Here is a 57,671-nt window from a genome sequence, read left to right as displayed (position 1 = left end):
CCCCGACTCCCGCGGGCTGGCGCGGTGGCAGACGAACGGTCTGCCACAACTAATTACGTATCTCGCCTTTACCTGCCGAATTCCCAACTATCCTTAAGCCCAGGCCATCCAAAACAGGGGAGAGCCGGTACACCGGCGCACGGGTCATCGGGAGTAGCTTTCGGAGTAGTCAGCTCCGGGAGAGTTCTGGGGGGTAAACAGCAATCGCCTGTTCGGTTGCTGCCAGCATCGACTGAGTGATCCGGCGTCGGCTCCACGTATCGAGCGAGGTGACGTCATGAGTATCTTTAGCCACTTCCAACAACGCTTCGAGTCCACACGCCAGGAAGAACTCTCTCTGCAAGAGTATCTTGAGCTGTGCAAAAAAGACCGCAGCGCCTACGCTTCCGCCGCCGAGCGTCTGCTACTGGCCATCGGTGAACCGGAACTGCTCGACACCTCGACCAACTCGAGACTGTCGCGCATCTTCTCCAACAAGGTCATCCGCCGCTATCCGGCCTTTGAAGACTTCCACGGGATGGAAGAATGCATCGACCAGATCGTGTCGTATTTCCGCCACGCCGCTCAGGGCCTGGAAGAGAAGAAACAGATTCTTTACCTGCTCGGCCCTGTCGGTGGCGGTAAATCGTCCCTGGCCGAGAAGCTCAAGCAACTGATGGAAAAAGTGCCCTTCTATGCCATCAAGGGCTCGCCGGTTTTCGAGTCGCCCCTGGGTCTGTTCAACTCCACTGAAGATGGAGCGATCCTCGAGGAAGACTTTGGCATTCCACGGCGCTACCTCAACACCATCATGTCGCCATGGGCGACCAAGCGCCTGGCCGAATTCGGTGGCGACATCAGTCAGTTCCGCGTGGTCAAACTCTATCCGTCGATCCTCAACCAGATCGCCGTGGCCAAGACCGAACCAGGCGATGAAAACAACCAGGACATCTCGGCACTGGTGGGTAAGGTCGATATCCGCAAACTGGAAGAATTCCCACAGAACGACGCTGATGCATACAGCTACTCGGGCGCACTGTGCCGGTCCAACCAGGGCCTGATGGAATTCGTCGAAATGTTCAAGGCACCGATCAAGGTGCTGCACCCATTGCTGACCGCCACCCAGGAAGGCAACTACAACAGTACCGAAGGCCTCGGCGCGATTCCGTTCACCGGGATCCTGCTGGCGCACTCCAACGAATCGGAGTGGCACACCTTCCGCAATAACAAGAACAACGAAGCCTTCATCGACCGGATCTACATCGTCAAAGTGCCGTACTGCCTGCGGGTCAGTGACGAAGTGAAGATCTACGACAAGCTGCTGTTCAACAGTTCGCTGGCCAAGGCGCATTGCGCGCCGGATACCCTGAAGATGCTGGCCCAGTTCACCGTGCTCTCGCGCCTCAAGGAGCCGGAAAACTCCAACATCTACTCGAAGATGCGCGTGTACGACGGCGAGAACCTCAAAGACACCGATCCGAAAGCCAAGTCGATCCAGGAATACCGCGACAATGCGGGCGTCGACGAAGGCATGAACGGTCTCTCAACCCGGTTCGCGTTCAAGATCCTGTCGAAGGTGTTCAACTTCGATCCGCACGAAATTGCCGCCAACCCGGTGCACTTGCTCTACGTGCTGGAACAACAGATCGAGCAGGAACAGTTCCAGGCCGAGACCCGCGAACGCTATCTGCGCTTCCTCAAGGAGTACCTGGCACCGCGCTACATCGAGTTCATCGGCAAGGAGATCCAGACTGCCTACCTCGAGTCCTACAGCGAGTACGGCCAGAACATCTTCGATCGTTATGTGCTGTACGCCGACTTCTGGATCCAGGACCAGGAATACCGCGACCCGGAAACCGGCGAGATCCTCAACCGCGTAGCGTTGAACGAAGAACTGGAGAAAATCGAAAAACCGGCCGGTATCAGCAATCCGAAGGATTTCCGCAACGAAATCGTCAACTTCGTACTGCGTGCCCGGGCCAACAACAACGGCAAGAACCCGACCTGGCTCAGCTACGAAAAACTGCGGGTGGTCATCGAGAAGAAAATGTTCTCCAACACCGAGGACCTGCTGCCAGTCATCAGCTTCAATGCCAAGGCAAGCAAAGAGGACCAGCAGAAACACAACGACTTCGTCACACGGATGGTCGAGCGGGGCTACACCGACAAACAGGTACGACTGCTGTCCGAGTGGTACCTGCGGGTCAGAAAATCACAATAACCCGCTGCCGGTCAGACCGGTTGTCGTCAGCCAGAGGCCTGTGTATGCATTTTCTGTTACACAAGCCTCTGGAAGGTGTTCGAAAGTCGGTAGCGAGTTCAAGCAGCATCCACAGCGCTTGGGGGAGCGTCGTACATCCCTTGGCTCTCAGTCCTATGCTGCATCACCGCTCGCCCCTTTCAGGACAGCTTCTAAGGAGCAGTCATGAGCTATGTGATCGACCGACGTCTCAATGGCAAGAACAAGAGCACGGTGAACCGCCAACGGTTTCTGCGGCGCTACCGTGATCACATCAAAAAGGCTGTCGAAGAGGCGGTCAGCCGGCGCTCCATTACCGATATGGAACACGGCGAACAAATCAGCATTCCCGGTCGCGACATCGACGAGCCGGTGCTTCACCATGGTCGCGGTGGCAAGCAGACAGTCGTGCACCCGGGCAACAAGGAATTCACCAGCGGCGAACATATCGCCCGTCCACCGGGAGGCGGTGGCGGTCGAGGCCCCGGCAAGGCTGGCAATTCCGGCGAAGGGATGGACGAATTCGTCTTCCAGATCACCCAGGAAGAATTTCTCGAATTCATGTTCGAGGACCTCGAACTACCCAACCTGGTCAAGCGCAACCTGACCGGCACCGACACCTTCAAGACCGTGCGCGCCGGGATCAGCAACGAGGGCAACCCGTCGCGGATCAACATCATCCGCACCCTGCGCTCAGCCCACGCCCGGCGAATCGCCCTGTCCGGCAGCAGCCGGGCAAAACTGCGCGAAGCCAAAGAGGAACTTCTGCGACTCAAGCAGGAAGAGCCGGACAACTTCGGCGATATTCAGGAAATCGAAGCAGAAATCGAAAAACTCAGCGCGCGCATTCACCGCATACCGTTTCTCGACACATTCGACCTCAAGTACAACCTGCTCATCAAACAACCCAACCCCAGTTCCAAGGCCGTGATGTTCTGCCTGATGGACGTGTCCGGCTCGATGACCCAGGCGACCAAGGACATCGCCAAGCGCTTCTTTATCCTGCTGTACCTGTTTCTCAAGCGTAACTACGAAAAGATCGATGTCGTGTTCATCCGCCATCACACCAGCGCCCGCGAAGTGGATGAAGAGGAGTTTTTCTACTCCCGGGAAACCGGCGGCACCATCGTCTCCAGCGCCCTGAAACTGATGCAGGAGATCATGGCCGAGCGTTATCCGAGCAACGAGTGGAACATCTACGCTGCCCAAGCCTCCGACGGTGACAACTGGAACGACGACTCTCCGATCTGCCGCGACATCCTGATCAACCAGATCATGCCATTCGTGCAGTACTACACTTACGTTGAGATCACCCCGCGCGAACACCAGGCCCTGTGGTTTGAGTACGAGCGCATCGCCGAAGCCTTTTCCGACACTTTTGCCCAGCAACAACTGGTCTCGGCCGGGGATATCTATCCGGTCTTCCGTGAACTCTTCCAGCGCAGGTTAGTGACATGACCGCCAAAGAGCAGAAACGCCAACCCATTTCCACCGGCTCCGAATGGACGTTCGACCTGATCCAGGCCTACGACCGCGAAATCAGTCGTATTGCGGCCGGCTACGCACTCGATACGTACCCCAACCAGATCGAAGTGATCACCGCCGAACAGATGATGGACGCCTACGCCTCGGTCGGTATGCCGCTGGGTTATCACCACTGGTCCTACGGCAAGCACTTCCTCAGCACCGAAAAGTCCTACACTCGCGGCCAGATGGGTCTGGCGTACGAGATCGTGATCAACTCCGACCCCTGCATCGCCTACCTGATGGAAGAAAACACCATCTGCATGCAGGCGCTGGTGGTGGCCCATGCCTGCTATGGGCACAACAGCTTTTTCAAAGGCAACTACCTGTTCCGCACCTGGACCGATGCCAGTTCGATCATCGACTACCTGGTGTTTGCCAAGCAGTACATCATGCAGTGCGAAGAACGCCACGGTATCGACGCGGTCGAGGACCTGCTCGACTCCTGCCATGCGCTGATGAACTATGGTGTCGACCGCTACAAACGCCCTTATCCGATTTCCGCGGAAGAAGAACGCCGTCGGCAAAAGGACCGGGAGGAGCATTTGCAGAAACAGATCAACGATCTGTGGCGCACCATTCCAAAAGGAGCGGACAAGTACAGCGACAAAGACAACGCACGCTTCCCCGCCGAACCTCAGGAAAACATCCTGTACTTCATCGAAAAACACGCGCCACTGCTGGAGCCATGGCAGCGGGAAATCGTGCGCATCGTGCGCAAGATCGCCCAGTATTTTTATCCACAGCGCCAGACCCAGGTGATGAATGAAGGTTGGGCCACGTTCTGGCACTACACCCTGATGAACGACCTGTACGACGAGGGCCTGGTCACCGACGGCTTCATGATGGAGTTCCTGACATCCCACACCAGCGTGGTCTTTCAGCCGGGCTTCGACAGCCCTTACTACAGCGGAATCAACCCCTACACTCTCGGGTTTGCCATGTACCGGGACATCCGGCGCATGTGCGAAGAACCCACCGAGGAAGATCGCCGCTGGTTCCCGGAAATTGCCGGCACCGACTGGCTGGCAGCCATCAAGTTCGCCATGAGCAGCTTCAAGGATGAAAGTTTCATCCTGCAATACCTGTCGCCGAAGGTGATCCGCGACCTGAAGCTGTTCAGCATTCTCGATGACGACCAGAAGGATGACCTGCTGGTACCCGCCATTCACGACGAAGGTGGCTACCGCATCATCCGTGAAACCCTCGCGGCACAGTACAACCTGGGTAATCGCGAACCCAACGTGCAGATCTACAGCATCGACCGGCGTGGTGACCGCTCCCTGACCCTGCGTCACCAGCAACACGACCGCAAACCGCTGGGAGAGTCCACCGAGGAAGTGCTCAAGCACTTGCACCGCCTCTGGGGTTTCGACATTCACCTGGAAACCCTGCAGGGTGATCAGGTCATGAAAACCCATCATGTGCCGCCCAGAAGCGAGCACAGCGAAGGCGATTACGGCCGCCTGGACCTGGCCGTCATCCATCTTTGATCCGGCTTGTGCCTCCGAAAGCTCGATGCAACGGTTATCCTGTCGAGCTAACGGAGGTTTTTTATGCGGATTTATAAAGTCGGTGGTGCGGTACGCGATCGCCTGCTGGGCAAACCGGTTACCGATATCGACTGGGTCGTGGTCGGCGCGACGACCGAAGAGATGCTCGCCAAGGGCTTTCGCCCGGTGGGCGCGGATTTCCCGGTGTTCCTTCATCCCAAAAGCGGTGAGGAATACGCCCTCGCCCGGACCGAGCGCAAAAGCGGGCGCGGTTACGGCGGGTTCACTTTTCACGCCAGCCCTGAAGTCACCCTCGAAGAAGACCTGATCCGTCGCGACCTGACCATCAATGCCATGGCTGAAGACGATCAGCAGAACCTGACCGACCCTTACCACGGCCAGCGCGACCTCGAAGCACGCCTGCTTCGCCACGTTTCCCCGGCATTTGCCGAAGATCCGCTCCGAGTTCTGCGTGTTGCCCGCTTCGCGGCGCGCTACGCGACGCTGGGTTTTACCGTCGCCCCGGAAACCCTGGAACTGATGCGCCAACTCAGTGAGTCAGGCGAGCTTGAAGCACTGACCCCGGAGCGCAGCTGGAAGGAAATTTCCCGCGCCCTGATGGAAGATCAACCACAGGTGTTTGTGGAGGTTTTGCGTGCATGCGGCGCGCTCAAGGTACTGATGCCAGAGGTCGACGCACTGTTTGGCGTACCGCAACCACCTGCCCACCACCCGGAAATCGATACAGGCGCACATACCCTGAGCGTGTTGCAGCAAGCAGCACAACACAAACAGCCGCTGACCGTGCGTTGGGCGTGCCTGCTGCATGACCTGGGCAAAGGCCTGACGCCAGAGGAAGAATGGCCGCGACACATTGCCCATGAGCTCAAAGGCCTGAAGCTGATCAAAGCGGTCAATGAACGCTTCAAGGCGCCGAGAGACTGCCAGGAACTGGCGCTGCTGGTGGGCGAGTATCACACCCACGGGCATCGCGCCCTTGAGCTGAAGCCATCGACATTGCTGGAATTGCTGCAAAGCTTCGACATTTACCGTCGGCCACAGCGGTTCGAGGAGTTCATCGCGGCATGCGAGATGGATGCGCGCGGGCGCAAAGGGCTGGAAGGAAGAAGTTATCCACAGGCGGATTATTTGCGCGGCGCGGCAACCGCTGCTCGTAGCGTGGCGGTCCAGCCGTTGCTGGAGAAAGGTTTCAAGGGGCCGGAGCTGGGGGAGGAGATCAAGCGCGAGCGGCTGAAGGCGTTGAAGGCCTACAAAGAGGCGGCGTCTGCCTGAAAAGCTTCGTCGGAGCACCGCCCGGAGCAAGCCCGCTCCCACAGGGTTAGCGCTAACCTGTGGGAGCGGGCTTGCTCGCGAAGGCGTCAGTCAGATCACATCAAATCTGAAGGTGTCAGTTGCTCACCGCGCCATTCGAAAGCCACCGGCGCCAACACCTGATCAATCTGCGCTTCACCCCACAGGGTCGCAAAGCTCTTGCCTACACCCGGATGCACGCGTTCCGGCGCAATCAACGACAACGGCCACAGAACGAACGCATTTTTCAGAATTTCTGCCCGCGGCAAGATCAAGCCATCGAAGTTGCCCACCAGGTCACCGAACAACAACACGTCGATATCCAGTGGCAAACCTCGGCGATCCGGTGCGTAACGACCGTTATCCGCCTCGATGAATTTCAATCGACGATCAAGTTCCATCAGTGGCATATCGGTATACGCCGACACCACGAAATTGAAGAACGGCCCGCTCTTGATGCCCACCGGTTGGCTTTCGAACACCGCCGAACAGCGGATATCGACAAGGAACGCCGCCAATGCATCGAGCCCCGCCCGCAAATGGGCTTCACGCTCGATATTGCTACCGAGCCCGAGGTACACCTGAGTCAGCGACATCCGCGCTCGATCTCCACGCCCACACCGCCGATGGCAGCCGGGATGGCACCGGGCTTGGTCAGCTTCAGGCGCATCCAGGTGATTTTGAATTCGCTCATCAGCACTTCAACCAGGCGCTCGGCAAAGGTTTCCACCAGCTGGAATTGCGCCTGCTCGGCAAACGCCTGGATGCGCGAGGAAACACTGGCGTAGTCGAGCGCCAGGGTCAGGTCATCACCGCCTGCGGCCGGGCGATTATCCCAGGCGAAGCTCAGGTCAAGACGCAAGCACTGTCGGATGCCTCGTTCCCAGTCGTAGGCACCAATCACCGTGTCGACTTCCAGGCCCTCGATAAACACTCTGTCCAAGCACTTCTCTCCGCTACACGACAAGGGCGCAATGCGCCGTTAGAATCAGGGCTTCCTCGCCCGGAATAGTTAGCATGTTTTGGTTATTGGCGATCCTCGCCTACCTGCTCGGCTCTCTGTCCTTTGCCATTTTGCTCAGCCGCCTGACCGGTAACCCCGATCCGCGAATGAGTGGCTCGGGCAATGCCGGCGCCACCAACATGCTGCGCCTGGCCGGCAAGAAACTCGCCATCCTGACCCTGCTCGGCGACCTTTGCAAAGGCCTGCTGCCGGTACTGATTGCGCGTCTTGCGGGTCTTTCGCAGCAGGAACAGGCCTGGATCGGCGTCTATGCCGTCATCGGCCATCTGTTTCCGTTGTACTTTCGCTTTCGCGGCGGCAAGGGTGTCGCCACCGCTGCCGGCATGTTGCTGGGACTATACCCGCCCGCCGCCCTTCTGGCGGTCTGCGCCTGGCTCTTGACGTTCTACCTGACCCGCACCAGCTCCCTGGCCGCCCTCATCGCCACACCGCTGACCCTGCCGTTGCTGGCCTGGCAAGAACCGGCCACCCTGCTGCCCATGAGCGCGCTCACTGGGCTGATCGTCTGGCGTCATCGCGGCAATCTACGCGACCTGTTTGCCGGGCGCGAACGGCATTTCTAGCGGCCGGACATGAGCGCCGCTCATCACAATGCGGACAACTGCTCCATCGGCCAGCGTGCCTGCACGCTGATCGCCAGGCTTTCCTGCTGACCGGCCTGCAAGCGCTGGCAGCCAGCAAAGGCGATCATCGCGCCGTTATCGGTGCAAAACTGCGGACGGGCATAAAACACATCACCCTTCATGTCGCCGAGCATTTTCTCCAGGGAAGCGCGCAACGCCTTGTTGGCACTGACGCCCCCTGCAATCACCAGGCGCTTCATGCCGGCGGCCTTCAGGGCACGCTTGCACTTGATGGTCAAAGTCTCCACCACGGCCTGCTGGAATGCCAGCGCGATGTCGCAACGGGTTTGTTCGCTGTCGTCCCCGGCGCTGACACACTGTTGCCAGGTATTCAGTGCGAAGGTTTTCAAGCCACTGAAGCTGAAATCCAGGCCCGGGCGGTCGCACATCGGACGCGGGAAGACGAAACGTCCTGCAACGCCCTGTTCTGCAAGGCGAGCGATCTCCGGTCCACCCGGATAATTGAGGCCCATCATCTTAGCCGTCTTGTCGAAGGCCTCGCCAGCGGCGTCATCCAGGGTCTCGCCCAGAAGCGTGTACTGACCAATTCCGTCGACCTGAACCAGTTGCGTATGACCACCCGACACCAACAAAGCGACGAACGGAAATTCCGGCGGTTGCGACTCCAGCATCGGCGCCAGCAAATGGCCTTCCATGTGATGCACGCCAAGGGCCGGAATGCCCCAGGCAAAGGCCAGCGCCTGAGCGCAGGAAGCCCCTACCAGCAACGCGCCCACCAGGCCAGGACCCGCGGTGTAGGCGATCGCATCGATCTCGGTCGGCACACAGTCGGCCTCGGCCAACACCTGACGAATCAAGGGCAGCATGCGTTTGACGTGATCGCGCGAAGCCAGCTCCGGCACCACGCCGCCATAGGCGCGGTGCAGGTCGATCTGACTGAACAGCGCGTCGGCCAGCAGGCCGCGTTCACTGTCGTAAAGTGCGACACCGGTTTCATCGCAGGAGGTTTCTAATCCCAGTACTAGCATGGGTTTGCGCCTTGTTTAGGCTGAATTCGAAGGCGCGCATAATAGTCGTCGCGTGATGCCCCGACCAGCGGTTTTCGATCAGAGGCTTTGCATTCCGAGCGTTGAGGGGTTAACATCCGCAACCCTTAAAAACCGACGTCTTCAAGTGCTCTTTTGCCGCGAGGATGTTGACCCCGGTAATGAATGAAGGTAGCTCTGGATGCCAGCCGTCAAAGTAAAAGAGAACGAACCCTTCGACGTAGCTCTGCGTCGTTTCAAGCGCTCCTGCGAAAAAGCCGGTGTACTGGCTGAAGTTCGTAGCCGCGAATTTTACGAGAAGCCAACTTCTGAGCGTAAGCGCAAAGCAGCAGCCGCTGTTAAGCGTCACGCCAAGAAAGTTCAGCGCGAACAGCGCCGCGCCGTTCGTCTGTACTAATACACAGACGATCGTAGCAAGCTTCTGCCAAGCCCGGCCCTCAGCCGGGCTTATGGCATTTGCGTAAAACGCTTGATGCTTCACTGTCAAAGCCGCAGACGCGACCGAGACAAATCTGCTTCACCGCGTCAGACCTGGCTTTTTTGCCAGCGGTGCACGTCTTTTCTGACGAGCCTTTCAAGGCTACTGACGAGCACACCCACTGATTCCTCTCACGACGATCAGCCCAAGGCACCTGCTTGCGTGCCAGATGATGAGCTATCCGGGGCCTATGATTGGCCACAGCGGATTCAGCGCAACACATTCAAACAGTCGAATACTGATTGGCATTAACGTCATTGGATTTTCGGCAGATACACTTCCCGACAGCGATTACGCAGACGACACTGGTCGAGCCGCACACTTTGCGCGCCTCAAACAATGACCGCCGTTCGGTCGCCGTACGTTACGGGATCCTTTCAGCGCAGATGACGAGAACGCCATGGCCGGGCTAATTCCCCAGAGCTTCATTGACGACCTTCTGAACCGCACCGACATCGTCGATGTGGTCAGCTCGCGCCTGCAATTGAAAAAGGCCGGCAAGAACCACACCGCCTGCTGCCCGTTCCACAAGGAAAAGACTCCGTCGTTCAGCGTCAGCCCCGACAAGCAGTTCTATTACTGCTTCGGCTGCGGCGCTGGCGGCAATGCCCTCGGCTTCATCATGGACCACGACAACCTGGATTTCGTCCAGGCCGTCGAAGAACTGGCCAAAGCCGCCGGCATGGAAATCCCCCGCGAAGAAAGCGGCCGCCCGCACAAACCGCGACAGCCGACCGATTCGCCGCTGTATCCGCTACTGAGCGCCGCCGCCGACTTTTATCGCCAGGCCCTGAAAAGCCACCCATCGCGCAAGGCCGCCGTGGATTACCTGAAAGGTCGCGGGCTGACCGGCGAAATCGCCCGGGACTTCGGCCTGGGTTTTGCTCCGCCTGGCTGGGACAACCTGTTCAAGCACTTGAGCAGCGATACCCTGCAACAAAAAGCCATGATCGATGCCGGCCTGCTGATCGAAAATGCCGAAAGCGGTAAACGTTACGACCGCTTCCGCGACCGCGTGATGTTTCCGATCCGCGACAGTCGCGGGCGCGTCATCGCCTTCGGTGGCCGGGTATTGGGCGACGACAAGCCGAAGTACCTGAACTCCCCGGAAACCCCGGTTTTCCATAAAGGCCAGGAACTCTACGGCCTATACGAAGCGCGCAAGACCAACCGCAACCTCGACGAGATCATCGTCGTCGAGGGTTACATGGACGTCATTGCCCTGGCCCAGCAAGGCCTGCGCAATGCCGTCGCGACCCTGGGCACCGCCACCAGCGAGGAACACCTCAAGCGGCTGTTTCGCGTCGTGCCCAGCGTGCTGTTCTGCTTCGACGGCGACCAGGCCGGCCGCAATGCGGCATGGCGAGCACTGGAGGCGACACTGTCGAGCCTGCAGGACGGTCGTCGCGCACGCTTTCTGTTCCTGCCCGAAGGCGAGGACCCGGACACCCTGGTCCGTTCCGAAGGTACCGACGCCTTCCGCGCACGCATCAACCAGCACGCACAGCCACTGGCCGATTACTTCTTCCAGCAACTGACGGAAGAAGCCGACCCGCGCTCGCTTGAAGGCAAGGCCCATATGGCCACCCTCGCCGCGCCGTTGATCGACAAAGTCCCGGGCGCCAACCTGCGCACCCTGATGCGTCAGCGCCTGAGCGAAATCACCGGTCTGAGCGGCGAAGCGGTGAGCCAACTGGCACAAAGCGCCCCGCAAGAAGCACCACCGGCCTACGACCCAGGCATCGATTACGACGCGATGCCTGATTACAGCGACTATCATCAGCCGCAGGCACAGGAAATGTATGTGCCGCAGCAGGAATGGACGCCGAAGAAACCCGGTGCAGGAGGCAAGAAATGGGACAAGAAACCGTGGGACAAAAATGGCAAACGGGGCGGTGATCGCGATCAACCCCGTGCGCCACGGGTACCCGCCGCCGTAGAACCGCCGACCCTCGCCGCCTTGCGCACGTTGCTGCATCACCCGCAACTGGCGGAAAAAGTCGAGGATGCCGGGCACTTCGCCGCCGAAGATCACACCAACACACAATTGCTGGTGGCGCTGCTCGAAGCCGTGCAGAAGAATCCCAAGCTAAACTCAATTCAACTGATTGCGCGTTGGCACGGCACAGAACAAGGCCGTTTGCTCAGGGCGCTGGCCGAAAAGGAATGGCTGATTGATGGAGATAACCTTGAACAACAGTTTTTCGACACCATTACTAGCTTGTCAGCCCGCCAACGCGAGCGAAACCTGGAACAACTTCTGCGAAAAGCGCGTCAAAGCGAATTGACCAGCGAAGAGAAAAATCAACTGCGCGATCTCTTGAGTCGCAATGTTTCCGCAACAAACCCGACCTCAACTGGCGCGTGAGGTCATAGCTCAGGTATAATCCTCGGCTTGTTTTTTGCCCGCCAAGACCTTCAGTGGATAGGGTGTTATGTCCGGAAAAGCGCAACAGCAGTCTCGTATCAAAGAGTTGATCACACTTGGTCGTGAGCAGGGCTACCTGACTTACGCGGAGGTCAACGACCACCTGCCGGAGGATATTTCAGATCCGGAACAGGTGGAAGACATCATCCGCATGATCAATGACATGGGGATCAACGTATTCGAGGTTGCGCCAGATAAGGATTCCCTTATGCTGGCCGACGCCGATACCGACGAAGCCGCAGCCGAAGAGGCCGCTGCAGCGTTGGCTGCGGTCGAGACCGACATTGGTCGTACTACCGACCCGGTGCGCATGTACATGCGCGAAATGGGTACGGTGGAGCTCCTCACGCGTGAAGGCGAAATCGAAATCGCCAAACGTATTGAAGAGGGCATCCGTGAGGTGATGAGCGCAATCGCGCACTTCCCCGGCACGGTTGATCATATTCTCTCCGAGTACACCCGCGTCACCACCGAAGGTGGTCGCCTGTCCGACGTCCTGAGCGGTTATATCGACCCGGACGATGGCATCGCGCCGCCTGCGGCAGAAGTGCCGCCACCGGTTGACGCGAAAGCCGTCAAGGCGGATGACGATTCCGACGACGAAGACGGCGAAGCCTCGGATGACGAGGAAGAAGCCGAAAGCGGTCCGGATCCGGTCATCGCTGCACAGCGCTTTGGCGCTGTGGCCGATCAGATGGAAATCACCCGCAAGGCGCTGAAAAAGCACGGTCGCAACAACAAGGCAACGATTGCCGAGCTGTTGGCCTTGGCCGAACTGTTCATGCCGATCAAACTGGTGCCGAAGCAATTCGAAGGCCTGGTCGAGCGTGTTCGCAGTGCTCTGGATCGCCTGCGTCAGCAAGAGCGCGCAATCATGCAGCTCTGCGTTCGTGATGCACGCATGCCGCGTGCCGACTTCCTGCGCCAGTTCCCGGGCAACGAAGTCGACGAAAGCTGGAGTGATGCCCTGGCCAAAGGCAAAGGCAAATATGCTGAAGCCATTGGTCGTCTGCAGCCGGACATCATCCGTTGCCAGCAGAAGCTGACCGCGCTGCAAACCGAAACCGGCTTGACCATCGCCGAGATCAAGGACATCAACCGTCGCATGTCGATCGGCGAGGCCAAGGCCCGCCGCGCGAAGAAAGAGATGGTTGAAGCCAACTTGCGTCTGGTGATCTCCATCGCCAAGAAGTACACCAACCGTGGCCTGCAATTCCTCGATCTGATCCAGGAAGGCAACATCGGCTTGATGAAAGCGGTAGACAAGTTCGAATACCGTCGCGGCTACAAGTTCTCGACCTATGCCACCTGGTGGATCCGTCAGGCGATCACTCGCTCGATCGCCGACCAGGCCCGCACCATCCGTATTCCGGTGCACATGATCGAGACGATCAACAAGCTCAACCGCATTTCCCGCCAGATGTTGCAGGAAATGGGTCGCGAACCGACCCCGGAAGAGCTGGGCGAACGCATGGAAATGCCTGAGGACAAGATCCGCAAGGTATTGAAGATCGCTAAAGAGCCGATCTCCATGGAAACCCCGATCGGTGATGACGAAGACTCCCATCTGGGTGACTTCATCGAAGACTCGACCATGCAGTCGCCAATCGATGTTGCAACCGTTGAGAGCCTTAAAGAAGCGACTCGCGAAGTGCTGTCCGGCCTCACTGCCCGTGAAGCCAAGGTGCTGCGCATGCGCTTCGGTATCGACATGAATACCGACCACACCCTCGAAGAGGTTGGTAAGCAGTTCGACGTGACCCGTGAGCGGATTCGTCAGATCGAAGCCAAGGCGCTGCGCAAGCTGCGCCACCCGACGAGAAGCGAGCATCTGCGCTCCTTCCTCGACGAGTGATCACAGAACCCCCGGCCCAGGCCGGGGGTTTTGCTTTGTACAGATTAAATTTCCCCGCTTCCCCCCTCCTCCCTGTAGCCGTCTACACTCGAAACATTCCCCCGAGCCATAACGAGACCGTTATGCCCAGACTGCCGACCGTGCTTTTTTTGCTGTCGCTGATGACCTGGACCGCAACGGCTGGCGCGCTGACTCTCACTGACGATGAACGTAGCTGGCTGGCGGCTCACCCGGAATTGCGCCTGGGTGTCGATGCTTCGTGGCCGCCCTTCGAGTTTCGTGACGATGGGGGCCGCTACCAGGGCCTTGCCGCGGATTACATCGAGGTCATCCGCAAAAGGCTGGCAACCCGGCTCACGCCCATCGAGCCGGTGAGCTGGACCGCCGTCCTGGAACAAGCCAAAAAGGGCAAACTGGACCTGCTGCCGGGCATCATGTCGACCCCTGAACGCCAGAAATATCTGTCGTTCACCCGCCCCTATCTGGATTTTCCGATTGTCATCCTGGCCCATGTCGGGGGCCCCCAGCCACATAATCTGCAAGACCTGTACGGCCTGAAAATCGCCGTGGTGGAAAACTACGCCCCCCACGAGCTGCTGCGCAGCCACCATCCCGACTTGAACCTGGTGGCGATGCCCAACGTCAGCTCGGCGCTACAGGCGCTGGCCACCGACGAAGTGGACGCCGTGGTGGGCGATCTGGCTTCCAGCGTCTGGAGCCTGCGCCAACTCAAGCTCGATGGGTTGTATGTCAGCGGTGAAACCCCCTATCGCTATCAACTGGCCATGGCTGTACCCCGCGACAACAAGATGCTGGTCGGCATTCTCGACAAAGTCCTGGCGGACATGAGCCCCGCTGAAATCAGCGCCATTCAGGAGCGTTGGGTCGGCAACGTCCTCGATCATCGAACTTTCTGGAATGACCTGCTGGTGTATGGCCTGCCCGGATTGCTGCTGCTGACTACCGTGCTGGCGGTGGTTATCCGCATCAACCGCCGCCTGAGCTCGGAAATCGCCCGCCGGGTCAACCTTGAACAGGAACTGCGCAGCAGCGAATACCACTACCGCGGCCTGGTGGAGAGCCTGTCGGCCATCGCCTGGGAAGCAAAAGTCACCGACTTCACCTACAGCTATGTATCGCCCCACGCCGAAGACCTTCTCGGTTATCCCCTGTCCCATTGGCTGATTCCGGGCTTCTGGCGCAACATCATTCACCCCGCCGACCTGACCCGTGCCCAGACCTTCTGCGATCACGAAGTGCTGGCCGGGCGCGATCACCGCCTCGATTACCGGGTGATCACCGCCGACGGCCGCTGCCTGTGGGTGCGCGATATCGTCAGCCTGATCGAACACGGGCATGAGCCGGTGCTGCGCGGGTTGATGATCGATATCACCGACGCCAAGCGCACCGAGGAAGCGCTGCGCCTGTCAGAACAGAAATTCGCTTCCGTGTTCCAGCAATGCCCGGACATGCTGGTGATCGCGCGCCTGAGCGACGGCTGCCTGCTGGAAGTCAACGAAGCGTTCGAAGAACAGATCGGCCTTAAGGCCGAGGACGTCATTGGCCAGACCGCCACCAACCTGAACATCTGGGGGATTCCCGGTGTTGGGCCGGGCCTGTTGCAACGCTTGCAGGCCGGCAGCATCCGCAACCTGGAAATGCCCTTTCGTCGCAGCAACGGCCAGGTGTTTACCGGCCTGATCTCCGCCGAACCGTTCAACCTCGACATGACACCGGCGCTGGTGGTCGTAGTGCGGGACATCACCCAGCTCAAGGAAACCCAGCAACAGTTGCAAACTTCCGAAGAAAAATTCGCCAAGGCCTTCCACGCCTCTCCCGACGGTTTGCTGCTGTCTCGGCAAAGTGATGGTTTGCTGTTGGAGGTCAACGATGGTTTTAGCCGCATCACCGGGTTCAACAGCGCCATGTCGGTGGATCGTTCGGCGCTGGACCTGGGAATCTGGGTGAACCTCAATGAACGCAAGCAAATGCTCGACCTGCTGCACCGCGACGGTTTTGTCCGCGACTTCAGCTGCCATATCCGCCGCAGCGACGGGCAGATCCGCCTCTGTGAAGTGTCCAGCCGTCCGCTGCCGATTGGCGATGAAGACTGCATGCTGACCATCGCCCGGGACATCACCGAGCGGCACCTGATGCAGGAAAAACTGCAACAGGCCGCCACCGTGTTCGAAAGCACCGCCGAAGGCGTGTTGATCACCGATACCCAACAGCACATCAGCGCGGTCAACCGTGCGTTCACCGAAATCACCGGTTACAGCGAAAACGAAGCCTTGGGCCACACGCCACGCCTGCTCGCCTCAGGCCTGCATGACAGCGCGTTCTACGCGGCCATGTGGCATCAATTGACCGCCGAAGGTCATTGGCAGGGCGAGATTTCCAATCGGCGCAAGAATGGCGAGCTGTATCCGAGCTGGCTGACCATCAGTGCCGTGCGCAACCGCGACAAGTTCATCACCCACTTTGTCGCGGTGTTCGCCGACATTTCCAGCCTCAAGCATGCCCAGGCCAAACTCGACTACCAGGCGCACCACGACCCGCTGACCGGCCTGCCGAACCGCACGCTGTTCGAAAGCCGCTTGCTGACGGCGCTCAACAACCAACAGGAAAACGGCGGCCAAGGCGCCGTGCTGTTCCTCGACCTTGACCGCTTCAAGCACATCAACGACAGCCTCGGCCACCCGGTCGGCGACCTGCTGCTCAAGGGCATTGCCGTACGTCTCAAGGAGCAATTGCGTGACATCGACACCGTGGCGCGCCTGGGTGGTGACGAATTCATCATTCTATTGCCGGGCCTGCAACAATCCAGCGATGCCGACCACATCGCCACTAAATTGCTCAATTGTTTCGCCGCGCCGTTCCAGGCTGGCGAACACGAGTTTTTCATCAGCGCCAGTATCGGCACCAGCCTCTATCCGAAGGATGGCTGCGACGTTGCCACATTGATCAAGAACGCCGACGCCGCGATGTACCGCTCCAAGGCCAAGGGCCGCAACCGCGTCGAAAGCTACACCCGCGACCTCACCGCCCAGGCCAGCGAACGCGTGGCGCTGGAACACGAACTGCGCCGCGCCATCGAACGCAACGAGTTGCACCTGTGCTACCAACCGAAAATCAGCCTCGTGGACTACAGCCTGGTCGGCGCCGAAGCCCTGATCCGTTGGCGCCATCCGACCTTTGGCGACGTGCCGCGGGAACACTTCATCCCGCTGGCTGAAGAAAACGGCATGATCCTGCAAATCGGCGACTGGGTGCTGGAAACCGCCTGCCGGCAGATGGCCGAATGGCACCGGCTGTACGACAGTCCCGGCCCACTGTCGGTCAACCTTGCCGGCGCCCAATTGCGCCAACCCAATCTGCTGGGCCGAATCGAACAGTTGCTTAAGGACAACGGCCTCAACCCCGGTTTCCTGCAACTGGAAATCACCGAAAACTTCATCATGAGCCAGGCCGAGGAAGCGCTGGCGGTGCTGCATCAACTCAAAAAACTGGGGGTGCAACTGGCCATCGATGACTTCGGTACCGGTTACTCGTCCCTGAGCTACCTCAAGCGCCTGCCACTGGACATCCTCAAGATCGACCAGTCCTTCGTCCGCGGCCTGCCGGACGATCCCCACGATGCGGCGATCGTACGCGCCATCATCGCGCTCGGACGCAGCATGCCATTCACCGTGATTGCCGAAGGAGTCGAGACCCTGGCGCAACAGCAATTCCTCGCTGCCGAGGGCTGTGAACAAATCCAGGGCTACATCGTCAGCCTGCCCCTACCCCCCGACGAATTTGCCGCGACGTTTCTTCGTACAACCGTATTGGATTTTTCGGATAGCACAGCCGCGAAACCATCGCTATAATCCGCGACCTACTGAGGGCCTATAGCTCAGTTGGTTAGAGCAGAGGACTCATAATCCTTTGGTCCACGGTTCAAGTCCGTGTGGGCCCACCAATAAAATCAACGACTTAGGTCAATCATTGCGATTGGCCTTTTTTGTGTCTGATAGTTTTGTAAGCACTTTGTAAGCATCCAACCAAAAAAGCTTAGGTAATTGGCCGGACTTGATGGTCTTGCGCGGCCGAACCAGAACGGTGACCAATGTATAGGCCACTGCATCCGCCCATTTACGCGCTCGGAAAAAACAGAGAAGCGGTAGACATTTGCTTCTCAAATCATGCATTTATGACCTGGGCTCGCGGGTGGTCGAGGGGGGGGCTTTGCAAGACTACCGCTATCGGCTTTCCCGATGGTTGTCCTTCTTTATTTGCGGCCTCAGTATGACTTTCGACTAAATTCGCGGACGAAAAAGAGAGGGGCCGGTGTCAGCTGAGCAATGCTTCATGAGCGTGTGCTTCATTCCATTGGATGCAACCGGGTCCAAATTTTTCGGTTTCTCGGAGTTCTTGGCTGGCCTCGCGCTCATGGTGCTAGCCTGGACGACTGGGGATGTACGCTATCGATTTCGCGTCCAAACAGCGCCGATCCCCCTTCGGGGCATTACGTTTTCAGTCGTCACTGCGGTAGGAATACTCACCCTATTGACAGATTTGTGGCGCGCAGAGCAATGGCTGGTACCTCGAGGAAACCTCCTAACTCCTGCGTCCTGGCAGGCTGTCCTCGGCGCGTTATTCCTTCTGACATTCCTTACTTGGGCATGGTTCGCGTTTATCCAGCCACCAATATATGGCAAAAGAAACGCCGAGCGCTTTGCAGTAACCCTGTACCGCGTAATCCTAAAAGGCTCCCCGTCCGAACTGGCGGTTATTGCAGACGAGCTTTCCCGTTCTGCGGGGGCGCTTGTGCATCATGCAATGATCAAGGCTGAGATTAGAGACCACCAGGTGGAGCCAAGAGAGAGGGCGCGGAAGGAGCCCACCAAAGTGGTGGCATATGCTAGTGACTTGATGCTACTGATCGCCGACAAGAGGCTTTGCCGCGCGATTGTCGAGTCTTCACCAGGTACTGCCTTGGCTGTTTTCCAAGCGATGGGCAAAGCGGAAAAATATGGAGTGCACGTAGACACCTTCGCCAAAAACATTATGAACGAGGCCCTTAAGAATAGAGATTCCTTCATATTTCATGAGGCCGAAGGGTATGAGTCGGGTCTGATGGGCTATCACAAGCCCCTCAGTCAAGCGATGTTCTCGACCTATAAGTTGGTCGAGGTGGTGGGGACCATTTTTGACCCCGAATTGGGGGTGAAGTGGGATGCAACCCAGTGGGAGGCCTATTGCCGTGTTGTATTGATGACATTCAGCGACTATGTCGACAAGCAAATGTGGAACCACTCCGTTGTGCTTTATCGCGCCATGGGCAATATCGAAAGCTCTGTGTCTGATCTGCAAACCCTCAACGGAGTAGCCAACAGCGCCTGGGATAGTGATGTGCTAGATCGCGTGCGCGTCGCGGTCAACTTTATAAACCGAGCAGTCGAAATTCTCGACAAAAAAGGGGTCCCGAGATATGTGCGATTACGTATCCATGAGGGAAACGAGCCAAGTCGCCAATCGATTTACGACAATCTCGCGGTCATGATCGCCGAAGTGGTATTTGCTGCATCTTCGGTTACCTCGCCTTGGTGGGAAAGCTGGATTGTCCAACACAACTCCGTGTGGAGCAGACTTTTAGGCGACCATAAGCAATCCAGTGCTGCCAGCAAAATTATCGCGCATAAAGCACGTCGACTCTTGTACAACGAAGTAGTTGGCAGGCGTTCGCTCCCGAGCTTCCGGGGGGCAAAAGCACTTGGCTTATTTCTGAACGTATTGGGTTTGACGCTCAGGAAGGATGGATACGGTAGTAGAAGTTGGCCCCTTCACAAAGCGATCTTGTCCTGGACTCAAACTAACTACATGCGGTTGCGAGCTCACAACCAAAAATTGGCCGAAGCGTGCTTGGTGGACAGCATGAGTTATGACGCGGAGAAGATGAGGATAGTGAAGACGTACCCTATCGAGGGATTCAGAAATGAAGAACGATATGAGTACCTCGATCTGACCCCAGCACCGTTAGAGGTCAAAGAAGGTTAGAAAGCAGTTGAGGGCGATGGCGGTTAAAGCGGCAAGACCCGCTTAGTGGATTGTGTTCGCTGGATCGCCTGCTATCTACATGGTAACGGGCGGATGCTGCACCAGAAACTCAAGCGGTCCACTCCGAAAAAATCACCCCATTTGGCTTGGATGTAATTGGTTTGCCGCGTCGATGCTCCAGAAATTTGTGGCACCTCTGCCCCGACCTTTCCCGCCTAGTTGTTTCGCAACCCGTTGATTTACATGATGGAATCGGAGCAGGGAAACTTTTCCAACGCGCCCTCCTCATGCCCACTGTTACCGATCCCATACCTGCCAGCTCCACGCACAGCCCGCAAAGGCACGAACTAGAGCGCGTCACAGTGGATATGACATTCGAACACCTCAGACTGATAAGCTAAATCCAGCCAACACCACGCACCTCCTCTAAACCGCACCTCTCAGGCCTTACCCCGAAAACATCTCGCAGCTATTCTTTTTTTGAACCCCCCCGTTCCACCCCCATAAAAACGCACATTTACCGGGCAAACGCAGCTAGAGGCGCGCAGCCCATCCAGCACGCGCCTTAGCAGGATCAGGAAAATTAGAGCGGATTGACTATAAAGCCGAAGCGCCGCGACAAATCCAGCCCATCAACACCACCTGCACCGACTCCGTGCCAGTCCTCAAGCGCCTGCCGCTTCAGCGACGACAGGTCACCCTGCACATACGTTTCGGTCAGCCCCGGCATCGCATGGTTAAGCAACTGCTCGGCAATCACATAGTTGACATCCAGATGCTGCCACCCGGCCCGTGCCAGCTTGCGCAGGTCGTGGCTTGACCAGTCACCAGCGCTCAAACCGGCAATCGCCAACGACGCCCCTGGCCCCGTCAGCGCGTGACCATGGCCACCGGGAAACAGATACACGCTCGGCCTGCTTGATTGCTGATCCTTGTACCAACGCAGCAGAACCACCACAGCAGGTGTCAGCGGCAGCTCATGGCGCGTTCGCGTCTTGGTCAGCTCAGCCGGAATCACCCACCACCCGGCGTCCAGGTCGAAGTGATCCCACCGCGCCTGCCGTGTCTCGCCTATCCGCGTGCCGTGACAGAGCATCAACAGCGCCAACAGGCAAGGCCCTGGCAAGTCCTCGAAATGCTGCGCCAGCAGATCCATCAGCCAGCCAACATCACGCGGAAACAACCGCGCACCCTTCGGCTTCAAGCGGCCCAGCCCGAAATCAGTGAACCTGACGCCAGCCAGTGGATTGACGTTCAGCAGCCCCAGCCGCTTACCCGTGCGAAACCCCGCGCTCAATACCCGGTAGGCATTGCACACCGTGGCCGGGGCTACCTGCGCTTGCATCGGCTGAACCAACAACCGGTCAAGCGTGGCCGTGTTCAACTGATCCACCGGCACGCCCCACAGGCGCGGGAAAAGCCAGTTCTTGGCAAGCGACCGGCAACTGGCTTTGCGCGCCTTGGATATCGTAGCCGTGTTCAAATGCCGCTCCAGATACCACGACACCACGTCACCCACCGTATACAGAGCGCGCAGCATGGCGTCAGGCTGAACACCTCCAGCACGCAGTAACTTGAGCGACGACATTCGCGCATCAATTTCCTTGCAGTCACAGCGCGGCCAATCAGCCGCTTTCTGCCACTTGCCATCGTGCACCGTGTACCAAGTGCCGTGCCGCCGATCCTTGAGAAAACGAAACCTCAAGTCGGGATAACGCTTGTCACGCAGGTCGCGCACAAACTCATCTTTACCTTCAGCCCGAATCGCCGCATCACTGAAGTCGACATATCGCGTTTCACCCATCGCACACCTCACGCTGGAATCGAACAAAACACGCGCCTGTTTCGTCGCGCCGCCTACTTTCTGCCTCCCCAACCAGCAAGCTCATTGACCGCCCGCCTGGCCAATAACACGTTGTGCCAGCCCTCTACACGCGAGCGCAGTCGCACTTCAAACTCGCGCTCCAGCCCGGCCACCTGCACCACCGACGCGCCTCGCACGGCAAATTCGCGCAGAATTTCAGCCCGATCAGTTGCGCTATCCAGATCCGGGCAACCCTTCAGCGCCCATGCCAGTAACGTCTCCAACGGCAACACCTCGCCCGACAGTTTCAACACTCGAAAAACCACCCGTGACCTTCTCAGCGGCTGACCATCAACCCCCGTGAACAGGTATTCACCGCGCCCCCCAACCACCGACCAATAGCGCGCCATCAATTCCAAGGCCTGAGTCGTCAGTGGCAGACGGTCGGCACCAACTCGCCACACCAGCTCCCGCAAATCGAAGTCCACCCAGCGCGCCAGCCGCGTCACCTCCAGCGGCTGGCCGTAAAAGAGCGTCAGCAGCGCCACCAACACGGCTTGCGGGTCACGTTCAAACTCAGCCAGCAGCCGCGACACCGCCCAGCCAATAACCTGCGAAGGCTCACTCATATCTTTCCCCTAGGCGCTCGCACGCGAAAACGCGAAACACAGGAGGCCGCAGGCCTCCCCGGCGCAGAGCGCCGGATGCACTTGCCCACCGGCTGCGCCCGTGGACAACTGCAAGCCCTCACCCCCGCAAGCGGGGCCCCGTCGGGCTAAAGATCAAAGTCAATGATCTTTCGATCATCAGGCAGAGCAAAAGCAAGAGCGAAGCGATTGCATTGAACCCCCTGGGGGGTTTGGGGGGCTCTTCTCTTCTCTTCTCTTCTCTGGTCACGCTGTTGTCACGCTGCTGTCACTCTCAGTGCGTGACAGCTTCTCGCGATAGTTTTGCTGCCTCTTCCCGTCTACGGCGCGCTTCTTGGCCGACTGCCCGTTGTGCCGGCTGAAGTTCGGAATCGAAATTCCGTCATTCCCATCAATCAACCAGCCCACTTTTTCCATCGCTACCGCAAACCCATCACGGCGCACGTGATGGTCAATCCAGTTTTTTGTCACGCCAACAACGTGACCATCGCGTGACTGAGCATCGACCCATGCCCAGAAGTGAAGAAGCATCCCGACAACCTCGAACTCAGAACAAACCAGACTGGCGGCAATGCCGATAACAGCGGGATCAGTCGCGAGATCAACACGAACCTTGATCCAGTCACCCGCCATGGATCAACCCTCGAACCAGACCATGGCCGTGCAAGATGAAAGTGCTATGCGGATGCGCCGACGACAGCAGCAGGTCGCCATCGGCGAGCCAGACGGCGAAGCCAGTGCGATGCCCCGGCTTGTCGCCCAATACGGGGAAACGGGAAATCTTGCCAGCAGGCGCGGGAGCCCCCGCAGTTGGCCCGCAGGGGGCCTTTATCTCGTCATGGAGAATCATCGAACAGCCCTCGATAATTGTCGAAGGCCGGAAAAAACGCGACAATCAGCGTGCTTATCACCACTTGGCGGCGGTGATTGGCACAGCCGGACGCGCCCACGTCCGGCTTTTTTATGCGACTGATTTAGTAGGGCGGCCCACATTCAGCAGGGCGCGAACGTCAGCAGTTGGCCACGCAAGGCGGCCAGCGATGCGAATGCACTTCACCGGCCCGTCATTCATGGTTGCCCAGTTGCGCAAGGTCTGCGGCTTTCGATTCAGGAAATGCGCCGCCTCATTGGTGGTCATGTACGGGCGGTCGATTGCATCAAGGGTTTGAAAGTTGTTCATGGGGTTTCCCGATAGATTGTTTTTGCTCTCATCGGAAATCGATTATTCATAGATAACCCCCCGTGTCACGGCTGTTTCAGACGCCCCCAAGAGCACACGCGCAAAAAAGCTTGACTTTTGTACACCCATCGTGTACACCCGCAACGCAAGCGCCAAGGCTCACTGAATTACCGCAACCAAGAGGATAGAGCCTTTGCGGCCTTCATAGGCCGAAGGTGTCAGACCCTCTTATTGGTTATAAGGACACCCACCGCCCAACCACAAAATACCGACGAACGGTCAAGCAGGCCGAACACCCCCCCCCAATAAATCATCCGGCGCGCTTGCTCATCGAACAGCCCTCAAGCGCTGGCCATCAGCGACCGGCAGCGGCACCCCAGCCTGCTCCAGCAGCCACACCTCGAACCGCTCATGATGCAGGCGCAGCAGGTCCAACGGACGCACCTTGTAGTGGCGTTCCTGAGTCGCGCTTGGCTTGTGGCCGCCAATCTGCGCAATAACCCCAGACGGCAACTCAAGCCACTCAGACAGGCTTACGAACGAACGGCGCAGGTCATGCGGCGTTACCGACACACCAGCAACAGCACAGGCGCGTTCAAGCGCGTGGTTGGCTTCGGATATGCGCCCGGTCGCGCTGGCAGGGCTTGAGAATACCCATTGATTGCGCCGTGGCAGATCACTCAGCAGGCGTTCGACATAGGGCGTCATCGGAATTGTTCGAGTGCCATCTCGGCCACCCTTACTGGCATCCTTGTCGCGGATGGTCAGGCTGTGCCATTTCCAATCAATGTCCGACCACTTCAATGCCAACAGTTCGCCTGGGCGCGAACCAATGAGCAGCAGCACTTGCAGGTAGGCACTGATAACGGGGTTGTCGATGCCACGCACGACAGCAAACCACGCTGGCAGCTGCTCCTTCAGAAGGCAGCCCTGCTTTGCCTCGGCACGCCCCAAACGATCCTTGGCGCGCTTGGTGATGGCCTGATCGCCAGCCACCACGGCCCGATACTTTGGCTCATCAGCGGCCCAGCGCAGGAATGCCTTGAGGCAACGCATGGCCAGCCTTGCGCGAGTTGGCCTTGTTGCGCCTTCCTGGGCTGCCCAGCGCTCCAGCGCCTCGCCACTCAACGCCGACAACGGCAGCCCCATCAGAGAATGCAGCGGACCGGCGACCGTTTCACCAGCACCGCGCTTGCGCTTTTCGCCACCAGCCTTGGCCAGCTGCAAATGGTCTTGGTAATGAGCATCGCCCCAGTGCGAACGACGGTCGGCAAGGTAGTCGGTCCAACCATCGGCTAGCGTGACAGTCTCCAGGCGGGCCTGCTCAACCGCAGCAACAGCAGCAGCCTCGTTGTCCTTCTTCATTTGCCGGGGATCGCGGCCTTGATCCAGCTCGGCCTGGAACGTGCGCGCCACCTTCTCGGCATCGCCAATACTCTTACCCGGCCAATCGCCGATGGTGATCCGAACAACCTTGCCCAAGTAGCGGCCTTGCCAGATGAATGCCTTCTTGCCCGCTGTCACACGAACAGCTAGACCGGCCTGATCGGCACTCCAATAGAAGTCTTGACCACCGACAGCGGCAGGCGGCAACAGGTCATTGATGCGCTTGACCGTCAACCCGAATCGCCTTTTCTGCCCCATAACACCCCCGAATCTTTGTAAGCACTTTGTAAGCATCCGACCAAGATAGATCGGTAAACAGATCAACAAAGGCGAATGGCAAAGCCCCGATATTACTGGGCTAGAGACCATATTCTATCAACGTTTCGGGATGTTTTGGGATAGCTATTTAACAGGACTCATAATCCTTTGGTCCGCGGTTCAAGTCCGTGTGGGCCCACCAAACAAGAAAGCCGCGTTCTTACGCGGCTTTTTCGTGTCTGGTCGGTGGGAGCGACTGGAACTCTTCAGTTGGAATGACTTCGGCCCCATTTCAAGCCCTTCGACCCACTTCATACGCAAGTGGCGCGCCATCAATGAAAAAACCGGCCAACTCGCAATGTTTTACAGCTTCACATCAATCCAAGTCACATCATCGTCTACATCGGTGATTTCAATGGCAGGAGTTGCAAGCACGTCATCCTGTCGAGCATCGGTCAGCTCCGCCCAAAAGCCATCCGTTGCGAACACCAGACGCTCGCCTGCAGCCACTGAACGGAAAACAAAATCTGGATCCGGGGAACGGTTGGCGCTATAGCAACGGGTGATCAGATTGCGGGCCGGATCAGGCGCAAGTTCCCGATGTGATCGGTCACGCCTCCAGTTCGCCTTGCAATGCGGTGGTGTAAACCACTCGATTCCACCCTCCGCGCTGGTAAAGCCACATGAACAGTCGCCCTCATATGCAAGGGTGAGCTGCCCATGAGAAGCAACACCAACCAAGTAGCTTGTTGTACCGGTGTGCTTAGCAAACAGTGGAGCGTGTAAATCTGTAAGTACAGACCGTAGCAGCTGCTGGACGCCACTATGAGTAGTGTCTTCAGCGCCTTGGCTAATACGGGCCTGACAGGCATCCATCACTGCTTGCACAAATCCATGGGCCAACTGGCCGCTACCGGGCTTCGAAGTGCCATCCACGACAACAAACAACCCCCTGACACCATCGAATACCGCGCCAGCACAATCATGGTTGGCTTCTCGGGCTCGCCCTTTTACCGATCTGATTTCGTATCTCATGCGAGCCGGCTCAGATCCTTCATACGCTGATGGATGAGCATGCCACGAGCGGGGTTTGCCCGAACCGAGCCTGAGCTTTGAATCGCATAGTCGATGCCGCTGAGCCTAGACAGCTCACCAACCCCTTTGACAATGAACTGCATCAATTCGGTTTCCGCCCGCCGAACCTCCTCCAGTAGCTCCGCGCGCCCATCAATCAAGATAACGATGTCCTCGACATCCTTGTGATAAGGATCGCCTTCTCCGCGCCCGCTGAAGGCTTCCAACTTCGTAGCAAGAAAGTAAGTCGACTTGAAGATCTGTATCTCTAGACCACTGGGTAGCGCGAACTTCACAGCTTGAGCGAGCCCTTCCACGAACCAGCGGTTCGCATAGCCGAGAACAGCCGGATCCGAAGGCATCACATCTACGATGACATCGTTGAAACGAAATCGACAGTTGACCTCGTCTTCCCCTGTGATTTTGAATTTTTTGGCCGCCAGGCGTTCTGTGAGGCGTTGCCAGGCACTAACACCAGCCAATTCGATTACCAAGTCGACATCATCAGTAAACCGGATGTCATCCATGACAGCGGTGTCGGTCACCAGCATTGCCGTCGTGCATCCACCAACAAAGGCAACTTCAGCCAAAAATTCTTTGCCCAGACCTTCAGCCACATACTCGATCAGCTCGTAATTATGGTCAGCATTTGATGCCATCTTATTTCAGCCCCATCCCCGCCTTGAGTATGTTGACCGCTACTGCGCACTCTCTAGGTCCGCCAACGCGGATCGCATCAACGAGCGCCAAATAATGATAAAGGGTTCGGTCCTTCTTCACCGCGTCTGGAACAGTTTTGTAGAGCGGCTCTATCGCCTGACCGCGCTCACTCCCCAAAGGATCAGGCCAAACTGGAATGAGCCCACCAGCACTTTTGAGGCTCTTGGACAGCGCTGGCGCTGCAAAGCCGGTGGGGATGCCGCGAACAATTGCACCTAGCTTTACTGGGTAAAAGTATTTGAGGGCATGCTCCGTGATTTTCACGAGTTCTCGGCGGTTCACCTTCGGGAGAGAGGTGTCGTAGTCGTTGGTGAGCAACCCCGCCTCACGACACCGTGCCATTGAGTTCGAAACCTCACTTTTACTCAGGCCAAGAGATGCCGAGAGTGYGCGCAAGGAGTAACTTTCAATCCAGGTTGACACTGGGGGGGACGGAACCGCGTCCGACCACCCCTCCCACTTGTCAGCATCCCCCATGGGGGTATCAAGCTCCTGCACGCGATAAACTGTGTCTTCAGGATCAGGGTTGTGAGCAGCCAATGCGCGACCCACCGGATCACCAGCCACCATTGGTGAGCTCACACTGGGTTCCAGTAGCGTTTCAACGAAATCCGCCATTGACTCCGATTCCATTCTTCCAAAAAGCTTCTCCTCCTGCGCGTGGAGACTAGCCATTTTAAAAAGAAGCAAAATATCTTGACTCTTCATGAACTCAAAAAGCCTCGCTGTCCACATTCCATAAAACGTGGACAGTTGTCGCACGAGAAAAGTTTTACAGTCAAGCCATTTTACGACCGGCCCGATTATCGTGCTGGTACTGATGGGGGGCTGTGTACGTCAAACTAAAACGCCGCGTTTTATTTGCAGTTTTTTTGCCTGATTGTTTGGTTTTGTTTACTGAAGGTGACGCAATATCGGATGACGCCTTAGGACCTTGTAGGCAAACTCCGAATCTTCTATTTGGGCACTTTGCCGCCTTGTTGCGCTTTTCTCCGACGGGATAGTCTCCGGACGTCGCTGACCATTCAGCGATCGGGCTTGGAAACCCGTCGAACCGCTACGCAATAGCGCCCAATCAAGACTGCAGACGTTTTTACGACTGCAATCCTGTGTCATGGCAGCTGTGCGTGGGACGCCTTCGGGCGTGCCGGTTTCTCTGGTTCCCGGTTTTCCAACCTGCGCGCAGCTGCCACCCATTCGCTTGGAAACGAAGGTGGCGGCTCCTTGAATAACCAGGAGTAATCCCATGAGTAAAACAGACTCGCCCTTACCGTCAGAACTCAAAACCATCGGTTTCACCCCCTTCCTATATCTCTCGGATCAACCACTGTTCCACGTCTGCCGCGACGTCCCCATCGCCGACGCCCTTGCCCAAGCCTCCGACCTGCTGTTCCTCGCCAAGTCCCTGACCGTGGACGCCGCCTACGCCCAAGACTCCGACCGTCACGCCTGGGCTGCGCACTACCTTACGACGATGAGCAAAGCGGTGATTGATGATGTGGTGAAGGTGCTGACACGAAGGCCTGTTCAATCGAGAGCGGATGCAGATCAATAGAACAATATTCACAGAGTCTGAAAATTCCCAAAAAGGGACCGAGCGTTCCCTTTTTGGGACTGATAGAGCCAGATTCTTCGGTTCTTCAGTCCAATCACATCACGAAGGTATGGCCTGCACGGCCCGCAGCCGCTCCAGCATCTGCCCCGTCAGCATGCCCTCATACGTATCCGCCGGCCGTCCCCACTGCTCGACGATGACCATACCGTCCACCAGCGCCGCAGCCAATTCGGCAATCGTCTCGGCCTGATCTTCGACGATTTCTTGAGTCCGAATCCAAAGCCGATCAGTCATCGATTTAAGCTCCGCCGAAATGCGCTCACCCGACGCAGGATCAGTATCCGGGCAGGCGATGTTGCGCAGCAGGTGCTGAAGCTCCCTGACTTTTGCGTAATCCTGTTCCGCCCCTTGCTCGCCTTTGAGGATGGCCGTGGCTTTGGGCTTATCGACGCGTTTTGCGGCTGAAGGTTTTGAAGGCAGTGTCTGCGCCATCGCGCCAGCCAGGAGCACCATCATTCGGGCTTCCAGATGTTCCTTCATGGCTTCCATCGACGAAATGGGGCGCACCAACGTAATGGAGGCCCCTCCCTGGTGCCGCAAATCCTTTGTCACTGTCAGGGTCACGCCACCCGTTTCAAACCCCAGGGCGCGGGCCACCACGTAGTGCCCCATTTCGTGATGGGCGATCTGCAATGCACGGTCCCGTACAGCAGCAGGTAGCTTCGTTGTCATGTCCTTCGCCTCGCACCCTTGACTGCCTCAATCCTAGCCGATTTCCACTCGTGCTCTTTTTCGCCCAACAAAAAGCCGCGCAATGGCGCGGCTTTTGATACTCAAGCTTCAGCCCTTACTTGGGCAAAGCGTAGGCAATCACATAATCCCCGCGATCCGTCGACTGACGCGCACCGCCCACCGTCAGCAGGATGTACTGCCTGCCGGTTTTCGGTGAAACGTAGGTCATCGGCCCGGACTGGCTGCCCACCGGCAAGCGCGACTTCCAGATTTCGTTGCCGTTGCCGGTATCGAAGGCGCGCAGGTAGAAGTCCTGGGTGCCGGCGAAGAACAGCAGGCCCGACTGGGTGGCCAGCGAAGCGCCGAGGGTCGGCATGCCGATCGGGATCGGCAGGTGCATGCGGATGCCCAGCGGGCCGGTGTCCTGCACGGTGCCGACCGGAACTTGCCACATCAGCTTGTGGGTTTTGAGGTCGATGGCCGACATGGTGCCGAACGGTGGTTTCTGGCACGGAATGCCGACCGCCGAGAGGAAGCGTTCGCGCATGGCGCCGAACGGTGTGCCTTCCTGCGGTACCACGCCCATTTCGATACCGCTGGCCCCGGCTTTGATCTTGTCGCGCGGGATCATGTAGTTGGCCAGGCCCAGGCGCATGTCGTTGACGAACATGTAGTGGGTGTTCGGATCAACCGAGACGCTGCCCCAGTTCATGCCGCCCAGCGAGCCCGGGAATTGCAGGGCGCGGTCCATGCCCGGCGGGGTGTAGACGCCTTCGTGGCGCATGCCTTTGAACTGGATGCGGCACATCAACTGATCAAACGGCGTGGCGCCCCACATGTCGGCTTCGCTCAGGGTCTTGTTGCCGATTGACGGCATGTCCACCGAGAACGGCTGGGTTGGCGAGTAACGTTCGCCGGGCACCTTGCCTTGCGGCACCGGGCGCTCTTCGACGCGGGCAATCGGCACGCCGGTTTCGCGGTTGAGCAGGAAGATCTCGCCCTGCTTGGTGACTTGCGCCAGGGCTGGCTGGGTGCCGCCCTTGTCGTCCGGCACGTCGTACAGCAGCGGTTGCGCCGGCAGGTCGAAGTCCCACAGGTCGTGGTGAGTGGTCTGGAAGTGCCAGCGCACCTGGCCGGTCTTCACATCGATGGCGACGATGGACGAGTTCCACTTGTCGTCGAACTCGGTGCGTTGACCGCCGAAGAAGTCAGGGGTGGCGTTGCCGGTTGGCAAGTAAACCAGACCGAGCTTGGCGTCGTAGGACATGGCCGACCAGACGTTCGGCGTACCACGGGTGTAAGTTTCACCGGCCGGCGGACGTTTGGTGGTGTTCGGGTTGCCCGGATCCCATGCCCATACCAGTTCACCGCTGCGCACGTCGTAGGCACGCACCACGCCCGGCGGTTCGCCGGTGGAGTAGTTATCGGCCACGCGGCCGCCGACGATCACCACGTCCCCTGCGACCAATGGGGTCGAGGTTTGCTGGTAGTAACCGGGCTTCACTTCTCCCATATCAGTGGTCAGGTCAACGGTGCCCTTGTTGCCGAATTCTTCGCAAGGCTTGCCGGTGTCGGCGTTGATGGCGATCAGACGCGCATCGCCGGTCGGCAGAAACAGGCGTTTCGTACAGGCGGTTGGCTGACTGTCCGAAGACACCGGGGTTTCGGAGTAGCCCAGGCCACGGCAGCGCTGCCAGTTGGGCGCGGTGCCTTGCGGGTCGAACTTCCAGCGCTGGGCGCCGGTGTCAGCATCCAGGGCGAAGACTTTGCCGTAGGCGGTGCAGGTGTAGACCGTGTCACCGATTTGCAGCGGGGTGTTCTGGTCTTCGGCACCGGCGCCGGTGCTTTGCGGGATGTCGCCGGTGCGGAAGGTCCAGGCGACCTGCAACTTGTCGATGTTGCCCTTGGTGATCTGATCCAGCGCAGCAAAGCGGTTGCCGGCCGTGGTGTTGCCCCAGTGGGCCCAGTCTTTCTGTTCGGTGCCTGGAGTGACCGGCGTTACCGCAGGTTCGGTAGTGGCCTTGACCACGTGGGTCGGCACGAACATGTAGGCCATCGTCGCAACGACTCCCACGCTCAGAATGCCAGCCAGACCGTAGGCACCACGCCCTCCGGTCGTGCCCGAAGCGCGGACCAGGGTCGGATAGATCAACGCCACCACCAGACCGATCACGGCGAAGGTCAGTACCCGCGAGACCAGCGGCCAGTATTCGAAACCCGCATCCCAAACGGCCCAGATCGCAGTGAGGACCAACGCCACACCATACAGCCAGGCGCCGCGCGGCTTGCGCCGGGCAATCATCAATCCGGACGCCAGCATCGCCAGGCCCATCAGCAGGAAATACCAGCTGCCACCCAACGCGATCAGATAACCACCGCCACCGGCCAGGCCGAGCCCGATCAGTGCAATCAGCACACCCAGCCCCGCCAGCAACCATTTGCTGCCGGCGGCAGCCCCAGAATTGTTCATGTCGGACATTTTCCCCATTTGTGACAAGGGCGGAATAATGTACTACCTAGTTACTTATGGCAATTTGTCGCAGGCAAAAATGTCATGAACGGTATTGAGGCTAGATCAAATTTCCGTCGCGAGCGTCCTGCAGGAACTGCCTGTAACATGCTTGCGCACTGATCCATGCCGCTGGAGATAACCCTTTGCCTGACACTCGCACGCCCGTTCTCGATGAAATCGACCGCCAATTGATTGCCGCCCTGCAGATCAACGCCCGCGAGAGCGTGGCCATGCTCGCCCGGCAACTGGGCATCGCCCGTACCACCGTCACTTCGCGCCTGGCGCGGCTGGAAAAGGCCAAGGTGATCACCGGTTACGGCGTGCGCCTCGGCCAGCGGGTGGTGGATGGCGGGTTGCAGGCATATGTGGGGATAACCGTGCAACCGCGTTCCGGCAAGGAGGTGCTGCGACGCCTGAGCGCGATGGCGCAGGTGCAGCAGTTGTGTGCGGTGAGTGGCGAATTTGATTATGTGGCGTGGTTGCGCACCGATTCGCCGGAGCAGCTGGATCAGTTGCTGGATCAGATTGGTAGTGTGGATGGGGTGGAGAAGACCACGACCTCGATCATCTTGAGTAGCAAGATTGATCGGGGGCAGCCGGTTTGAGTTTCTGCCTGTAGTTTTTTTGGCGCCTGAGCTGACGCCTTCGCGAGCAAGCTCGCTCCCACAGGGGGACAGTGTGCATCACAAGATCGTCATATTGACCAATAAAATGGCAAAATGACGACACTTTGCGTCTTATTAACGTGCTCTGTGCTCTCTAGAATGGCTGGCATCTTTTCCTATACTCAGATGCGCATTCCGCGTCGGGTCGCCAGCAAGGTCAACCATGAACAAGAACAATCGCCATCCTGCAGACGGTAAAAAGCCAGTCACCATTTTCGGCCCGGACTTTCCTTTCGCCTTCGACGACTGGATCGAACATCCGGCCGGCCTGGGCAGCATTCCCGAGCACAATCACGGTGCCGAAGTGGCGATTGTCGGCGGCGGGATCGCCGGCCTGGTGGCGGCGTATGAGCTGATGAAGCTGGGCCTGAAACCGGTCGTCTACGAAGCCTCGAAAATGGGCGGCCGCCTGCGCTCCCAGGCGTTCAACGGCGCTGAAGGCATCATTGCCGAGCTGGGTGGCATGCGTTTTCCGGTGTCGTCCACCGCGTTCTATCACTACGTCGACAAACTCGGTCTGGAAACCAAACCTTTCCCTAACCCGCTGACGCCCGCATCGGGCAGCACGGTGATCGACCTCGAAGGCCAGACCCATTACGCACAGAAGCTGTCGGATCTTCCTGCACTGTTCCAGGAAGTGGCTGACGCCTGGGCCGATGCCCTGGAAGCCGGTTCGCAGTTCGCCGATATCCAGCAAGCCATCCGCGACCGTGATGTGCCACGTCTGAAAGAGCTGTGGAACACCCTCGTGCCGCTGTGGGATGACCGCACCTTCTACGATTTCGTCGCCACCTCCAAGGCCTTCGCCAAGCTCTCGTTCCATCATCGCGAAGTGTTCGGCCAGGTCGGTTTCGGTACCGGCGGCTGGGACTCGGACTTCCCGAACTCGATGCTGGAAATCTTCCGCGTCGTCATGACCAACTGCGACGATCACCAGCACCTGGTGGTCGGCGGCGTGGAACAGGTGCCACAAGGCATCTGGCGCCATGTGCCGGAGCGTTGCGCGCACTGGCCGGCCGGCACCAGCCTCAGCTCGCTGCACAACGGCGCACCGCGTACCGGCGTGAAAAAAATTGCCCACGCGCCGAACGGCCGTTTCGCCGTCACCGACAACTGGGGCGACACCCGCGAATACGCCGCGGTGCTGACCACCTGCCAGAGCTGGCTGCTGACCACCCAGATCGAATGCGACGAAACCCTGTTCTCGCAAAAAATGTGGATGGCTTTGGACCGCACCCGCTACATGCAGTCGTCGAAAACTTTCGTGATGGTCGACCGCCCGTTCTGGAAGGACAAGGATCCGGAAACCGGCCGCGACCTGATGAGCATGACCCTCACCGACCGCCTGACCCGTGGCACCTATCTGTTCGACAACGGCGACGACAAGCCGGGGGTGATTTGCCTGTCGTACTCGTGGATGAGCGACGCGCTGAAAATGCTGCCGCAACCGGTGGAAAAACGCGTGAAGCTGGCGCTGGATGCGCTGAAGAAGATCTATCCGAAAGTCGATATCGCCGCGCGGATCATCGGCGATCCGATCACCGTTTCGTGGGAGGCCGACCCGCATTTCCTCGGCGCGTTCAAAGGGGCCCTGCCCGGCCACTACCGCTACAACCAGCGCATGTACGCGCACTTCATGCAGGACGACATGCCAGCCGAACAGCGCGGGATCTTCATCGCCGGCGACGACGTTTCGTGGACCCCGGCCTGGGTTGAGGGCGCGGTACAGACCTCGCTCAACGCGGTATGGGGCATCATGAAACACTTCGGCGGTGCAACTCACGCCGAGAATCCGGGTCCAGGAGATGTATTCAACGAGATCGGACCGATCGCCCTGCCCGAGTAAGAGGAATCCGAAATGCGCGTAGCCCTTTACCAATGTCCGCCGCTGCCCCTGGATGTCGCCGGCAACCTGCAACGCTTGCAGCAGCTTGCGCTGGAGGCAAAAGGTGCCGATCTGCTGGTGCTGCCGGAGATGTTCCTGACCGGCTACAACATCGGTGTCGATGCCGTCAGCGTGCTGGCGGAGGTGCATAACGGTGAGTCGGCGCAGCAGATTGCGCGCATTGCCAAGGCTACCGGGATCGCCATTTTGTATGGCTATCCCGAGCGCACCGAGGACGGGCAGATCTACAACGCCGTGCAGTTGATCGACGCTAACGGCGAGCGCATCTGCAACTACCGCAAGACCCATCTGTTCGGCGATCTGGATCACTCGATGTTCAGCGCAGGTTCCGACGAGTTTCCCATCGTTGAGCTCAACGGCTGGAAGCTCGGTTTCCTGATCTGCTACGACCTGGAGTTTCCGGAAAACGCCCGACGCCTGGCCCTGGCCGGTGCCGAGCTGATCCTGGTGCCGACCGCGAACATGATTCCGTTCGATTTCGTCGCCGATGTCACCGTGCGCTCCCGCGCCTTCGAAAACCAATGCTATGTGGCTTACGCCAACTACTGCGGCCATGAAGGCGACATCCATTATTGCGGCCAGAGCAGCATCGCCGCACCGGATGGCAGCCGTATCGCCCAGGCCGGGCTGGATGAAGCACTGATCGTCGGCGAGCTGGATCGGCAGTTGATGCTCGACTCCCGCGCCGCCAATCGCTACCTGATCGATCGTCGTCCCGAGCTTTACAGCGACCTGAACAAGCGCTAGTCCTAGGGGGCGTTCTCAATTAGTTTCCCCGTCGCGTTGTCGCCTTAAAGTGGGCCAGGCAAGGCGCAGGCCGCTGGGAATGGTGTTCCCTTTCCAAGGCCTGCAACGCAGCCTGGCCCGCTTTAAGGCACAACCCGAAGGGCCGGGCCTGCTGTTGTGCAGGGCCGCGTTGCTCGAAGCTTATTTGGAACAACCAAACCACGCTTCTCGCGCCTTGCCCTGCACAACAGCAGACCCGGCGCGGCGCGGAAACTAATTGAGAACGCCCCCTAATCCGCTAGCATTGGCACTTCACTGTTCTGGAAGTGCCCATGCCCGCGCTGAATCACCCTCGCCCCCCTACTGAAACCCTGGCCAATGGTCTGCGGGTGACGCTGCGTCATGCCCCGAATTTGAAGCGCTGCGCAGCAGCGTTGCGGGTGGCTGCCGGCAGCCATGATGTGCCGCTGGCCTGGCCCGGTCTGGCGCATTTTCTTGAGCATTTGTTGTTTCTGGGGACTGAGCGTTTTCCTGCGGACCAAGGGCTGATGGCCTACGTCCAGGGCCATGGCGGGCAAGTGAATGCGCGGACCAGCGAGCGCACCACCGATTACTTTTTCGAATTGCCGATCCAGGCATTTGCCGGTGGGCTGGAGCGTCTGTCAGACATGCTCGCCCATCCGCGTATGAATCCGGACGATCAACAGCGGGAACGGGAAGTGCTGCACGCGGAATTTATCGCGTGGTCGCAGGATCCGGTGGCGCAACAACAGCAGGCATTGTTCGATGGGCTTTCTGAAACTCATCCGCTGCGCGGTTTCCATGCCGGCAATCGCGACAGCCTCCCAGTGTCGCAACCCGAATTTCAACAGGCATTGCAGGATTTTTATCAGCGGTTCTATCAGACAGGACAAATGACCTTGAGCCTGGTCGGGCCGCAGAGCCTCGATGAGTTGGGGATGATGGCCAAGACATTTGGTCGTGTCCTTGGTGGGGGTGAAAAAGTCCCACAACAGTCCCCCGCGCCGCTGATGACGACTTCAGACCTAAGTTATCAACAGGCTGGCGAACGCCGGCTGGATCTGCTGTTTGCCCTCGAAGCGTTACCCGAATCCTCCACCGAAGCACTGCTGTTCCTGTGTCATTGGCTGAACACCGGGAAGCCGGGAGGATTGCTGGCGGATTTGCGTGAGCGTGGATTGGCCGAAAAACTGAAGGCCGAGTCGCTGTATCAATTCGCCGGGCAAGCCTTGCTGCACTTCGAGCTCACATTGCCCGCCAATTCTCCGGTAACCGGGATTCGCGAACGCCTGATGGACTGGCTCGGTTTCTTTGCCGGGCAAGACTGGAACCGATTGCGCGAAGAGTACGCCACCCTGCTCCAGCGCCAGCAGCAAGTCAGCAGTGCCTTGCAACTGTCTCGACTGGACAGCGAACAACGCGAAGTCGGGTTAACCGAGCAGGGCGTTTCAGCCCTCAAGCAAATCCTCCAACAAATCGGCGCTGTGGATAACTTCAGCGGCCCATGGCAATTGCCGACTCCCAACCCTTTTCTGCGCGCCGAAGCACCGGCATCGAACGCCGGACTGATTCGTGGCCAAACCAGCGCCCACCGTGGCCTGCGCACGTTTGCCCAGGATCGCTCGCGCAGCCGTCGTGAACGCTCGCCGATGCAGTTCAGCCAGGCATGGCCGGACAACGGTGCTGAAGGTGCGATTTATCTGCGCTGGCGTCTGGGCTCGGCTCCCGGCAGCCACCTTCAATCACGGCTGGAAAACCACCTGCAACCATTACGCGAAGACGCGCGTCAGGCCGGTGTGGATTTTTCCTTCAGTGCGTCGGGCAACGAATGGCTGCTCAAACTGAACGGGCTACAGGAGTCGATGCCCTGCGTCCTGGAACATGTGCTGAAAGAACTGACAAAACCCGATGCCGCTGTCTCACAAGCCGAATCGACCAGCGTTGCGTTGATACCGATTCGACAACTGCTCAAGGCATTGCCCGATCACTGCCTCGGGCACACCGCGAACTCGGACGACATGCAGCCACTCTGGTCGAGTGCGCGCTGGGATGGGCTGGCCATCGGGTTATCGACTCAGACTCAAGCGGCCATGGGCCTGGCCTTGAGCCGCATACCCGGCACGCCGGACAATCAACTGACGCCGCCCTCTTCGATCCTTGCACAGCATCTGTGGAGCACTGTCGATACCGCCTCCAGCGAGCACGCGTTGCTGCTGTTCTGTCCGACAGCCACCCAGGAAATGGCCGACGAAGCCGCGTGGCGTTTGCTCGCGCATGTCTGCCAGACACCGTTCTACCAACGACTGCGGGTGGAGCTGCAACTCGGCTATGCGGTGTTCAGCGCCCTGCGCCAGATTCACGGGCAAACCGGGTTGCTGTTCGGCGTGCAATCGCCAAGCGTTGCGCCGGTGGAGTTGCTGCAACACATCGAGCAATTCCTGAATCGATTGCCGGAGCTGATCCACTCGCTCGACGACACCACCTTCAACGCTCAACGCCAGGCCCTGGCGGATCAGTTTTCCAGCGCTGCGCTCACCACGGGTCAAGCGGCCGAATTGCTCTGGCAGGGCAAGCTGGCCGGCCGCTCGTCGGATTATCTGACGCAATTGCCCGAGGCCATTGTGCGCATTGACCGGACCGCTTTACTGGCTGCGGCCCGACGCCTGAATCAGGCCGAAGGCGGCTGGCTGTGCCTTGCCAACAGCGCTGCACCAGACGCGCCATGGCAAGCGGCAAAATGATCTTTACCGGGGCTGCAAGGAGCTTTCTCAAAGTTTCACGGGCAATTTCTTTGAAATTTTGAGTAACATCGCAACCTAACTATTTGGAACATCTCTGACTTGAGGTGGACTATACCTATAGATAGCGCTATCCCACCCTACCTGAAGGAGTTCAATTTATGGCCTGGACCAAACCTGCCTACACCGACCTGCGTATTGGCTTTGAAGTCACCATGTACTTCGCAAGCCGCTAATCTCAGCTTTGACAGAGATGCAGCACAACGCCTCGGTTATCCGAGGCGTTTTATTTTCAGCGTTGAAATGATGGAGCGTCCATGTTTGTCCAGATTCTAGGTTCCGCTGCCGGCGGAGGCTTCCCCCAGTGGAACTGCAACTGCGTGAACTGCGCGGGCTTTCGCAGCGGCAGCCTGCAGGCCAAGGCGCGGACGCAATCGTCCATCGCGATTTCCGATGACGGCGTGAACTGGGTGCTGTGCAACACCTCCCCGGACATCCGCGCCCAACTCCAGGGCTTCGCCCCGATGCAGCCGGGCCGCGCCCTGCGCGATACCGGGATCGGCGCGATCATCCTGATGGACAGCCAGATCGACCACACCACCGGCCTGCTCATGCTGCGTGAGGGCTGCCCGCATCAGGTCTGGTGCACCGACATGGTCCATGAAGACCTGAGCACCGGTTTTCCGCTGTTCACCATGCTGAACCATTGGAATGGCGGGCTGACCTGGAATCGCATCGAGCTCGACCAGAGCTTCAGCGTACCGGCCTGCCCGAACCTGCGCTTCACCCCGCTGCCACTGCGCAGTGCTGCGCCGCCCTACTCACCGCATCGCTTCGACCCGCATCCGGGCGACAACATCGGCCTGATCGTCGAAGACCTCAACACCGGTGGCAAACTGTTCTACGCACCGGGCTTGGGCAAGGTTGATGCGCCGTTGCTGGAAATCATGGCCGGCAGCGATTGCCTGTTGGTCGACGGCACGCTGTGGGATGACAATGAAATGCAGCGTCGTGGCGTGGGTACCCGCACCGGTCGGGAGATGGGCCATCTGGCACAAAACGGCCCCGGCGGCATGCTCGAAGTGCTTGAACAACTGCCCAAGCAACGCAAAGTGCTTATCCACATCAACAATACCAACCCGATTCTTGATGAGGATTCGCTGGAGCGCGCAGAGCTGGATCGGCGCCAGGTTGAAGTGGCGTATGACGGCATGAGTATTGTGTTGTAGCTGAGGGCCCCTTCGCGGGCAAGCCCGCGAAAGCGTCCGACCAGACACCCAAGATTTCAACGGTTGCACACCGGAGAACCGCAATGACCGACACCCCAATGTCCCCCGCCGAATTCGAAGCGGCCCTGCGCGCCAAGGGCGCCTATTACCACATCCATCACCCCTATCACGTGGCGATGTACGAAGGCCGGGCCACTCGCGAACAGATCCAGGGCTGGGTCGCCAACCGTTTCTACTATCAAGTGAACATTCCCCTGAAGGACGCGGCGATCCTCGCTAACTGCCCTGACCGCGAGATCCGCCGCGAATGGATTCAGCGCCTGCTCGACCACGACGGTGCGCCCGGTGAAGACGGCGGCATCGAAGCCTGGCTGCGCCTGGGCCAGGCCGTGGGCCTCGACCCGGACCAGCTGCGCTCCCAGGAGCTGGTGCTGCCCGGCGTACGCTTCGCCGTGGACGCCTATGTCAATTTCGCCCGCCGCGCCAGTTGGCAGGAAGCCGCGAGCAGCTCGCTGACCGAGCTGTTCGCCCCGCAGATCCACCAGTCGCGCCTGGACAGTTGGACCCAGCATTACCCGTGGATCGACCCGGCCGGCTACGAGTATTTCCGCACGCGCCTGGGCCAGGCCCGGCGTGATGTCGAGCATGGTCTGGCGATCACGCTGCAGCACTACACCACCCGTGAAGGCCAGGAGCGCATGCTGGAAATTCTCCAGTTCAAACTGGACATTCTTTGGAGCATGCTCGATGCCATGAGCATGGCCTACGAACTGAAACGCCCGCCGTATCACAGCGTGACCGGGGAACGGGTCTGGCACAAAGGAATCACCTTATGAGTTTCGATCGCAGCAAGACCCCGACCTGGCGCCCCGGCTACCGCTTCCAGTACGAACCGGCGCAAAAAGGCCATGTGCTGCTGTACCCGGAAGGCATGATCAAGCTCAATGAAAGCGCCGCGTTGATTGGCGGTTTGATTGACGGTGAACGGGATGTCGCGGCCATCATCAATGAGCTCGACCGACAGTTCCCCGGCGTGCCCGAGCTCGGTGACGACATCGAGCAATTCATGGAGGTTGCCCGTGCGCAGCACTGGATCGAACTTGCCTGATTCATCGGTGCAAGTACCACCCAAACCCGAGATCGGCCTGCCGCTGTGGCTGCTCGCCGAGCTGACCTATCGCTGCCCGCTGCAATGCCCATACTGCTCCAATCCGCTGGATTTCGCCGAGCAAGGCAAAGAGCTGAGTACCGAACAGTGGCTCAAAGTGTTTCGCGAAGCGCGGGAAATGGGCGCCGCGCAACTGGGCTTTTCCGGTGGCGAACCGCTGGTGCGCCAGGACCTCGCCGAGCTGATTGCCGAAGCCCGCAAACTGGGTTTCTACACCAACCTGATCACCTCCGGCATCGGCCTGACCGAGCAGAAAATCAGCGATTTCAAGAAGGCCGGACTCGATCACATCCAGATCAGTTTCCAGGCCAGCGACGAGCAGGTGAACAATCTGCTGGCCGGCTCGAAAAAGGCCTTCGCGCAGAAACTGGAAATGGCCCGGGCGGTCAAGGCCCACGGTTATCCGATGGTGCTGAACTTCGTCACCCATCGGCACAATATCGACCAGATCGACCGCATCATCGAGCTGTGCATCGCCCTGGAAGCGGACTTTGTCGAACTCGCCACGTGCCAGTTCTACGGCTGGGCGCAACTCAATCGCGTTGGGTTATTGCCGACCAAAGAGCAGCTGGTGCGCGCCGAACGCATCACCAACGAATACCGCGCCAAACTGGAAGCCGAAGGGCATCCGTGCAAGCTGATTTTTGTCACGCCGGACTATTACGAAGAACGCCCGAAAGCCTGCATGAATGGCTGGGGCAGTATTTTTCTGACGGTCACGCCAGACGGAACCGCCCTGCCCTGTCACGGTGCCCGACAGATGCCGGTGCAGTTTCCCAACGTGCGCGATCACAGCATGCAGCACATCTGGTACGACTCGTTCGGCTTCAACCGCTTTCGCGGTTATGACTGGATGCCCGAACCGTGCCGCTCCTGTGACGAGAAAGAAAAAGACTTCGGCGGCTGCCGCTGCCAGGCGTTCATGCTCACCGGTGATGCCAGCAACGCCGACCCGGTGTGCAGCAAGTCGCCACAACACGGCGTGATCCTCAAGGCCCGCGAAGAAGCCGAGAACGCCACTCAGACCATCGACCAACTGGCCTTTCGCAATGAACGAAACTCACGCCTCATCGCCAAAAGCTGAACCATTCAGCGCTGCCAAAGCCGTGGCCGCCGGTATCGACTTTGCCGAACTGCAAGTCGGGCGGCAGGGCCTGTTCTGGAACGAGTACCGCCCCGAAGACGCGGCCTGCCGGATCTGGCGTTGGCGCGACGGTGCAGCGAAATGTCTGACGCCACCGGGGTTCAGCGTGCGCAGTCGGGTGTACGAATATGGCGGTGGCGCGTTTTGTCTGACGGACGACGGCCTCGTTTTCGTCAACGAGGCCGACCAGCAGTTGTATCGGCAATCACCGCAACACGAAGCGCCCGAAAGGCTGACGTCCGGGGCGTGCCGTTATGGCGATTTACAGTTCGCCAACGGCCAGGTGCTGGCGGTCGAGGAGCATCGCGACCAACACCGACTGGTGGCAATCGATCTGTTCGATGGCGCACGTCACCTGCTGGCCGAAGGTGCTGATTTCTACGCGGCGCCGACACTGAGCCCTGATGCCCGGCGTCTGGCCTGGATCGAGTGGAGTCGCCCGGATCAGCCATGGACAGCGACCCGCTTGATGGTTGCCGAACGCCTCGCCACTGGCGGGTTTGCCGAGGCTCGTTGTGTGGCGGGCGACGGCGTTCAAGAGTCTGTGCAACAACCGCGGTTTGATGCCGGCGGTCGCTTGTATTGCCTGACGGATCGCGCAGGTTACTGGCAACCATGGGCGGAATCTGAAAATGGCTTGAGCCCATTGCCAAGTGCCAGCGCCGACCATGGCCCCGCGCCCTGGCAACTTGGCGGCAGCACCTGGTTGCCGCTGAGCGACGACAGTTATCTGGCCAGTTGGACCGAGGGCGGGTTTGGCCGATTGGGCATAGGCGGCGATTCCAGCGCCGACTTCACCGGCGACTACAGCCGCTTCCGCCATCTCGCCGTGGATGAGCAGTTCATCTATTGCATCGCGGCGTCGCCCGTCAGCTCAACCGCCGTCATCGCCATCGACCGCCAGAGCCGGCAAGTGCAAGTACTGGCCGGCGGTATCGCACCGCTTGCTCCCGAACAAATCAGCCACCCGCAAACCTTGTGCTACCCAAGTGGCTCAGGCGAAGCACACGGCTTCTTCTACCCGGCGATGACCGGTGAGGCGAAACCGCCATTGGTGGTGTTCATCCATGGCGGCCCGACCTCGGCGTGCTACCCGATGCTCGATCCGCGTATCCAGTACTGGGCACAGCGGGGCTTCGCCGTGGCCGACCTCAACTATCGCGGCAGCAGCGGTTATGGCCGGGCCTATCGCCAGGCTCTGTACCTGAGTTGGGGCGACGTGGATGTGCAAGACGCCTGCGCCGTGGTCAGTTACCTCAACGACCGCGGCCTGATCGACGGCAACAAGGCGTTCATTCGTGGCGGCAGCGCCGGAGGCTACACCACCCTTTGCGCCCTGGCCTTTCACAACGTGTTCCGTGCCGGCGCCAGCCTGTATGGGGTCAGCGACCCGGTGGCGCTGGGGCGCGCGACCCACAAATTCGAAAGCGACTATCTGGATTGGCTGATCGGCGATCCGCAACTGGATGCCGAACGCTACGCCGCCCGCACGCCGCTGCTGCATGCCGGCAACATCCGCGTGCCGATGATCTTCTTTCAAGGAGAACTGGATGCCGTGGTCGTCCCGCAGCAGACCCGCGACATGGTCACGGCGCTGCAAGACAACGGCATCCTGGTCGAAGCGCATTACTACGCGGACGAACGTCATGGCTTTCGCAAGGCCGGCAATCAGGCCCATGCGCTGGAGCAGGAGTGGTTGTTTTATCGGCGGGTGATGGATTCAGTGGACTGAAGCCTGCGCTTAATGCCGAAACGGTGGTGTCCCTTTCGCGGGCAAGTCGGATCGCCGCACCGCCGCTCCCACAGGTTCTGTAGCGCGCACAAATCCTGTGGGAGCGGGCTTGCTCGCGAAGGCGGTCTACCTGCCGACACTCAGCTCAGCGCTTGGCGATGATGTACACCGCATGCACGATCCCCGGAATGTAACCGCACAACGTCAGCAGAATATTCAGCCAGAACGCCCCGCCGAATCCTACTTGCAGAAACACACCCAGTGGCGGCAACAGGATGGCGATGATGATGCGAATAAAGTCCATGGGACAGCTCCTGATTGGGGTGGACTCGTTCGAGCCCTACAGCTAATCGACCTGTGCCGTTTGTCAGGGTTCAGTCCCTCTATTCCCAAGCTCCGCCCCTTCGTTGAGTTTCGCAGACAAAAAAACGCCCCACGCCAAAAGTGCCAGGCGTGGGGCGTGCGTATTACCGCGAGACGGTTCTGGAATGTGTGCAGGGCGCGTCTGATCAGACGGCAATCCCTTTGCGGCACTGCAATTGCGCGGTGCGTACTCGGGAGAAGGCCCGCGCCAGGCGCAGGAGCATTTCATCGATGTTAGCGTTGCTGACATTAAGCGCAGGGGTAAAGCGCAGGCAGTCGGGTTGCGGGGCATTGAGCAGCAGGCCTTCGTACAGCGCGGCCTTGACCACCGCGTCAGCGGAGTCGTCCGACAGCGTCAGCCCCCAAAGCAGCCCTTGTCCGCGCAACTCGCCGTGATCGTAACGATGGGCCAGACGCTCCAACCCTTCACGCAGGTGCTGACCGGTTTGTGCGACGTGCTTGAGGAAAGCCTTGTCCTGCACCGTATCGAGTACCGAGAGTCCCGCCGCGGTTATCAACGCATTACCGTGATGAGTGCCTGTCACCTCGCCAATGTCGAAACAGCAAGCCTTGCCCCGCGCCAGCAGCGCGGCCAATGGCACACCGCCGCCCAAGCCTTTGCCGAGTACGACGATATCCGCCGTGACGCCGCAGGACTGTTCCGCGAGCAAGGTGCCACAACGGCCGATGCCGGTTTGCACTTCGTCAAGGATCAGCAAAATGCCGAGTTCTCGGCACAGGCATTCGACGCCCTTTAGGTAGTGCGCGGTGGCCGGGATCACGCCGGCTTCGCTCTGGATCGGCTCGAGCATGATCGCTACGGTCCGTTCATCCACGGCCGCATGTAACGCTGGCAGGTCATTGAACGGAACACGACTGAAGCCTGGCAGTTGCGGCTCGAAACGGTTGACCAATGTCGAACTGTCCGACGCTGAAATCGTCGCCAGGCTCCGGCCATGGCATCCGTTGTTGGCCACAATGATTCGCGACGCACCGCCGCGATGCTGTTGACCCCATTTGCGCGCCAGTTTGATCGCCGCCTCGCAGGCTTCGCTGCCGGTATTGAGCAGGTAGGCCTGATCACTGCCGGTGCTGGCACACAGATGTTCGGCGAGGCTGAGCATGCCGCGGTTATGCAGGCCGAAGCCCGGATTGATCAGCGACTGAGCCTGGGCAGTGATTGCGTTGATAAGTACCGAAGGGCTATGACCGAGACTGTTGGCCCCGCCGCCCTGGGAAAAATCCAGGTACGCACGGTCATCGCTGTCCCACAACCATGAACCCTGGCCACGCACAAACACTTGCTTCGGCCGCTCGACACTGGGCATCAAGTACTCGCTGGAAAGATTAACGCCTTGGGATGGCAGGGAGGCGTTCATGACCAGATCATCAAGACTGGGAGGACTACGGCGCAGACTGAACAGGTTCATCTGAAAAAAAACCTTTTGAGGTTTTTTGCCTTACCTATGTAAACACCATCGAAGCAAAGGGTATTCATCGCGCTCTGTGGCCCTGTAAGCCCTGTGAATACGGTTAGACTAGGCTCAGGCGAGGCATTCAGCCATTTCGATTTCCCAGCATTTTCGATAAGTAATACTTATGGATTTCAAGCAACTGCGTTATTTCGTCGCGGTCTATGAAGAAGGCCACGTGGGCCGGGCCGCCGAGCGCCTGTCCATCTCCCAGCCGGCGCTGTCCCAGCAAATCCGCCATCTCGAACAAAACCTCGATGTGAGCCTGTTCGAGCGCAGCAGCAAACGCCTGTTGCCGACCCTCGCGGCCCACACGCTGTACAACCACGCCCTGCCTTTGCTCGATGGCCTGCAACGGGCACGGGAAGCGCTCGGCAACTTCAAGGGTCAGGCGCTGCGCACCCTGGCCATTGGTGTATTGCAGACCGTGCATACCAGCCTCGTTCCGCAAATGCTCGAGCGGGTGCGCAAGGCGCAGCCGCATCTAGTGGTGCAGATCTACGAACTGACCGGCCTGGAAATCGAGCGGCGACTGCTCAACGGTTCTCTGGACATCGGCATCGGCTACCTGCCGCCCCGCCAGCCTGGCTTACATGGCGTGATGCTGTACGAAGATGAACTGACCCTGGTCATCCCGGCGGAGCATCCGCTGCGTGAATTCAAGAAAGTGTCCATGAGTCAGGCCGCCGAACTGCCGATGTTGCTGCTGGGCGAGGAATTTCAGATCAGGCAGATCTGGCAGGCACAGCTGACAAGCCTCGGACGTCGCCCACAGGTGCAAGCCGAACTGAACAACATGGCCGGCATCCTCGACAGCCTGCCGCACACGCGCCTGGCGACGGTGCTGCCCGGACGCTCGCAAAAGACCCATGGCAACCACGAACTGCTGTGGAAACCCCTGAGCGAACCACGAGTGCCGCTGAAAGTCGGTTTGGTGTGTCGGGATGTGCAACGGCAGCAGGCCTCGCTGGCCTTGCTGCGGACATTGCTGGAAGAGGTGATAAACGGCCCGGATGGGCGCTTGAACAGCGCGCAGGCTCTGGATGGGACAAGCTGAAAACTTTTCTTCAGGCAAAAGAAAACCCCGCCGAAGCGGGGCTTTGCAGACTGTTTCCCTGACATCCATTTCACTCCACCGTCCTGGCAGAATCCTACGTGTCCCTGTTGTTGCTTTGCGCTTCCTGCGCTACGTCCATGAGAAGTAGATTAGCCGTGGATCCAATTTGCATCTATGGGAGAACAGCAGCACGTTATGTAAGAGAATGCTTACACAACATTACTTCATCAGAATTGTCCTGCATCCAGCAGGAACAACGATTCGCTACCGGCCTTCACCGACGCGCTCAACGAGTGGATGCGCGGCAGCAGGCGGGCAAAATAGAACCGCGCCGTGCCCAGTTTGCTGGCATAGAAATCGTCTTGCGCTTCCTTGCCGAAAGCAGCCTTGGCCATCAGGGCCCACATGTAGGCGTACGCCACGTAACCGAACACCTGCAGATACTCGACCGACGCCGCGCCGATTTCGTTCGGATTGCTCTTCGCTCGGTCAAGCAACCACGCGGTCAGTTCATCGAGGGTGGTCACCGCGTCGTTCAGCGGCTTGGTGAACTCGGCGAGGTCCGCGCCGGCGGTCGCCGTGAAGTGGCGAATCTCGTCGGCGAACAGGTTGTAGAACGCCCCGCCGCTACCCACGATCTTGCGCCCGACCAGGTCCAGCGCCTGAATGCCGTTGGTGCCTTCGTAGATCTGGGTGATGCGCACGTCACGCACCAGTTGCTCCTGGCCCCATTCACGGATGTAACCGTGGCCGCCAAAGACTTGCTGGCCGTGTACGGTGGTTTCCAGGCCGAGGTCGGTCAGGAACGCCTTGGCCACCGGGGTCAGCAACGCCACCAGGTCTTCCGCACGCTTGCGGGTGGTTGCATCTTCGCTGAACTTGGCGGTGTCCAGTTGCATCGCCACGTAGGTGGAGAACGCACGGCCACCTTCGTTCGAGGCTTTCATGGTCAGCAGCATGCGACGCACGTCCGGGTGGACGATGATCGGGTCAGCCACTTTGTCCTTGTTCTGCGCGCCGGTTGGCGCACGGCTTTGCAGACGGTCGCGGGCGTATTCCACGGCGTTCTGGTACGAGCGCTCGCCAGTGGCCAGGCCCTGGATACCGACGCCCAGACGCTCGTAGTTCATCATGGTGAACATCGCCGCCAGGCCCTTGTTCGGCTCACCGACCAGGTAACCCACGGCTTCATCGAAGTTCATCACGCAGGTCGCGGACGCCTGGATGCCCATCTTGTGCTCGATCGAACCGCAGTTCGCCGGGTTGCGCGTGCCCAGGCTGCCATCGGCATTGACCATGAACTTGGGCACCAGGAACAGCGAAATGCCTTTCGGCCCCGCCGGTGCATCCGGCAGCTTGGCCAGCACCAGGTGGATAATGTTTTCGGTCAGGTCGTGTTCGCCACCGGTGATGAAGATCTTGGTGCCGCTGACCTTGTAGGAACCGTCGGCCTGAGGCTCGGCCTTGGTACGGATGATCCCCAGGTCTGTACCGGCGTGTGGCTCGGTCAGGCACATGGAACCGGCCCAGATACCGGCGTACATGTTCGGCAGGTACGCGGCTTTCAGCTCTTCGCTGGCGTGGGCATTGATCGACAGGCAAGCGCCGGCGGTCAGCATCGGGTACAAGCCGAACGACAGGCTGGCGGAGTTGACCATTTCTTCGACTTGGGCCGAAACGGCTTTGGGCATGCCCATGCCGCCGTAGGACGGATCGCCACCGACACCGACCCAGCCGCCTTCAGCGTAAGTCTGATAGGCCTGTGGGAAACCTGCCGGCGTGGTGACGGCACCGTCCGCCCAATGGCAACCTTCTTCGTCAGCGGCACGGCTCAGCGGTGCGATGCTTTTGCTGGTGACTTTGCCGGCTTCTTCCAGGATGGCTTCGACCGTTTCTGCATCCACAGTCTCGGCCAGTGCAGGCAATTCGGCCCAGAGTTTGGCGACCTCGAAAACTTCATTGAGGACGAAGCGCATATCGCGCAGGGGCGCTTTGTAGTCAGCCATGGCAAACCTCGCAAGATCTATACAGGTGATTCACAGGAAGAGTGTTTTCGTTGGGTCGGAGTGTAACCCAACAACTTTTGCGACACATAGGGTCAACTCATGACCATTTTGTTATTTTTAGTCACCGACAAAAAAGCCCGCGCAAGGCGAGCTTCTTTGTAACGGATTTATATGACTAAAGCGCAAACAACTCCGCCGGCAGTTGCATCAGGCAATCGCTCCCGGCTTCGATGGCCGCCCGATGTGCAGCTGTACGTGGCAACAGACGCTTGAAGTAAAACTCGTTGGTCGCCAATTTACCCCGGCAGAAGTCGACATCACCGCTGCCCGCATCGAGCTGCGCCTGAGCCACCAGCGCCATGCGCAACCACAGGTAGCCAAGGATGATGTAACCGCTGTACATCAGGTAATCCACCGACGCGGCACCGACTTCGTCCGGGTTTTTCATCGCTGCCATACCGACCTTGGTAGTCAGCTCACCCCACTGCTGGTTCAGTTGATTGAGCTGCGCCACATACCCGGCCAGTTGTGGATGCTCGGCGTTCGCCGCGCAGAACTTGTGAACGATTTTGGTGAAGCCGCGCAGCAGCTTGCCCTGACTGCCGAGTACCTTGCGCCCGAGCAGGTCCAGCGCCTGAATGCCGTTGGTGCCCTCATAGATCGGCGCGATCCGGCAGTCGCGTACCAGTTGCTCCATTCCCCATTCGCGAATGAACCCGTGGCCGCCAAACACCTGCATGCCATGGTTGGTCACTTCCAGCCCGGTGTCGGTCATGAAGGCTTTGCAGATCGGTGTGAGGAACGCCAACAGGTCTTCGGCGTCCTGGCGCGCCGTTTCATCCGGGCTCAGGTGTGCAACGTCGAGCAACTGTGCGGTGAAGTAGGTCAGCGCGCGGTTGCCTTCGTTGAAGGCTTTCATGGTCAGCAACATCCGCCGCACATCAGGGTGCACGATGATCGGGTCGGCAGCTTTTTCCGGCGCTTTCGGGCCCGTCAGCGAGCGCATCTGCAAACGGTCATTGGCGTATTTGATCGCGCCCTGGAAGCTCGCCTCCCCCAGACACAGCCCTTGCATGCCGGTGCCCAGCCGCGCGTGGTTCATCATGGTGAACATGCAGTTGAGGCCCTTGTTCGGCTCGCCGATCAGGAAGCCCTTGGCCCCGTCGAAATTCAGTACGCAGGTGGCCGAGGCCTTGATGCCCATTTTGTGTTCGATCGAGCTGCAGGACACGCCGTTGCGCTCGCCCGCTTCGCCCGTCGCATCGGGCAGGAACTTGGGCACGATGAACAGCGAAATGCCCTTGGTCCCGGCCGGTGCGTCCGGCAATTTGGCCAGCACCAGGTGAATGATGTTGGCGCTCATGTCGTGCTCGCCAGCGGAGATGAAGATCTTGCTGCCGGAGATCGCATAGCTGCCATCGGCCGCAGGGACGGCGCGGGTCTTGATGATGCCCAGGTCGGTGCCGCAATGGGCTTCGGTCAGGCACATGGTGCCGGTCCATTGGCCAGCGGTGAGCTTCTTCAAATAGGTCTGCTTTTGCGCCTCGGTGCCATGGGCGTGGATCGCCGACATCGCACCGTGGGTCAGGCCGGGGTACATGCCCCATGAGGTGTTGCTGGAACCCACCATCTCGCTGATCACCAGGCCCAGAGAGATCGGCAACCCTTGACCGCCGTAAAGCGGATCCGCCGCCAAGCCATGCCAGCCAGCTTCGACATATTGGGCGAATGCCTGCTTGAAACCCGCGGGGGTGGTGACCACGCCATTATCGAAATGGCAGCCTTCTTCATCGCCACTGCGGTTGAGCGGCGACAGCACGTTTTCGCAGAACTTCGCCCCTTCTTCGAGGATCGCATTGACCATGTCCGGGCTGGCATCGGCGGCCCCCAGCGCAGCGTAGTTGCTGTGAAAGTCGAAGACGTGGTCGATCAGAAAGCGCATGTCGCGCAAGGGAGCTTTGTACTCGGGCATGGTCATTCTCCGTCGGCAGATTTCTCCAACCTACTGCTGCCGACCACGCCTCACAATCACTTTGCGCTCGCTGAATGCGCCATCATCACTCAACCGTAGCGGCGTCCATGCGCACGGCGCCACGGCGGTTCTGCCCGAACGCCATCACACAGTTGCGCCCGGCGCCCTTGGCGCTGTAGAGCGCCTGGTCAGCAGACTTGAGCACCTCTTCGGTGGTGCGTTGATCGATCCGTTCGGCAACGCCGATACTGACTGTCACCGATACACTCGACGCACCAGAACCGGCACGCCGCTGGCGCCCCTGATTATCGTCCTGCGGGCGATTTTCCTGGTTTCGCAATTGAATGTTGTAAGTGGCGATGGACTCGCGGATCACTTCCAGGTGCGGCATGCATTCTTCGAGGGTCTTGCCTGCAAACACCAGGGCAAATTCCTCGCCGCCATAGCGATACGCCTTACCGCCACCGCCGATTTTCGACAGCTTGCTGGCCACCAGCCGTAGCACCTGGTCACCGACGTCGTGGCCGTGGGTGTCGTTGAATTTCTTGAAGTGGTCGACGTCGCTCATGGCCAACACGTAGTTGCGCCCCAACCGTTGCATGCGTTCATTCAGCGCACGACGGCCCGGCAGTCCGGTCAGTTCGTCGCGGAAGGCCATTTGATAGGCTTCGTGGGCAACGGCGGCGGCGATCATCAGCATCACCTGGCTGCACATGATGTTCAGCGTGAACGGCAGGATGAAAGTTTTCGGCAACATCCAGAACAACCCGAGCAGCCCCACCAATTGCGCAGCATGCAGCGGTCGCGGGTTGCGCCAGTATTGCCAGGCCAGCAGCAGGAACGCAGCCATGAACACCGGATAGGACAACTGGATCAGGCTCATCCAGGCGCCATGCAAGGCAGGCCAGCGAATCTCCGACAGCCAGATCAGCAGCGCATGTGGATAACTTTGCTCAAGCCCCAGCGCCACGCTGCCGACCGCGAGCAAGACCGCGAAGCGCGCCACCATGTCCTGGAACAGATGGGTGCGCTCCTGCCACGCCGCGAACACGCCAAACAGCAGCGGCAGCAGCAGGCAACACAAATGAAAGACCACGGCGGCATCGTCACGCACCTTGCCGTTGTCGCGGTAATAGTCGATCTGGGTGTCGAGCAGGAAGTAGGCGATGTACACCGTGACCATCAGAAACAGTTCACGCTGGCGTCGGTACACCGCGCAATAGGCGCCACCGAGCAACAACACCAGGGTGGGCAGCACGTTGAACAGCGACGTGAAGAAGACGTTCAGATCCTTGATGTATGCAGCCGCAAGCCCCGCCAACAACAGCAGTAATGACGGCAGGAAATGGCTGAAACGCAAAGCGGAAGAACGCAGCAAGGGTAAAGCTCCGACCCGTCAGTTCAATAGATGGCAATGTGCCAACTACTGTAACGGCAGAAAGTCCGAGTTGCTGAGTGAATTACTGAGGTATTTTTCAAAGGGCGTTACAAACATTTTTCCACCGGCAACCTTAAAGCAAAAAAAGCCGCTGTCCCCGAAGGAGCAGCGGCTTTTTCAAGTGCTTCGTTAAGGCTTAGTAGCCCAGGTCGAAGTTCTCTTCTTTCATGTCCATCAGGTTGTTGGCGCCCGACAGCATGGTTGCGACGTGAGTACGAGTACGCGGCAGGATGCGCTGGAAGTAGAAACGCGCAGTCTGCAGCTTGGCGGTGTAGAACGCCTCTTCGGAAGTGCCGGCAGCCAGTTTCTCGGCAGCCAGGCGCGCCATGTCAGCCCAGAAGTAGGCCAGGCAGGCGTAACCGGAGTACATCAGGTAGTCCACGGAGGCCGCGCCGACTTCTTCGCGATCTTTCATGGCGGCCATACCGACCTTCATGGTCAGCTCGCCCCATTCCTTGTTCAGTGCAGCCAGCGGAGCGACGAACTCTTGGACCGCTTCGTTGCCTTCGTTGGTCTGGCAGAACTTGTGGACGATCTTGGTGAAGCCCTTCAGAGCCTCGCCTTGGGTCATCAGCACTTTACGGCCCAGCAGGTCGAGTGCCTGGATACCGGTGGTGCCTTCGTACAGCATCGAGATGCGGCTGTCGCGGACGTTCTGCTCCATGCCCCACTCGGCGATGAAGCCGTGGCCGCCGTAGATCTGCACGCCATGGTTGGCCGATTCAAAACCGACTTCGGTCATGAAGGCCTTGGCGATTGGCGTCATGAAAGCAAGCAATGCGTCGGCGTTCTTCTTCGCCTCGGAGTCCACGCCGTACTTGACGATGTCGACCTGCTTGGCGGTGAAGTAAACCATCGCACGGTTGCCTTCGGCGAATGCCTTCATGGTCAACAGCATGCGGCGTACGTCAGGGTGCACGATGATCGGGTCAGCGGCTTTGTCCGGTGCTTTCGGGCCAGTCAGCGAGCGCATTTGCAGACGGTCGCGAGCGTATTTCAGGCCGCCCTGGAAACCGACTTCAGCGTGGGCCAGGCCTTGCAGCGCGGTACCCAGACGTGCGGTGTTCATGAAGGTGAACATGCAGTTCAGGCCTTTGTTCGCCGGGCCGATCAGGAAACCGGTAGCGCCGTCGAAGTTCATCACGCAGGTAGCGTTGCCGTGGATGCCCATCTTGTGTTCCAGGGAACCGCAAGACACGGCGTTACGCGCGCCAACCGAACCATCAGCGTTCGGCATGAACTTCGGCACGATGAACAGGGAGATGCCTTTAGTGCCAGCCGGTGCATCCGGCAGGCGGGCCAGTACGATGTGGACGATGTTGTCGGCCATGTCGTGTTCACCGGCCGAGATGAAGATCTTTGTGCCGGAGACTTTGTAGGAACCGTCGGCCTGAGGCTCGGCCTTGGTGCGCAGCATGCCAAGGTCGGTGCCACAGTGCGGTTCGGTCAGGCACATGGTGCCGGTCCACTCGCCGGAAACCAGCTTGGTCAGGTAAGCCTCTTGCTGCTCAGGGGTGCCATGCTCGGAGATGGTGTTCATCGCACCGTGCGACAGGCCTGGGTACATGCCCCACGACCAGTTGGACTCGCCAACCATTTCGCTGATGGCCAGACCCAGGGACTCCGGCAGGCCTTGGCCACCGTGCTCTACGTCGTGAGCCAGGCTTGGCCAGCCGCCTTCAACGAATTGCTTGTAGGCTTCCTTGAAGCCAGTCGGGGTCTTGACGCCGGACTCGCTCCAGGTGCAACCCTCGATGTCGCCCACGCGGTTCAGCGGAGCCAGTACCTGCTCACAAAACTTGGCGCCTTCCTCAAGAATGGCGTCAACCATGTCCGGAGTTGCGTCGGCACAAGCCGGAAGGCTCTGATAGTGCGCTTCGTAGCCGAGCAGTTCGTCACGAACGAAGCGAATATCACGCAAGGGGGCCTTGTAGTCAGGCATAGCGATAAACCTCTGCTGATGTAACCGGGAATGAACGACCGCGTTGATTTGTTGTTGCGATCAAACAGTTGTTTGAAACATACGTTTACGCCGAAATCTTGTCAAGCGTCGATCTTTTGCCGTTCGTCATCGCAGGCTTGGACACACAGGCACACGGCAACGCAGCCGCGCTTTCAAAGCAGCCCGCCACACTGAAAAGATTAGTTGAGCAAGAAAGACTTACGCAGAAAAACGCCGCGAACAAGCGCGGCGCTGGAGGGTGCGGATTCTTTAAAGAATCAAGCGTAGGTATCGATCAACGTCCCGAGCACTTCGTCGGCTGCCTTGGCGACTTTCACGCCCAGTTCCGCCTGAATCTTGCCTTGGGCCATGTCGACCACGTTGCTGGCCAGGTCCGATTGCTGGCTGCGATCAACCGATCGCAGACGATCGGCCTGCGCCTCGGAGGACTGGCTGGTGACCGAACGCTCGATCGTCGTGTTGGCGATCTGCCCGGCGGCTTGATCGACGCGGTTCTGCCCTGTCTGAAGGGTGCTCAGACCGGCATAAAAAGCGGTGCTTCCTGAGATTTCCATGGGAGAACTCGTCCTTTCAAAGGATCAACAGCGGCCATTGAAGCAGAGTGGCTGGCAAAACACTCGTCAAAAACACTAATGGCACAGTGCCTTATCATAGGTAAAGCCCGCATTGCAAAAACGTCAGTCCAACAGGTCCAGTTGCAAGTGCTCGGCCACTGCCTCGGCCGTAACGGACTTGAGTTTAGGCACACGCCCCAAGCACGGCGCCGGGATGCGCTCGGCAAGGGTAGCCAGGTTTTCTTCCAGCCGCGAGGTCTTGGGGTCGATGATATTGGCCACCCATCCCGCCAGTTGCAAACCGTCTCGGGCAATCGCTTCGGCGGTCAACAAGGCATGGCTGATGCACCCCAGCCGCACGCCGACCACCAGGATCACCGGCAGCTTCAATGCGATGGCAAGGTCCGACAGATTGTCCTGATCCGCCAAGGGTACGCGCCAGCCGCCGGCGCCTTCGATCAGGGTGAAGTCCGCCTGCATGCTCAAAATCTGTCGCATCGGCGCCAGCAACGACTGCACCGTCAACGCCACGCCCGCCTCTCGCGCCGCCAGATGCGGGGCAATGGCCGGTTCGAAGGCCACCGGATTGACCTGTGCATAAGTCAGCGGCAGCGAACACTCCGCCAGCAAGGCCAGCGCATCGGCGTTGCGCAGGCCTTTGGGCGTCACATCACAACCGGACGCGACCGGCTTGCCCGCCGCTGTGCTCAAACCCGCCGAACGCGCCGCATGCAGCAGCCCCGCAGCGACCGTGGTTTTACCGACATCGGTATCCGTGCCGGCGATGAAATAGGCTGCGCTCATAAGGGTTTCTCCAAAACGGCGTACACCACTTGATAAGTCGCCGGCAGTCCCTGGGCCTGACGAAACTGCTCGTAAGCCTCAATCAGACCCAGAATCCGCGCCCGGCCGGTCAAGCCACCCGGCCGCCCGGGATTGAGATTGTGCGCACCCAACGCCTTGAGTTCATGGGTCAGGCTGCGCACATCCGGGTAATGCAGCACGTGCGCGAGGTTTTGCAGACTGACCGTCCTCAAGCCGCTGGCCGCACACAATTGCTGATAAACACCAAACGCCCGGAAGCGATTGACGTGCACCATGCCGTCGACCTGCCGCCAGCTGTCGCGCAATTCGAACAACGTCCCTACACACAGACTAGCAAACGCGAAGATGCCACCCGGTTTCAGCACCCGAAAGGCTTCACCGAGCACCGAGTCGAAGTCCGCGCACCACTGCACCGCCAGGCTGGAGAAGATCAGGTCGCAGGAGGAATCCTGCAGTGGCAATCGCTCGGCATCGCCGGCCACGAAGTGCGTGGCACCGCCCAATGGCCGGGCGTGGTTGAGCATGCCCTCGGCGATGTCCAGCGCCAACCCGTGACTGCCTGGAAATTGCTCACCCAAGGCACGACTGAAATGCCCGGTGCCGCAGCCCAGATCCAGCCAGCGCTGCGGTACAAAATCCTGCGGCAAGCGCCTGAGCAATTGGCTGCCGACATCACGCTGCAACTCGGCCACGCTGTCATAGCTGGCCGCCGCGCGGGAGAATGATGCTGCTACCTGGCGTTTGTCAGGCAAGGCGCCGGGCAGGTTGGGTAAGGATAAATCAGTCATCGCCGGACTCATGCAAAAAGGCCTGGATCGCCCCCGCCACACCGTGGGGATCCTCCAGAAGAAACGCGTGGCTGGCCTGTTCAATCAGACCGATTTCGACATCCGGCAGCAATGCCAACAACTCGCCCGCCGCTTCCGCCGGCACCAGCCCGTCGAGGCCGGCGAACAGATGCAGTTGCGGACCGCGGAACGATTGCAACGCCTGCCGGGTATCCAGTTGCGCGAGCACTTGCAGACCACTGAGCAGCACCGGCGCGGCGGTGTTCGGTGCGCCACCGAGCAACAACCGCGACAAGCCGCGCGGGTCTTCGGCGCCTTGGGCACAGAGCAGTGAAAAGCGTTTCAAGGTCGCGCGCGGATCGGCTGCACATCCCACCAGAAACGCATCGAAGGTTTCCCCGGGCATGGCGCTTGACCATTGATCATGGGCGACAAAAGAAGCGTTGCTGGCCAGGGTGAACACACCACAACAGCGATCGCCGCGCCGGGCCGCCAACTCGCAGGCGAGCATGCCGCCCAATGACCAACCGCCAAGCCAGGCGTCTTGCGGCAAGGTCGAATCAAGCTCATCGAGCCACTCTTCAAGATCGCTCGACTCCAGCTCCGGCAACGGCTCTATCTCGACGTGCAGGTGCTCATCCAGGCCGCGCAAGGCTGCCGCCAGAGGCTCCAGCGGTGAAACGCCAAGACCCCAGCCGGGCAGCAGAATCAGACGATCACGCATGGCTTGGCTCCGGCTTCAGCTGCTGAAAACAATCGGCCAGTCCATTTAACAATAGCTGTACCTGGGCCTCGCTGTGGGCAGCCGTCAGCGTGACCCGCAGTCGGGCGCTGCCGGCGGGTACGGTCGGCGGGCGAATCGCGGTCACCATCAACCCGCGTTCGCGCAGCATCTGCGAAAGGCGCACCGCGCGCCCGGCGTCGCCGATCATGATCGGCTGGATCGGCGTGAAGCTGTCCATGAGTTCCAGGCCAATCTGTTCGGCACCGTGGCGGAACTGGCGGATCAGCGTCTGCAAATGCTCGCGACGCCAGTGTTCGCTGCGCAGCAGTTCCAGGCTTTTCAACGTGGCGCAGGCCAGCGCGGGTGGTTGGCTGGTGGTGTAGATGTAGGGACGGGCGAACTGGATCAGGCTTTCGATCAGCTCTTCGCTGCCAGCCACAAAGGCACCCGCCGTACCGAACGCCTTGCCGAGGGTGCCGACCAGTACCGGAACGTCATCCTGGCTTAAGCCGAAGTGTTCGACGATGCCGCCACCGTTGGCACCCAGCGGTCCAAAACCGTGGGCATCGTCGACCATCAACCAGGCGCCTTTGGCCTTGGCTTCTCGGGCCAGCGCAGGCAAGTCGGCGATATCACCGTCCATGCTGAACACGCCGTCGGTGACCACCAGCGTATTGCCGGTGGCTTTTTCCAGGCGCTTGGCAAGGCTCACCGGGTCGTTGTGCAGATAGCGATTGAATCGCGCACCGGACAACAGCCCTGCGTCGAGCAGCGACGCATGGTTGAGCCGGTCTTCGAGCACCGTATCACCCTGCCCCACCAGCGCCGTGACCGCGCCGAGGTTGGCCATGTAGCCGGTGGTGAACAGCAACGCGCGCGGGCGACCGGTCAGGTCGGCCAATGCCTCTTCCAGGGCATGGTGCGGGGAGCTATGGCCGATGACCAGATGTGATGCCCCTCCACCCACACCCCACTTCGACGCGCCGGCACGCCAGGCTTCGATCACTTGCGGATGATTGGCCAGGCCCAGGTAGTCGTTGTTACAGAACGCCAGCAACGGCTGGCCATCGACCACCACTTGCGGCCCCTGCGGGCTTTCGAGCAGCGGGCGCTGGCGGTAGAGGTTTTCGGCACGACGGGCAGCAAGGCGTGCGGCGAGATCGAAAGACATGCAGGCCTCGACTATCAAATGACACATGTCCCCTGTGGGAGCGGGCTTGCTCCGGGCGGCGATCCGACGAATGCGGTCTGACATTCAACATTGATGTCGACTGACACGACGCATTCGTCGGACCGCCGCCCGGAGCAAGCC

At 59.3% G+C, this 57,671-nt stretch carries 46 protein-coding genes and 2 tRNA genes; 24 read left to right on the top strand and 24 right to left on the bottom strand.

Going from position 1 to position 57,671, the window contains the following annotated elements:
* Nucleotides 1-277: 277 nt before the first annotated feature.
* The 4 genes from AC1DVE_RS19855 (at nucleotide 278) to AC1DVE_RS19840 (ending at nucleotide 6,528) form a co-directional block, all read left to right on the top strand.
* Nucleotides 278-2,200 (top strand): PrkA family serine protein kinase, encoded by a 1,923-nt coding sequence (locus AC1DVE_RS19855; RefSeq protein WP_007982655.1) that lies wholly within the window; start codon nucleotides 278-280, stop codon nucleotides 2,198-2,200.
* 204 nt (nucleotides 2,201-2,404) lie between these two features.
* Nucleotides 2,405-3,676 carry a YeaH/YhbH family protein gene (locus AC1DVE_RS19850; RefSeq protein ID WP_007993202.1) on the top strand — a complete coding sequence of 424 codons (1,272 nt, stop codon included), beginning with the start codon at nucleotides 2,405-2,407 and terminating at the stop codon, nucleotides 3,674-3,676.
* A complete protein-coding gene (locus AC1DVE_RS19845) occupies nucleotides 3,673-5,235 on the top strand; it encodes a SpoVR family protein (protein WP_477784144.1) in 1,563 nt (520 codons plus the stop codon). Before AC1DVE_RS19850 ends, AC1DVE_RS19845 begins: the two co-directional genes overlap by 4 nt.
* Before the next feature lie 63 nt (nucleotides 5,236-5,298).
* Nucleotides 5,299-6,528 (top strand): multifunctional CCA addition/repair protein, encoded by a 1,230-nt coding sequence (locus tag AC1DVE_RS19840; RefSeq protein WP_223460311.1) that lies wholly within the window; start codon nucleotides 5,299-5,301, stop codon nucleotides 6,526-6,528.
* A gap of 95 nt (nucleotides 6,529-6,623) precedes the next feature.
* Here AC1DVE_RS19840 and folK read toward each other — a convergent pair whose 3' ends face one another.
* Complete coding sequence (folK, locus tag AC1DVE_RS19835) at nucleotides 6,624-7,142, bottom strand: 2-amino-4-hydroxy-6-hydroxymethyldihydropteridine diphosphokinase (protein ID WP_223460313.1); 519 nt, start codon at nucleotides 7,140-7,142, stop codon at nucleotides 6,624-6,626.
* Complete coding sequence (folB, locus tag AC1DVE_RS19830; RefSeq protein ID WP_223460315.1) at nucleotides 7,133-7,489, bottom strand: dihydroneopterin aldolase; 357 nt, start codon at nucleotides 7,487-7,489, stop codon at nucleotides 7,133-7,135. Before folB ends, folK begins: the two co-directional genes overlap by 10 nt.
* 74 nt (nucleotides 7,490-7,563) lie before the next feature.
* On the opposite strand from folB, the gene plsY reads away from it, so the two are divergent.
* Entirely contained in the window at nucleotides 7,564-8,133 is a 570-nt protein-coding gene (gene plsY, locus AC1DVE_RS19825; protein WP_223460317.1) for a glycerol-3-phosphate 1-O-acyltransferase PlsY, read from the top strand.
* A 23-nt stretch (nucleotides 8,134-8,156) separates the two neighbouring features.
* Here plsY and tsaD read toward each other — a convergent pair whose 3' ends face one another.
* The gene (gene tsaD, locus AC1DVE_RS19820; protein ID WP_223460318.1) at nucleotides 8,157-9,182 is read right to left on the bottom strand and encodes a tRNA (adenosine(37)-N6)-threonylcarbamoyltransferase complex transferase subunit TsaD; all 1,026 of its coding nucleotides are present in this window, start codon (nucleotides 9,180-9,182) and stop codon (nucleotides 8,157-8,159) included.
* Between the two features lie 199 nt (nucleotides 9,183-9,381).
* Between tsaD and rpsU the strand changes: the two genes are divergently transcribed.
* The 6 genes from rpsU (at nucleotide 9,382) to AC1DVE_RS19790 (ending at nucleotide 20,000) form a co-directional block, all read left to right on the top strand.
* A complete protein-coding gene (rpsU, locus tag AC1DVE_RS19815; protein ID WP_002551877.1) occupies nucleotides 9,382-9,597 on the top strand; it encodes a 30S ribosomal protein S21 in 216 nt (71 codons plus the stop codon).
* A gap of 481 nt (nucleotides 9,598-10,078) precedes the next feature.
* Nucleotides 10,079-12,046 (top strand): DNA primase, encoded by a 1,968-nt coding sequence (gene dnaG, locus AC1DVE_RS19810; RefSeq protein WP_223460320.1) that lies wholly within the window; start codon nucleotides 10,079-10,081, stop codon nucleotides 12,044-12,046.
* A 67-nt stretch (nucleotides 12,047-12,113) separates the two neighbouring features.
* Nucleotides 12,114-13,961 carry an RNA polymerase sigma factor RpoD gene (gene rpoD / locus AC1DVE_RS19805; protein WP_223460323.1) on the top strand — a complete coding sequence of 616 codons (1,848 nt, stop codon included), beginning with the start codon at nucleotides 12,114-12,116 and terminating at the stop codon, nucleotides 13,959-13,961.
* Nucleotides 13,962-14,083: 122 nt separating this feature from the next.
* Nucleotides 14,084-17,830 (top strand): bifunctional diguanylate cyclase/phosphodiesterase, encoded by a 3,747-nt coding sequence (locus AC1DVE_RS19800; protein WP_223460324.1) that lies wholly within the window; start codon nucleotides 14,084-14,086, stop codon nucleotides 17,828-17,830.
* A 15-nt stretch (nucleotides 17,831-17,845) separates the two neighbouring features.
* A tRNA-Ile gene (locus AC1DVE_RS19795) sits at nucleotides 17,846-17,922 on the top strand.
* Between the two features lie 368 nt (nucleotides 17,923-18,290).
* Entirely contained in the window at nucleotides 18,291-20,000 is a 1,710-nt protein-coding gene (locus AC1DVE_RS19790) for a hypothetical protein (protein ID WP_477784143.1), read from the top strand.
* Nucleotides 20,001-20,583: 583 nt separating this feature from the next.
* On the opposite strand, the gene AC1DVE_RS19785 is transcribed toward AC1DVE_RS19790, so the two are convergent.
* The 5 genes from AC1DVE_RS19785 to AC1DVE_RS19765 form a co-directional block, all read right to left on the bottom strand.
* Entirely contained in the window at nucleotides 20,584-21,831 is a 1,248-nt protein-coding gene (locus tag AC1DVE_RS19785; protein ID WP_477784142.1) for a tyrosine-type recombinase/integrase, read from the bottom strand.
* A 26-nt stretch (nucleotides 21,832-21,857) separates the two neighbouring features.
* Nucleotides 21,858-22,433 carry a site-specific integrase gene (locus AC1DVE_RS19780; protein ID WP_477784141.1) on the bottom strand — a complete coding sequence of 192 codons (576 nt, stop codon included), beginning with the start codon at nucleotides 22,431-22,433 and terminating at the stop codon, nucleotides 21,858-21,860.
* 264 nt (nucleotides 22,434-22,697) lie between these two features.
* On the bottom strand, nucleotides 22,698-23,084 hold the full coding sequence (locus AC1DVE_RS19775; RefSeq protein ID WP_477784140.1) for a hypothetical protein: 387 nt from the start codon (nucleotides 23,082-23,084) through the stop codon (nucleotides 22,698-22,700).
* Between the two features lie 328 nt (nucleotides 23,085-23,412).
* Entirely contained in the window at nucleotides 23,413-23,631 is a 219-nt protein-coding gene (locus tag AC1DVE_RS19770) for a helix-turn-helix domain-containing protein (RefSeq protein WP_477784139.1), read from the bottom strand.
* A gap of 327 nt (nucleotides 23,632-23,958) precedes the next feature.
* A complete protein-coding gene (locus tag AC1DVE_RS19765) occupies nucleotides 23,959-25,251 on the bottom strand; it encodes a tyrosine-type recombinase/integrase (RefSeq protein ID WP_477784138.1) in 1,293 nt (430 codons plus the stop codon).
* 151 nt (nucleotides 25,252-25,402) lie between these two features.
* Between AC1DVE_RS19765 and AC1DVE_RS19760 the strand changes: the two genes are divergently transcribed.
* Nucleotides 25,403-25,477: transfer RNA gene (locus AC1DVE_RS19760), tRNA-Leu, on the top strand.
* Between the two features lie 161 nt (nucleotides 25,478-25,638).
* On the opposite strand, the gene AC1DVE_RS19755 is transcribed toward AC1DVE_RS19760, so the two are convergent.
* Genes AC1DVE_RS19755 through AC1DVE_RS19745 form a run of 3 tightly spaced genes read right to left on the bottom strand, consistent with a single transcriptional unit; the run spans nucleotide 25,639 to nucleotide 27,804 of the window.
* Nucleotides 25,639-26,310 carry a PP2C family protein-serine/threonine phosphatase gene (locus AC1DVE_RS19755; protein WP_223532732.1) on the bottom strand — a complete coding sequence of 224 codons (672 nt, stop codon included), beginning with the start codon at nucleotides 26,308-26,310 and terminating at the stop codon, nucleotides 25,639-25,641.
* Nucleotides 26,307-27,008, bottom strand: a complete 702-nt coding sequence (locus tag AC1DVE_RS19750; protein ID WP_223532734.1) for a hypothetical protein — start codon at nucleotides 27,006-27,008, stop codon at nucleotides 26,307-26,309. Before AC1DVE_RS19750 ends, AC1DVE_RS19755 begins: the two co-directional genes overlap by 4 nt.
* A 1-nt stretch (nucleotide 27,009) precedes the next feature.
* Nucleotides 27,010-27,804, bottom strand: a complete 795-nt coding sequence (locus AC1DVE_RS19745; RefSeq protein WP_477784145.1) for a MarR family transcriptional regulator — start codon at nucleotides 27,802-27,804, stop codon at nucleotides 27,010-27,012.
* A gap of 511 nt (nucleotides 27,805-28,315) precedes the next feature.
* Between AC1DVE_RS19745 and AC1DVE_RS19740 the strand changes: the two genes are divergently transcribed.
* Nucleotides 28,316-28,624 carry a DUF3077 domain-containing protein gene (locus AC1DVE_RS19740; RefSeq protein WP_223532738.1) on the top strand — a complete coding sequence of 103 codons (309 nt, stop codon included), beginning with the start codon at nucleotides 28,316-28,318 and terminating at the stop codon, nucleotides 28,622-28,624.
* 99 nt (nucleotides 28,625-28,723) lie between these two features.
* Here the strand turns inward: AC1DVE_RS19740 and AC1DVE_RS19735 are convergent, their stop codons facing one another.
* On the bottom strand, nucleotides 28,724-29,356 hold the full coding sequence (locus AC1DVE_RS19735) for a zinc metalloprotease (protein WP_477784137.1): 633 nt from the start codon (nucleotides 29,354-29,356) through the stop codon (nucleotides 28,724-28,726).
* A gap of 115 nt (nucleotides 29,357-29,471) precedes the next feature.
* Nucleotides 29,472-31,826 carry a glucose/quinate/shikimate family membrane-bound PQQ-dependent dehydrogenase gene (locus AC1DVE_RS19730; RefSeq protein WP_223460344.1) on the bottom strand — a complete coding sequence of 785 codons (2,355 nt, stop codon included), beginning with the start codon at nucleotides 31,824-31,826 and terminating at the stop codon, nucleotides 29,472-29,474.
* Nucleotides 31,827-32,011: 185 nt separating this feature from the next.
* On the opposite strand from AC1DVE_RS19730, the gene AC1DVE_RS19725 reads away from it, so the two are divergent.
* From AC1DVE_RS19725 to AC1DVE_RS19680, 10 genes are all read left to right on the top strand, one after another.
* Nucleotides 32,012-32,473 carry an Lrp/AsnC family transcriptional regulator gene (locus AC1DVE_RS19725; protein ID WP_046039454.1) on the top strand — a complete coding sequence of 154 codons (462 nt, stop codon included), beginning with the start codon at nucleotides 32,012-32,014 and terminating at the stop codon, nucleotides 32,471-32,473.
* A 223-nt stretch (nucleotides 32,474-32,696) separates the two neighbouring features.
* Nucleotides 32,697-34,379, top strand: coding sequence for a flavin monoamine oxidase family protein (locus tag AC1DVE_RS19720; protein WP_223460346.1), 1,683 nt, complete (start codon nucleotides 32,697-32,699; stop codon nucleotides 34,377-34,379).
* 12 nt (nucleotides 34,380-34,391) lie between these two features.
* Nucleotides 34,392-35,186 (top strand): carbon-nitrogen hydrolase family protein, encoded by a 795-nt coding sequence (locus tag AC1DVE_RS19715; RefSeq protein WP_223460348.1) that lies wholly within the window; start codon nucleotides 34,392-34,394, stop codon nucleotides 35,184-35,186.
* Between the two features lie 311 nt (nucleotides 35,187-35,497).
* Nucleotides 35,498-37,927, top strand: a complete 2,430-nt coding sequence (pqqF, locus tag AC1DVE_RS19710) for a pyrroloquinoline quinone biosynthesis protein PqqF (protein ID WP_223460350.1) — start codon at nucleotides 35,498-35,500, stop codon at nucleotides 37,925-37,927.
* A 158-nt stretch (nucleotides 37,928-38,085) separates the two neighbouring features.
* Nucleotides 38,086-38,160, top strand: a complete 75-nt coding sequence (gene pqqA, locus AC1DVE_RS19705) for a pyrroloquinoline quinone precursor peptide PqqA (protein WP_003444522.1) — start codon at nucleotides 38,086-38,088, stop codon at nucleotides 38,158-38,160.
* An 81-nt stretch (nucleotides 38,161-38,241) separates the two neighbouring features.
* Nucleotides 38,242-39,153, top strand: a complete 912-nt coding sequence (gene pqqB, locus AC1DVE_RS19700) for a pyrroloquinoline quinone biosynthesis protein PqqB (protein ID WP_477784136.1) — start codon at nucleotides 38,242-38,244, stop codon at nucleotides 39,151-39,153.
* 83 nt (nucleotides 39,154-39,236) lie between these two features.
* Nucleotides 39,237-39,989, top strand: a complete 753-nt coding sequence (gene pqqC / locus AC1DVE_RS19695; RefSeq protein ID WP_477784135.1) for a pyrroloquinoline-quinone synthase PqqC — start codon at nucleotides 39,237-39,239, stop codon at nucleotides 39,987-39,989.
* A complete protein-coding gene (pqqD, locus tag AC1DVE_RS19690) occupies nucleotides 39,986-40,261 on the top strand; it encodes a pyrroloquinoline quinone biosynthesis peptide chaperone PqqD (protein ID WP_090451769.1) in 276 nt (91 codons plus the stop codon). The genes pqqC and pqqD overlap by 4 nt, the downstream gene beginning before the upstream one ends.
* Before the next feature lie 7 nt (nucleotides 40,262-40,268).
* Nucleotides 40,269-41,405, top strand: coding sequence for a pyrroloquinoline quinone biosynthesis protein PqqE (gene pqqE / locus AC1DVE_RS19685; protein WP_411741747.1), 1,137 nt, complete (start codon nucleotides 40,269-40,271; stop codon nucleotides 41,403-41,405).
* The gene (locus AC1DVE_RS19680; protein ID WP_223543303.1) at nucleotides 41,371-43,197 is read left to right on the top strand and encodes a S9 family peptidase; all 1,827 of its coding nucleotides are present in this window, start codon (nucleotides 41,371-41,373) and stop codon (nucleotides 43,195-43,197) included. The genes pqqE and AC1DVE_RS19680 overlap by 35 nt, the downstream gene beginning before the upstream one ends.
* A 145-nt stretch (nucleotides 43,198-43,342) precedes the next feature.
* Here the strand turns inward: AC1DVE_RS19680 and AC1DVE_RS19675 are convergent, their stop codons facing one another.
* Both AC1DVE_RS19675 and AC1DVE_RS19670 read right to left on the bottom strand, forming a co-directional pair.
* Nucleotides 43,343-43,501 carry a YqaE/Pmp3 family membrane protein gene (locus AC1DVE_RS19675; protein WP_003228885.1) on the bottom strand — a complete coding sequence of 53 codons (159 nt, stop codon included), beginning with the start codon at nucleotides 43,499-43,501 and terminating at the stop codon, nucleotides 43,343-43,345.
* 205 nt (nucleotides 43,502-43,706) lie between these two features.
* Nucleotides 43,707-44,990 carry an aspartate aminotransferase family protein gene (locus AC1DVE_RS19670; RefSeq protein ID WP_223460358.1) on the bottom strand — a complete coding sequence of 428 codons (1,284 nt, stop codon included), beginning with the start codon at nucleotides 44,988-44,990 and terminating at the stop codon, nucleotides 43,707-43,709.
* Between the two features lie 169 nt (nucleotides 44,991-45,159).
* Between AC1DVE_RS19670 and AC1DVE_RS19665 the strand changes: the two genes are divergently transcribed.
* The gene (locus tag AC1DVE_RS19665; RefSeq protein WP_223460360.1) at nucleotides 45,160-46,089 is read left to right on the top strand and encodes a LysR family transcriptional regulator; all 930 of its coding nucleotides are present in this window, start codon (nucleotides 45,160-45,162) and stop codon (nucleotides 46,087-46,089) included.
* 227 nt (nucleotides 46,090-46,316) lie between these two features.
* On the opposite strand, the gene AC1DVE_RS19660 is transcribed toward AC1DVE_RS19665, so the two are convergent.
* The 9 genes from AC1DVE_RS19660 to bioF all read right to left on the bottom strand — a co-directional run bounded on the left by AC1DVE_RS19660 (nucleotide 46,317) and on the right by bioF (nucleotide 57,530).
* The gene (locus tag AC1DVE_RS19660; protein WP_223532744.1) at nucleotides 46,317-48,095 is read right to left on the bottom strand and encodes an acyl-CoA dehydrogenase C-terminal domain-containing protein; all 1,779 of its coding nucleotides are present in this window, start codon (nucleotides 48,093-48,095) and stop codon (nucleotides 46,317-46,319) included.
* Nucleotides 48,096-48,270: 175 nt separating this feature from the next.
* A complete protein-coding gene (locus tag AC1DVE_RS19655) occupies nucleotides 48,271-50,067 on the bottom strand; it encodes an acyl-CoA dehydrogenase C-terminal domain-containing protein (RefSeq protein ID WP_477784134.1) in 1,797 nt (598 codons plus the stop codon).
* Between the two features lie 85 nt (nucleotides 50,068-50,152).
* Nucleotides 50,153-51,445, bottom strand: a complete 1,293-nt coding sequence (locus AC1DVE_RS19650) for a GGDEF domain-containing protein (protein ID WP_223460366.1) — start codon at nucleotides 51,443-51,445, stop codon at nucleotides 50,153-50,155.
* 196 nt (nucleotides 51,446-51,641) lie between these two features.
* Nucleotides 51,642-53,447, bottom strand: coding sequence for a phenylacyl-CoA dehydrogenase (locus tag AC1DVE_RS19645; RefSeq protein WP_223460368.1), 1,806 nt, complete (start codon nucleotides 53,445-53,447; stop codon nucleotides 51,642-51,644).
* A gap of 278 nt (nucleotides 53,448-53,725) precedes the next feature.
* Nucleotides 53,726-54,022: a pyrroloquinoline quinone biosynthesis protein PqqE gene (locus tag AC1DVE_RS19640; protein ID WP_223460370.1), complete on the bottom strand. Its 297-nt coding sequence runs from the start codon at nucleotides 54,020-54,022 to the stop codon at nucleotides 53,726-53,728.
* A gap of 123 nt (nucleotides 54,023-54,145) precedes the next feature.
* Complete coding sequence (gene bioD, locus AC1DVE_RS19635) at nucleotides 54,146-54,826, bottom strand: dethiobiotin synthase (protein ID WP_223460372.1); 681 nt, start codon at nucleotides 54,824-54,826, stop codon at nucleotides 54,146-54,148.
* Nucleotides 54,823-55,635, bottom strand: a complete 813-nt coding sequence (gene bioC, locus AC1DVE_RS19630) for a malonyl-ACP O-methyltransferase BioC (protein WP_223460373.1) — start codon at nucleotides 55,633-55,635, stop codon at nucleotides 54,823-54,825. The genes bioD and bioC overlap by 4 nt, the downstream gene beginning before the upstream one ends.
* Nucleotides 55,628-56,359 carry an alpha/beta fold hydrolase gene (locus tag AC1DVE_RS19625; RefSeq protein ID WP_223460375.1) on the bottom strand — a complete coding sequence of 244 codons (732 nt, stop codon included), beginning with the start codon at nucleotides 56,357-56,359 and terminating at the stop codon, nucleotides 55,628-55,630. The genes bioC and AC1DVE_RS19625 overlap by 8 nt, the downstream gene beginning before the upstream one ends.
* Complete coding sequence (bioF, locus tag AC1DVE_RS19620; RefSeq protein ID WP_223460377.1) at nucleotides 56,352-57,530, bottom strand: 8-amino-7-oxononanoate synthase; 1,179 nt, start codon at nucleotides 57,528-57,530, stop codon at nucleotides 56,352-56,354. The genes AC1DVE_RS19625 and bioF overlap by 8 nt, the downstream gene beginning before the upstream one ends.
* Nucleotides 57,531-57,671 lie beyond the last annotated feature (141 nt).

Source organism: Pseudomonas sp. P4_B4, assembly GCF_056402255.1.
Note: the sequence above shows the minus strand (reverse complement) of the source record. Positions and strands in the feature narration are given on the sequence as shown.

Excerpts from the sequence above, each read along its gene's own strand:
- pqqF (WP_223460350.1), top strand. The coding sequence starts at position 35,498 with ATGCCCGCGCTGAATCACCCTCGCCCCCCTACTGAAACCCTGGCCAAT.
- dnaG (WP_223460320.1), top strand. The coding sequence starts at position 10,079 with ATGGCCGGGCTAATTCCCCAGAGCTTCATTGACGACCTTCTGAACCGC.
- pqqB (WP_477784136.1), top strand. The coding sequence starts at position 38,242 with ATGTTTGTCCAGATTCTAGGTTCCGCTGCCGGCGGAGGCTTCCCCCAG.
- rpoD (WP_223460323.1), top strand. The coding sequence starts at position 12,114 with ATGTCCGGAAAAGCGCAACAGCAGTCTCGTATCAAAGAGTTGATCACA.
- rpsU (WP_002551877.1), top strand. The coding sequence starts at position 9,382 with ATGCCAGCCGTCAAAGTAAAAGAGAACGAACCCTTCGACGTAGCTCTG.
- AC1DVE_RS19750 (WP_223532734.1), bottom strand. The coding sequence starts at position 27,008 with ATGGCATCAAATGCTGACCATAATTACGAGCTGATCGAGTATGTGGCT.
- AC1DVE_RS19850 (WP_007993202.1), top strand. The coding sequence starts at position 2,405 with ATGAGCTATGTGATCGACCGACGTCTCAATGGCAAGAACAAGAGCACG.
- AC1DVE_RS19655 (WP_477784134.1), bottom strand. The coding sequence starts at position 50,067 with ATGCCCGAGTACAAAGCTCCCTTGCGCGACATGCGCTTTCTGATCGAC.
- AC1DVE_RS19670 (WP_223460358.1), bottom strand. The coding sequence starts at position 44,990 with ATGAACCTGTTCAGTCTGCGCCGTAGTCCTCCCAGTCTTGATGATCTG.
- AC1DVE_RS19840 (WP_223460311.1), top strand. The coding sequence starts at position 5,299 with ATGCGGATTTATAAAGTCGGTGGTGCGGTACGCGATCGCCTGCTGGGC.
- AC1DVE_RS19770 (WP_477784139.1), bottom strand. The coding sequence starts at position 23,631 with ATGAACAACTTTCAAACCCTTGATGCAATCGACCGCCCGTACATGACC.
- AC1DVE_RS19855 (WP_007982655.1), top strand. The coding sequence starts at position 278 with ATGAGTATCTTTAGCCACTTCCAACAACGCTTCGAGTCCACACGCCAG.
- AC1DVE_RS19775 (WP_477784140.1), bottom strand. The coding sequence starts at position 23,084 with ATGGCGGGTGACTGGATCAAGGTTCGTGTTGATCTCGCGACTGATCCC.
- bioD (WP_223460372.1), bottom strand. The coding sequence starts at position 54,826 with ATGAGCGCAGCCTATTTCATCGCCGGCACGGATACCGATGTCGGTAAA.
- pqqD (WP_090451769.1), top strand. The coding sequence starts at position 39,986 with ATGAGTTTCGATCGCAGCAAGACCCCGACCTGGCGCCCCGGCTACCGC.
- AC1DVE_RS19665 (WP_223460360.1), top strand. The coding sequence starts at position 45,160 with ATGGATTTCAAGCAACTGCGTTATTTCGTCGCGGTCTATGAAGAAGGC.
- bioC (WP_223460373.1), bottom strand. The coding sequence starts at position 55,635 with ATGACTGATTTATCCTTACCCAACCTGCCCGGCGCCTTGCCTGACAAA.
- AC1DVE_RS19675 (WP_003228885.1), bottom strand. The coding sequence starts at position 43,501 with ATGGACTTTATTCGCATCATCATCGCCATCCTGTTGCCGCCACTGGGT.
- plsY (WP_223460317.1), top strand. The coding sequence starts at position 7,564 with ATGTTTTGGTTATTGGCGATCCTCGCCTACCTGCTCGGCTCTCTGTCC.
- AC1DVE_RS19740 (WP_223532738.1), top strand. The coding sequence starts at position 28,316 with ATGAGTAAAACAGACTCGCCCTTACCGTCAGAACTCAAAACCATCGGT.
- AC1DVE_RS19735 (WP_477784137.1), bottom strand. The coding sequence starts at position 29,356 with ATGACAACGAAGCTACCTGCTGCTGTACGGGACCGTGCATTGCAGATC.
- pqqC (WP_477784135.1), top strand. The coding sequence starts at position 39,237 with ATGACCGACACCCCAATGTCCCCCGCCGAATTCGAAGCGGCCCTGCGC.
- AC1DVE_RS19800 (WP_223460324.1), top strand. The coding sequence starts at position 14,084 with ATGCCCAGACTGCCGACCGTGCTTTTTTTGCTGTCGCTGATGACCTGG.
- AC1DVE_RS19645 (WP_223460368.1), bottom strand. The coding sequence starts at position 53,447 with ATGCCTGACTACAAGGCCCCCTTGCGTGATATTCGCTTCGTTCGTGAC.
- AC1DVE_RS19845 (WP_477784144.1), top strand. The coding sequence starts at position 3,673 with ATGACCGCCAAAGAGCAGAAACGCCAACCCATTTCCACCGGCTCCGAA.
- AC1DVE_RS19730 (WP_223460344.1), bottom strand. The coding sequence starts at position 31,826 with ATGAACAATTCTGGGGCTGCCGCCGGCAGCAAATGGTTGCTGGCGGGG.
- folK (WP_223460313.1), bottom strand. The coding sequence starts at position 7,142 with ATGTCGCTGACTCAGGTGTACCTCGGGCTCGGTAGCAATATCGAGCGT.
- AC1DVE_RS19625 (WP_223460375.1), bottom strand. The coding sequence starts at position 56,359 with ATGCGTGATCGTCTGATTCTGCTGCCCGGCTGGGGTCTTGGCGTTTCA.
- AC1DVE_RS19780 (WP_477784141.1), bottom strand. The coding sequence starts at position 22,433 with ATGAGTGAGCCTTCGCAGGTTATTGGCTGGGCGGTGTCGCGGCTGCTG.
- AC1DVE_RS19755 (WP_223532732.1), bottom strand. The coding sequence starts at position 26,310 with ATGAGATACGAAATCAGATCGGTAAAAGGGCGAGCCCGAGAAGCCAAC.
- AC1DVE_RS19660 (WP_223532744.1), bottom strand. The coding sequence starts at position 48,095 with ATGGCTGACTACAAAGCGCCCCTGCGCGATATGCGCTTCGTCCTCAAT.
- bioF (WP_223460377.1), bottom strand. The coding sequence starts at position 57,530 with ATGTCTTTCGATCTCGCCGCACGCCTTGCTGCCCGTCGTGCCGAAAAC.
- AC1DVE_RS19640 (WP_223460370.1), bottom strand. The coding sequence starts at position 54,022 with ATGGAAATCTCAGGAAGCACCGCTTTTTATGCCGGTCTGAGCACCCTT.
- tsaD (WP_223460318.1), bottom strand. The coding sequence starts at position 9,182 with ATGCTAGTACTGGGATTAGAAACCTCCTGCGATGAAACCGGTGTCGCA.
- AC1DVE_RS19680 (WP_223543303.1), top strand. The coding sequence starts at position 41,371 with ATGAACGAAACTCACGCCTCATCGCCAAAAGCTGAACCATTCAGCGCT.
- AC1DVE_RS19715 (WP_223460348.1), top strand. The coding sequence starts at position 34,392 with ATGCGCGTAGCCCTTTACCAATGTCCGCCGCTGCCCCTGGATGTCGCC.
- AC1DVE_RS19720 (WP_223460346.1), top strand. The coding sequence starts at position 32,697 with ATGAACAAGAACAATCGCCATCCTGCAGACGGTAAAAAGCCAGTCACC.